Below are 55,604 nucleotides of genomic sequence, written 5' to 3' on the forward strand. Positions count from 1 at the left end.
CCCGCCGACCCGCCGACCCGCCGACCCGCCGACCCGCCGACCCGCCCTTACTGCCTACCATCCCTAACCCCCACCCTCCCGGGGAAAGGTAGCCGCAACCTTCCCGCGCGGGTGTGACAAGAACCGGGCCCGGCGGCGTCCATGTCACCCGAACGGGTGCGGCCGGGTCAGAACGGGTGTCCCCGCGCCAGAACGTGTAGCGGTCCACCCGCGTCAGAACGGGTAGCGGTCCAGGAGGCGGCGGGATTCGCGCAGCACCTGCTCCTGGGAGAGTTCGAGGAGGCCTTCCGCCGGCCGCTCGGCGTGCCGGTCGCCGCTGCGCCCGGCCCACAGGGCGCGGTGGCGCCGCCGCCACGGCGGCGGGCCCCACAGCGTGGGCGGCGTCGGCCCGAACAGGACCACCGACGGCGTCCCGAACGCGGTCGCCAGGTGCGCGACGCCGGTGTCCCCGCACAGCACCAGCCGCGCGGAGGCGACCACGGCCGCGAACTCCTCCAGTCCGGTGTGGCCCGCCAGGACCCGCCACGGCGCGATGCCGCCGGCGGCGGCCACCGAGCGGGACAACGCGAGGTCTTCGGGGCGTCCGGTGATGGCTATTTCGTGGCCGTCGTCCTGGAGTCGCCTTGCGACCCAGGCGAAGCGGTCGGCCGGCCAGCGCCGGGACGCGGACGCGGCGCCGGGGTGGACCACGACGGTGCCGACATGCGGCGTGGGCCGCGGCGACGGGGCGAGGAGCAGGTCGGTGGGGTCGGCGGCGATGCCGTGGTCGCCCAGGAGGCGGCACCAGCGGTCGACCTCGTGGAGCTCGGGCCGCCAGCGAGGTCCGCTGAGGGCGGGGAGGTCGGGGTGGCGGTGGGCGATGATCTCGCCGGGTCCGGTGCCGAGGAGGTCGCGGACGCTGTCGGGGCCGCGGCCGTGGAGGTTCACGGCGAGGTCGGGGGCGTCGTTGTGCCAGTGGAGGTCGCCGATGCCGCTGGTGGGCTGGAGCCGGTCGACGGCTTCGACGAGGTCGGCGAGGGCCCGCAGGTGCTCGGGCGCGGCGAGCACGATCCGCTTGTCGGGGAAGGCTTTTCGCAGGGCTCGGAGGGCGGGGACGGCGGTGAGGAGGTCGCCGGCGCCGCGGGCGCGCAGGACGAGGACGGTGCCTCCGGCGGTTTCGGGGTCGGCAGCGGGTTCGGCGTCGCGGTTTCCGATCCATGAGTTCACTGTGGCCTCCCGAGTCCGGCTGAATACTGGCGTTCGAAACCAGTACTTTTCGCCTACCCGTTAGCAACAGTGGCAAACCTCACGGCCGCAAGCCTTCTCGACGGTCGATCGTCGGGACCGGATCGTCGTACCCCGCGGGCATCATCGAGACCGGGGGCCCTTCCCGGCGGCTCTGCTGGAGTCGCCCCTGCGCGGCAGTCGGTCTCGGCCGTGTTCGCACCAGTGGGATCGGGCGTCGCACGAGCCCGGTCACACCAGCGCGTTCTCGCAGACCTTGATCGATGCGGCCGCAACGGCTTCCCACGAGTACTGTCCGCAGGCCCGCGCGCGGGCCGCGAGGCCGTCGCGTTCGGCCAGCGCCGGGTCGTCCAGGTACGGCCGCACCGCCTCCGCGACCGTGTCCGGGTACGCCTCGTCGAGGAGCCGCCCGGTCGCGCCGTCGACCACGAGGTCCTTCAGGCATCCGACCGCGGAGGCCACGACCGGCACGCCGCAGGCCATGCCCTCCAGCGGCGCCATCCCGAACGGCTCGAACCAGGGCGTGCACACGACCACGTCGGCGGCCCGGTACAGCGCGGGCATCGCGTCGTGTTCGACCCCGCCGAGCATGAGCACCCGCTCCGAGACGCCGGCCTCCTCGGCGACCCACCGCAGCCGCCGCGCCTCCGCGTCGTCGTCCGCCCGGCCCCGCTCGGGTCCTCCGGCGATGATCAGCTCCGTGGACGGCAGCCGCTGGAGCGCGACGATGGCGGTGTCGATCCCCTTGCGCCGCATCAGACTTCCGGCGCTGAGCATCCGGGTCCGCGCGTCCCTCCCGGCGGACGGGCCGACCGGGCAGAACAGGTTGAGATCGACTCCGCCGGGGACGACCGCGATCTTGTCGGCGGGGACGCCGATCTCGGCGAGGTCGGCCGCCTCCTCCTCGCAGGAGGCGATGATCCCGTTGCAGGTGTTGGCGATCTCCCGCTCGATGCCGACGCGCTCCCTGGGGTTCGGGTCGGCGGCGCCGAGGTGGCGGCGCTCGACGGCGCCGAGTCCGTGGAAGGACTGCACCACGGGCACTTCCAGCGGCAGCGCCGCCCTGAGCGCGGCCAGTCCGGAGAGCCAGAAGTGGGCGTGGACGACGTCGGGCCGCTCGATGCCCCACGACTCGCCGAGGCGCTCGCCGAAGCGCCCCATGTACGGCATGAGGGCGTCCCTGGGCAGCGGTTCGGCGGGGCCGGCGTCGATGTGGACGACCGCGTAGCCCTCGGGCGTGTCGATCGCGGCCTCGATGTCGGGCTGGTCGCGCCGGGTGTAGACCGTGACCTCGCAGCCCTGCCGCACCAGCGCCGCCGCCGATTGTGCGATGTGGATGTTCAAGCCGCCGCCGTCCCGCAGGGGGCTGGCGTGCACCGATACGATTGCGATCCTCATGCCCGGCTTGTACCCCGAACGGGTGGTCGTCAACCGCTCAGCGGACCCGCCGCCGGATCGGGCGGCGCGCGGCGCCCGGCGGTGGGAAGGCGGCGGACTCGCGTCCGCCGCCCCGATTCGTCTCGTCGCTATTCGAGGACGCGGGCGATGGAGATCCCGTCGTAGCCCTTCACGCCGACGGTCTGCATGACGGTGCCCTCCAGGCGCGGGTGGGCCGCCACCTGCTCGAGGTAGGAGCGCACGCCCTGCACGTTCGGGTCGCGGCTGAGCCCGTCGGCGACCGCGCCGCCGCGCACCACGTTGTCGGCCACGATCAGCGATCCGGGCCGGGTCAGCTTGAGCGACCAGTCGAGGTAGTTCGGGTAGCCGCCCTTGTCGGCGTCGATGAAGACCATGTCGAACGGCTCGGCGCCCTCGGCGGCGAGCTTGGGCAGCAGCTCCCCCGCGGCGCCGACGCGGATCTCCACGGTGCCCACGAGGCCGGCTCGTGCGATGTTGCCGCTGGCGACCTCGGCGTGCCGGGGGCTGTATTCGAGGCTGATGAGGTGGCCGTCGGCGGGCAGCGCCCGCGCCATCCAGATCGCGCTGTAACCGCCGAGCGTGCCGATCTCCAGGATGCGGCGGGCGCCGAGGGTCTTGGCGAGCAGGTAGAGGAGCTTGCCCTGCGCGGGCGAGATGGAGATCGGCGGCAGTCCGGCCCGCTGGGCCGCGGCGGTCGCCTCGGCGAGGACCTCGTCCTCGCCGACGAGCAGCGACCCGAGGAATCCGTCGACTTCGGTCCATTGCGCTTGGCCCATTGTTCGCTCCTTCCGGGGAGTCCGAGGACTTCGGATGAAACGCTATCACCGCGCGGGCGCCGGGCTCACTCCGATAATTGCGCTTGCGAGCGCGCCGACGGGATGCGCCCATTGCCTAGGGGCTCGAGCTGCGCGGGGAATAGTACCGCTAATGGGTGAAGGTTGTTGTTGTAATTACGACATTGACGGAGGATTAACCGTAGTCTTTTGTCTGAATTTGCCCCTGAATCAGCGGAACGCGCCGGGCTCGGTCTTGCCGATCGTCGTACGGTGCAACGGCTTGAATGATAGACCTGAATCACGACTTGTTCACCGCTGAGAATCCGGTCCTCCGGTGCGGCGGCGGACTGGGACGACGGCCGGCTTCGGGGGGAGCGGGCCGCACACTGGGGGGTATCGCTATGAGCATGGCACGATCGGCGACTGTCGATATCGGGACCACCATGCGGCTCGTCGCGCCCGACTTCGCGACGGTGAGCGTCCGGGCGAGCCTGCGCTACGACCCGGACGACCCGTACGCGGTCTGCGTGATGTTCCACCCCGACGGGTCGGACGCCGACCAGGTCGCCTGGTCCTTCTCCCGCGAACTGCTCGCGAAGGGGCTCGAGGAGCCCACCGGGATCGGGGACGTGCGGGTGTGGCCGTGGACCACGCCGCGCGGCGAGTCGGTGGCCCTGGCCCTGTCGTCGCCGGACGGGAACGCCCTCTTCGAGATCAACCGCGGCGTCGTGCAGCGCTTCCTCCGCCGGGCCTACAGCCTGGTGCCTCGCGGCCGCGAATCGGGCTATGTGGACATGGACACGACCCTCACCAAACTCCTGGCCGGGGGCGTGTAGCCGCCCGAACTGCCATACCAGCGAGCCGAAGGGCGGACCGGGAAACCGGTCCGCCCTTCGCGTGCCCGTCAGCTCTGGAGGAGGTTCGCGGTCTGGCGCGCGATCTCGCCTTCCTCGTTGGTCGGGACGACCATCACGGTGATCGGCGAGTCCGGGGTCGAGATGATCGGCCCTCCGGCGGCGTTCGCGGCCTCGTCGAGCTGCACGCCGAGGGCCACGAGCGAGCCGAGCGCGCCCGCGCGCACCTCCGCGGAGTTCTCGCCGATGCCGGCGGTGAACGCGATCGCGTCGGCGCCGCCGAGCGCGGCGATGTAGGAGCCGATGTACTTGCGGATGCGGTAGCAGTAGATCTCGAGGGCGACCTGCGCGGCCCGGTCGCCGCCCTCGGCGGCCCGCTCGACCGCGCGCATGTCGATCTCGCCGGTGAGGGCGAGCATCCCCGAGTCCTTGTTCAGCGCCGCGTCCAGGTCCTCGAACGAGGCGCCGGTCTGGCGGTGCATGTGGAAGACGATCGCCGGGTCGATGTCGCCCGACCGCGTCCCCATGACCAGGCCTTCGAGGGGCGTCAGGCCCATCGACGTGTCGATCGACCGGCCCCGCTCCACGGCGGTGACCGAGGCGCCGTTGCCGAGGTGCGCGACGATCACGTTGACCGCCTTGGGGCTCTTGCCGAGCAGCTCGGCGGCCTTGCGCGAGACGTAGGCGTGCGAGGTCCCGTGGAAGCCGTAGCGGCGCACCCCGTGCTCCTCGCGCCAGGCGGCGGGCACCGCGTACAGGTGGGCCCGCTCGGGCACCGTGGCGTGGAACGCGGTGTCGAACACGGCGACCTGCGGCAGGCGCGGGAAGAGCTTGCGCGCGACCCTGATGCCCTCCAGGTTCGCGGGGTTGTGCAGGGGCGCGAGGGCCGAGAGGCGCTCGACGGCCTGCTCCACCTCGTCGTCGATGACGACCGGCTGCACGAACCGCTCGCCGCCGTGGACGACGCGGTGCGCCACCGCGATGAGCCCCGAGCCCGCCAAGGGCGTCCCGTGCTCCTGGAAGGCCGCGACCATCGCCTCCAGTCCGGCGGCGTGGTCGGCGAAGCGCTCGCGCCGCTCGTGCTTCTCGCCCGCGTGCCGGTGGGTGAGGATCGACTCGGACTGTCCGATGCGCTCGATCACGCCCGAGGTCGAGGCCTCCAGGGTGTCGCCGTCGACCAGCTGGTACTTGATCGACGAGGACCCGGAGTTGATCACCAGGACCGGTGCGCTCATGGAACTTCCCCTCTAAGGCGCGGTGGCGTGCTCATGCGGTCTGGCTCGCCTGGATGGCGGTCAGCGCGACGGTGTTGACGATGTCGGGCACGGTGGCGCCGCGGGACAGGTCGTTCACGGGCTTGCGCAGGCCCTGCAGGACCGGTCCGACCGCGATCGCGCCGGCCGAGCGCTGCACGGCCTTGTACAGGTTGTTGCCGGTGTTGAGGTCGGGGACGATGAAGACGGTGGCCTTTCCCGCAACCTGCGACTGCGGCAGTTTCGTGCCCGCGACGCCGGCGTCGGCGGCGGCGTCGTACTGGATCGGTCCCTCCACCGGGAGGTCGGGCCGGCGGGACCTGACGATCTCGGTGGCCGCCCGGACCTTGTCGACGGCTTCGCCGCTGCCGGAGGTGCCGGTGGAGTAGGAGAGCATCGCCACGCGCGGTTCCACGCCGAACTCGGTGGCGGTGTCAGCAGAGGATAGCGCGATGTCGGCGAGCTGCTCGGCATCGGGGTTGGGGTTCACCGCGCAGTCGCCGTACACCAGGACGCGGTCTTCCAGACACATGAAGAACACCGAGGAGACCACGGCGACTTCGGGTTTGGTCTTGATGATCTCGAACGAGGGCCGGATGGTGTGGGCGGTGGTGTGCACCGCGCCGGAGACCATGCCGTCGGCCATGCCGGTGTGGACCATCATCGTGCCGAAGTAGGAGACGTCGGCGACGGTGTCGTAGGCGGCGTCGACGGTGACGCCCTTGTGGGCGCGCAGGTTCGCGTACTCCTTCGCGAAGCGCTCGCGGATCTCGTGGTCGCCGGGGTTGAGGATCGCGGCCCCGCCGATGTCGACGCCGAGCTGGGCCGCCTGGGCGCGCACCTCGGACTCCACGCCGAGGAGGGTCAGGCGGGCGACGTCGCGGCGGATGAGGATCTCGGCGGCCTTGAGGATGCGCGGTTCGGCGCCCTCGGGGAGGACGATGTGCTTGTCGAGGGCCTTGGCGCGTCCGATCATCGCGTGCTCGAACATGATCGGGGTGACCACGGTCGGCTTGGAGAGCGCGAGCCGGTCGAGCAGGTCCTCCCCGTCGACGCCCGCGGCGAAGTCCTCCAGGGCGCGGGTGATCTTGCGGGGCCCGCCCGCGGCGAGGGACCCGCCGACGTCGCCGACGAGGTTGGCCATGTCGAACGTGTCGTGCTGGACGAGCGCGATCGGCAGGCGCGAGTCCAGGCCCGCGACGATGTCGAGGATCTGCGGCTCGGGCCGCAGGCCCCCGGTGAGGAACACCGCCGAGAGGCTCGGCGTGCCCTCGGCGAGGTGGGCGGCGAGGAGTCCGAGGAGGACTTCGGAGCGGTCGCCGGGAAGGATCACGGCCTTGTCGTCGGCGAGGCGGGTGAGCAGGTTCGGGAGGGTCATGGCGGCGACGACCACGTCGCCGACGGTGCGGGTGAGGACGTCGGGGTCGCCGGAGATGAGGGTCGCGTCCGCGGCCGCGATGAGTTCGGCGACGGTGGGGGCCTCGATGACCGGGTCGTCGGCGATCACGCCGGTGCCCGGGTGGGCGGCCTTGACGAGGTCGGCGTCGGCGGGGTCGACGCGGTTGACGACCGTGCCCAGGACCGTCGCGTGGTCGGCTTCGGCCTGGGCGACGCCGAAGCGCAGCGCGGCGGCGATGTCGGCGGGGGTCTTGCGGTAGCCGGTGATGACCAGCAGCAGCGGCGCGGCGAGGTTGACCGCGACGCGCGTGTTGAAGGTGAACTCGACCGACGCGGCCACGTCGGAGTAGTCGGAGCCGACGACGAGGACGACCTCGTGCCGGTCGGCCAGCGCGTGGTAGCGCTCGACGATCTGGCTGAGGGCCGCGTCGGCGTCGTCGCGCACGTCGGAGTAGGTGACGCCGACGGAGGCCTCGTAGGGGGCGGGGAGCCGGTACTGGTCGCGAAGGAGGGTGATGACGGGGTCGCCGCCGGTCGTGTCCGCGTCGCGGACGATGGGGCGGAAGACGGCTACTGAGCCGGCGCGCCTGGTGAGGAGGTCCATGACGCCGACAGCGACGGTCGACTTGCCGCTGTTGGGGTCCAAGCTGGCGAGGTAGAGACTTTGAGCCACGGCTCCAACGCTATCCACCCCGTGCGCGCCGCGCAGCCGATCTGCGCGGCGGCTCACCTGTGAGCTTGGGCCCGCCGGGGCCCGATCCGGGTGTTTGCCCGCGGTGGGAAGAGGAACGGACCCGGCGGGGCCGACGAGCGCCCTGCGGCTTGCAAGGTTCCGCGGGCACGCTGAGCCTTGCGGGCCCGCAATAGATTCCTTACGCTGACCATCCCCTACCCGAGGATCTGCATGGCATCCATCGGTGACGTCGCGGCGGTCCTGCGCACGGCGATCACGACGGCGGAACAAGCCGCGGCCAATCTCCGAGCAGCCGACGACCGGCTCGAAAGCACGCTCACCCCTTTGCAAGCCGGTCTCGACGGCGCCTCCAACCCCGATGCCCTCGACGGTCTCGCATCGCTCGGCGCGGCCCGCGAGGGCCTCGCCGAAGCACTCGACGCGCTCGAGGCCGGCAACGACCGTCTGGGCGAATACATCGCCTCGATTGCGGGAAGCGGTGCCGAAAACACGAGATCGGGAACACGACCACCGGAACCGCCGAGTTTCGGTTCAAGCGGATACCCGGTCGGCCGACCGCACCGGATAGGTTGGTCGGATCTCCACCACGTGGTGAACGGGGATGATGACAACCCCGAGAAGGGCGGCCACGCCTTCGGCACGGGACGCCCGGGGAAGTCCGAATTCCCCGAAGGCTGGGACGATGAGGACATCAGTGAAGCGCTTGCAGCAGTGGCCGAGCGGCCGAGCAAGGTCAACCCGGATCTGACCGGGCGGAACTTCATCGCCGAGGGGATCCACCGTGGCGTCACGGTGCAGGCAGTCGTGCGCCCGGACGGGAGCATCGAGGCGGGATGGCCGGTCAAGGGGCCGGGCGTCAAGCGGAACCCGAGGAGACGATGAGCATGGATCAGGACGATTTCTACGACCTCACCGACGCGGTGATAGAGCGGCTTCTGCCGCGGATGCCGCAGCGTTTTCTCAACATCTATGAGGGGATGCAGGTTTCAGGGGAGTACTGGCGGCTGGTCGAGGGACTGGTGTGGGTCTTGGTCGACGACCAGATTCCAGTGAGTGCCCAGGAGCGCGAGCAGCTCTCGAAGATGGTCGACCACCTCAAGGACAACGAGGAGATGCGCGCGAAATTGAGCGGACTCACCCTCGAATCGGGAAACCGATAGACGCAACTACGCCGGTCCGCGCCGCCCGTGTCGCCCGAAGGGGTGAACGGCGGCGCGGGTCTCAGTCGGCGAAGCCGCCTTCGGGGACCGGTTGGGGCGGCGGGGCGCCGACGTAGCGGGCCCGGGGCCGGATGATCTTGGAGTCGCGGGCCTGCTCGAGGATGTTGGCGCTCCAGCCGACGACGCGGCTGGTGGTGAACGTGGGCGTGAACATGGGGCGGGGCACGCCGGCGAGCTCCATGACGACGCCCGCGTAGAACTCGACGTTCGTGTAGAGCTTGCGTCCGGGTTTGACCTCGGCGAGGATCTCGACGACGCGCCGTTCGACGGTCTTGGAGAAGTCCACGATGTCGCCGCCCATGCCGGTGGCGACGTGCTTCAGGTGGTTGGAGCGGGGGTCCTCGGTCTTGTAGACGTTGTGGCCGAAGCCCATGATGCGCCGTCCGGCCTCGAGTTCGCCGCGGATCCAGCCGTCGATGTTGTCGGGGCCGCCGATCGCGTCGAGCGCGTCGAGGGCCCGGGCGGGCGCGCCGCCGTGGAGCGGGCCGGAGAGGGCGCCGATGGCGCCGACGAGGGCCGCGCCGACGTCGGCGCCGGTGGAGGCGATGACGCGGGCGGTGAACGTGGAGGCGTTGAAGCCGTGGTCGACGGTGAGGATCAGGTAGTGCTCGATGGCGCTCGCGGCCTCGTCGGAGGGGACGGTGCCGGTCATCATGTACAGGTAGTTGGCGGCGTAGCCGAGGTCGTCGCGGGGGTCGAGGGGTTCGAGGCCCTGGCCGATGCGCCACAGCGCGGTGAGGATCGTCGGCGTCACGGCGCAGGCGAAGAGGGCGTCGTCGGCGCGGGCGGCCTCGTCGATGTCGAGGACCGGGCGCATGGGGCGGGCGGCGCACGCGGCGGACAGGGCGGTGCGCAGGCCGTCGAGCGGCGTGGCGCCCTTGAGGTGGGGCAGGAGTTCGCGCAGCAGCGGGGTGAGCGCGCGGTGGGGGGCGACCTGGGTCTTGAACCGCGCGAGCTGGTCGCGGGTGGGGAGCGCGGCGTGGGTCATGAGGTACCAGACCTGCTCGAACGAGCAGCGTTCGGCGAGGTCGACGGCGCTGTACTGGCGGTAGTGGTAGAAGCCCTCGTCGCCGCGGACGTCGCCGATCTCGGTGTCGGCGACGATGACGCGGTCCAGGCCCTTGGGGACTTCGATGAATTCGGTCATTGGTGCTCCTCCTCGGCGGGGCGGTCGGGCGGGTGGTCGGCGGGGCGGCGCGATCGCGCGTCACCGACTGGCAGGGCCTGTCAAGATCGCCGTTCCGGTTCGCCTGTCAGCCTACGGGATTTCGCGCGCCCAGGGCCCGAACGGCGACCCGCCAGCGCGCCCGGGGCGGTGGGAAGTCACACTGGTTTCGAACATCGCTCTAGAGCGCACCTCGGCTCCGCGCGAGGCCGCATTAGAGTGGACCCCTGCCCGACAGCAGCGTCTGCCCGCGAGCCGCCGGACCCCCCGTTCTGCCTGGCCCGCAGGTGATCCGATCCCCCGGCGCCGCATCACAACCTTGAACGAGGATCTCGCACGTGGACTCCGGAACCCTCATCGCCGGCCGCTACCGGCTCGAACGCGTCATCGCCTCAGGCGGCATGGGCTCGGTGTGGCGGGCCCAGGACGAGCGGCTGGAGCGCGAGGTGGCCGTCAAGGTGCTGCACGCGGGCCTGGACGGCTCGCAGCATCCGCGGGACCGGTTCGAGCGCGAGGCGAAGACCCTGGCGAGCCTCAAGGGGCCCGGCTGGGTCGAGGTCTACGACTTCGGCGAGGAGCCCGACGGCGACCGCGAGGTGCCGTATCTGGTGATGGAGCTGGTCGAGGGCGATTCGCTGGCCGAGCTGCTGCATCGCGAGGAGCGGCTGGACCCGGCGCGGACGATGCGGATCATCGCCGAGGCGGCCGAGACGCTGGCGACGGCGCACCGGCGCGGGATCGTCCACCGGGACGTCAAGCCCGGCAACATCCTCATCGACGCGGACGACCGCGTCCGGGTGGTGGACTTCGGGATCTCGCTGTTCGCGCACCGCTCGCGCCTGACGCCGACCGACGCGGTGCTGGGGACGGCGCCGTACGTGTCGCCGGAGCAGTTGCGGGACAAGGGCGTCACGGGTTCGTCCGACCTGTACTCGCTGGGCGCCGTGGCGTACGAGTGCCTGGCGGGGGCGCCGCCGTTCGATGCGGAGGACCCGGCGGCGATCATCCACGGCCACTTGTACTCCGAGCCGCCGGCGCTGCCCGGGAACGTGCCGCCCGCGATCGCCGGGGTGGTCGCGAGGACGCTCCAGAAGACCCCTGAGGAGCGGTGGCCCTCGGGCGAGGTCCTGGCCGCGGCCTGCCGGGCCGCGACGACCGGGGAGCACCCGGTGGCGGCCTCGTCCCCGGTGAGGGGCGAGGTGGGCGGCCTCTTCGTGACGGCGGGGGGAAGCGGGACGGGCGACGTCCCGGCCGCTCCAGTTCAGGCCGCACCGGTCCAGGCAGCGCCTGTCGAGTCCGGCGCGGAGGCCGCCACTGTAGAGCTCGGGCCGGAGGCGGGCGGGCGCCCGGCTTTCGTGCCGTTCACGCCTCCGGCCGAACCGCCGGTGACGCCGCCGGCGGTCGCTTCGGCGCCGCGCGAGGAGGACCGGCGCAAGCGTCGGCGGCTCGTGCTGGTGGGCGTCGCCGTCGCGGCCCTCGTGGCGGCGATCGGGATCGTGGTCTGGAGCCCGTGGAGCGGCGACTCGCCGCTGCAGGCGGGCGAGGGGGAGGCGACGACTTCGGGCGAGGCTTCGGACGACGCGTCCTCGGGCGAGCCGAGCGCATCGGGCAGTCCTTCCGCCGAGGCGACCTCGGAGGAGGCGTCGCCGCAGGGGGAGGCCACCACCGAGGAGGGCGGGGGCACCGATGAGGGCGGCGGCGAGACCGGCGGCGGGTCCGACGAGGACGATGAGACCGAGACCGCCCCGAAGGAGGGCAGCGGCGAGGTCCCCCCGGTCACGGGCATGACCACGTTCGAGGCCAGGGACTACCTGAGCGGGCAGGGCTTCACCGGTGCGGTCGCCGAACTGGGGTACTGGTTCATGACTCCGGAGCCGGCGCACTGCACGGTCATGCAGCAGTCGCCGCCCGCGGGCGAGACCGCGGACTACGACGCGACGATCTCGCTGTCGTACCACAGCCGCAACGCCGAGGGCACGACCTGCGAGTGGTGAACGGGTTCGCCCGTCCCGCTTGGTGTCCGGAATCGGCGGACGGGTTGACCGGCCGGGCCCCGGCCTGAATGATGGAGTCGGCGACCGGTAGAAAGATCGAGGCACGGTCGGCCTCTGACGGGATTGGGATCAAGTTGAACGAAGGCATCAACTCCGCGCCCGGCGTGGTGGTCGGGGTACTGCTCATCATCGCCGCGGTCATGTGGTTCTCCCCCGGCGCCCGCCACAAGTTCCGCAAGGCGACGCTGTGGCTGGTGATCGTCGCGGTCGCGATGATCATCATCTTCGGCTACCTGAACGCGGGCCAGCAGGCCTGAGCCCGGGTGCGCCGAGTCCGCGGCACCGGGCCCGAGCGCACCGAGACCGCGCCCAGCGGATTCGCCGGATCCGGCGCGGGTTCGCAGCGGGTCCGCGGCGTTCGTCGTACCCGCGCGGCATCGTTGATTCGGGGGCGCCTCCGGATGCCCGATTTGAAGGCTAGCGCCTGACTTATCCCCTGACTACGCCGCGGCCTTTCCGCGTTTCCGCAGCTCGATCGGCTAGGCGAAATTCCGGGAGGAAAACTCGGCCCTCATAGTGGAACGGATCGTTCCGGTCTGTTATAGTGGAATCAAGCGTTCCGTTCCACTGAACTCAGACCTTCCGGAGGCAGCTGTGACCTTCACAGTCGACACCCCGTCAACCGACACCGGTTCCGCCGAGACCGCGGCCCCGGCCGCGGCCACCCCGGCCGAAACCGCCCCGGCGCCCTTCCCCCGGCGCTGGCTCGGGCTCATCGCGATCCTCGCGGCCACCCTCCTCAACCTGCTCGACGCCTCGATCGTCAACGTCGCGGCCCCGGCCATCCGGACCGAACTCGGCGGCACCGCCGCCACCATCCAGTGGCTCGCGGCCGGCTACACCCTCGCCCTCGCGGTCGGCCTCCTCACCGGCGGACGACTCGGCGACATGTTCGGGCGCAAGCGCATCCTCGTGATCGGCCTCGTCGGCTTCCTCGCCGCCTCGCTCGCCTGCGGCGCCGCCGAATCGATCGAACTGCTCCTGGCGGCCCGCGTCGTCCAGGGCGCGTTCGCGGCCGTGATGATCCCGCAGTGCTTCGGGCTGATCCGCGACATGTTCGGCCGGGAGATGGGCAAGGCCTACGCCGTCTTCGGCCCGCTCATCGGCCTCGCCTCCATCGGCGGCCCGATCCTGGCCGGCGTGCTCGTGGAGGCCGACCTGTTCGGCACCGGCTGGCGCTCGATCTTCCTCATCAACCTCCCCCTCGGCATCGCCGCGCTCGCCCTCGGCGCCAAGATCCTGCCCGCCGGGGCCCCGATCGCCAAGGGCCTCAAGCTCGACCTCGGCGGCGCGCTCATCGCCGCCGCCGGCATGGGCCTGCTGCTCTACCCGCTGGTCGAAGGCCACGAGGCCGGCTGGCCGACCTGGTCGCTCGTCATGCTCGCCTCCTCGGCCCCGGTCCTGGCCCTCTTCGCGGTCACCCAGGTCAAGCGCGCCCGCTCCGGCAAGTCCGCGCTCATCGAGCTGAGCGTCTTCACCAAGCGCTCCTACGTCTCCGGCGTCGCCTTCTGCGTGGTCTTCTTCGGGGCCGTCACCGGCTTCTCCCTCGCGGTCGGCCTGTTCCTCCAGCTCGGCCTCGGCTTCAGCCCCCTGAAGGCCAGCCTGGCGATGGCCGCCTGGGCGGTCGGCGCGTTCATCGGCTCCGGTGCCAGCGCCGGCCTCGCCCCGAAGCTCGGACGCGCCGTCCTCCACCTCGGCCTCGGCACGATGGCGGCGGGCCTGACGGTCCTGTGGTTCCAGTTCGGCACCGCCGCCGCGCCCGGCACCTGGTCGATGGCGCCGGCCCTGCTGATCTTCGGCATCGGGATGGGCATGATCTTCGTGCCGCTGTTCGGGATCATCACCGGTGAGCTGGAGGACCACGAGGTCGGCTCGGCCTCGGGGCTCCTGGAGTCCTTCCAGCAGGGCGCGTGCGCGCTGGGCGTGGCCGGTCTCGGAACGGTCTTCTTCGGCCGGTTCGCGATCGGCGGCGGCGAGGCCGAGGCGATGAGCGCGGCCCAGCTGGTTACGGGACTGACCATCGCGCTGACGATCGTGGCCTTCCTGGTGGTCTTCGGCCTCCCGAAGCAGGCCAAGGCCGAGCACTGATCCCCTTCGGCGCTGCGACCGGTCGGGCCCTCGCGGGCCGGGCCGGTCGCGGTCGTCGTCGCCCAAACCACACCAGAAGGAACCGTTCTGTTCCGGTTAGGATGCCATCATGACCGACAAGCCGCTCAGCGGGCGCAAGGCGCAGGCCGCCCGCAACGACAAGCTGATCCTCGAAGCCGCCCACGAGGTGTTCGTGGCCGATCCCGAGGCGCCGATCGCCGAGGTCGCCAAGCGCGCCGGAGTCGGCATCAGCGCGCTGTACCGGCGCTACCCGAGCAAGGAGGACCTGCTGCGCAAGCTCTGCGCCGACGGCCTGGCGCGGTACCTGGAGCTGGTGAGCGAGGCGGTCGAGGCCGAGGGCGACCCGTGGGAGGCGTTCCGCGCCTTCATGCGAGGGGTCGTACTGGCGGACACGCCGTCGATCACCGTGCGGCTGGCCGGGACGTTCACGCCGAGCCCCGAGATGTTCAAGGCCGCCGTCGACGGCGACGCGGCGAACCGGGAGATGATGAAGCGCTTCAAGTCGGCGGGGATCCTGCGCGCGGATGTGGAGAACGGGGACCTCCAGATGGTCACCGAGTCGATCTGCTCGATCAACATCGGCGACGCCGAGCGGACGCGCGCGGTGCGGCTGCGGGCGCTCGAGCTGTACCTGGAGGCGCTGCGGGAGCCGGGCGCGGCGCCGCTGCCGGGGAGCCCGGTGTCCGACGAGGAGATGGGCGCCCGCTGGATACCGAGGAACATGAAGGAATGAGAAAGGGCCCGGCAGTGATGCCGGGCCCTTCGATCATGGAGCGGACGACCGGGATCGAAACGGCGACCTACACCTTGGCAAGGTGTCGCACCAGCGCGAAGCGCTGCAAACAGCACCGCCAACTGCGCTACGTCCGCCCCGAACCGACCCCGATACCCGGGCAAGCGAAAGGGCCCGGCATCACTGCCAGGCCCCTCGATCATGGAGCGGACGACCGGGATCGAACCGGCGACCTACACCTTGGCAAGGTGTCGCGCTACCAACTGCGCTACGTCCGCATTCACAGAGTCGCCCCCTGAACGAGCATTACTGTATCGCACCGTTCATCGCTCCTTCATGGGGCCTTGGGCCCGATTGGGGCGCGGCTCACGCCTGAACCGCGCCCCTCCCGGTCACTTCTCGGCGTCCCCGCCGAGGCCGAGCGCGGCCCGCACCTCGTCGTCGAGGCCCTCGATCGCGACCTCGTGCTCGCGGTTCGCCTCCCAGTCCTCGCGACTGAGCCGCCAGCGCCGGTCGACGCGCCGTTCGCCGTGCAGCACACGGTGATCGATGCCGTCCTCCCGATAGCCGAGCTTGCGCGAGACGCCCTGCGACGGGCCGTTGCCGTCGAAGGAGGCACTGAGGGCGTAGTCCGCGCCGAGCCCGGTGAAGAGGAAGTCGAGCACGGCGGCGCGCATCTCGGTGCCGAAGCCGTTGCCGTGGTGGACGAGCCCGAGCCACGAGCCGGTCGAGCCCTCGCGGGTGGCCCGGTACTCCTTGGCCGAGACCTCCTGGAGGCCGATGATCAGGCTGTCGTGGACGACGACGAACGGCAACGCCCAGGCCTCGGGGGTCGATGTCATGATCGCGCGCATCTGCCACTGGATGGTGGCGCGGCCCCGTTCGAGGGGTTCGGCCTCGGTCCAGGGCTGGACGAACGGCATGAAGGACGGGTCGTGGACGCCCGCGGCCGCCTGGTCGGCGAGCGCGACCAGGTCGTCGAGGTCGGGCAGGCGCAGCTCCAGGCGCTCGGTGCGCAGTCGGAGCCGGTAGACCGGCAGGTAGTCGGTGAGCATCATGACTCGCTTTCGTCGTCGCCGCGGAGGCCGAGCATGGCGAGCACCTCGCCGTCGAGTCCTTCGACGGCGACCTCGTGCTTGCGGTTCGCCTCCCAGTCCTCGCGACTGAGGCGCCAGCGTCGCAGGAGGCGGCGTTCGCCCCGCACCACGTGGACCTCTTCGCCGTCGGGGCGGTAGCCGAGGCGGCGCGAGACGCGCTCGGAGGCGTCGTTGCCGATGTAGGAGCCGCTCTTCGCGGTCTCGGCGCCGAGCCCGGCGAAGGCGAAGTGGAGTACGGCCGCGCGCATCTCGGTGCCGAAGCCGTTGCCCTGGTGGGCCATGCCGATCCACGAGCCCGAGTCGACCTCGCGGGCGAGGGCGAACTTCTTGCCGCCGGTCACCTGGACGCCGATCGGCTCGCCGTCGCGGAAGACGACGAAGGGGAAGCCCCAGTCGTTCTCGTCCCAGCGGCCGATGGCGCGGTGGTACCAGAGGGCGACGCTGCGGGCGGCCTCGGCGGGTCCGCCTTCGGTCCAGGGGATCGAGAAGGGCATGAAGGACGGGTCGTGGACGCCTGCCGCGGCGGCGTCGGCCAGCGCGCCGAGTTCTTCGAAGTCGGGCAGGCGCAGCTCCAGGCGCTCGGTGCGCAGTCGGAGGCGGTGGATCGGCAGGTGGTCGGCGAGCATGCCTCGATTCTGGCGGCGCGGCGTCGGGGCGGCAATCCGTTTTCCGCCGGAGTGGACAGACCTGGCTTTCATGTGTAAGGTTTTTCTGACATGAGATAAGGATGGTTGACATGCCGTCGGAGGACACCGCCGCCGGGGCGCTGACGGGCGAGGCGCTGCTCGCGGCCTGCTCGGCCCTGGCGAACCCGCACCGGCTGCGCATCCTCGGCGCCCTGGCGGACGGCAGGCAGTACGTGAGCCTGCTGGCCCGCCAGCTGGGGATGAGCCGGCCGCTGCTCCACATGCACCTGCAGAAGCTCCAGGCGGCTGGACTCGTGACCGGCGAGCTGGAGCTCTCGGAGGACGGCAAGGCCGTCAAGTACTTCGAGTCGGTCCCGTTCGCACTGGAGATCACGCCGCAGGTCGTCAAGGCGGCGCTGTCGACGCTGCCGGAGACGGCCGACCGCACCACCACCGAAACCGAGAAGGAAGCCAAGTAATGGACATGGGACAGGCCGGAATGCTGTTCGCATTCGGATTCCTCCTGCTGATCACCGCGATCATCATCGTCACGATCATCACCATCGCCTCCGCCGCGAAGGCGAAGGCGTCGGCGGCGCGGGAGGCGAACTACCGGGCGCTGGCCGAGAAGTCCAGCCTGGACGCGGCCGAGATCAAGGCGTCGCTCATCGAGGTCAAGGGCCGCCTGGCGTCGGTGGAGCGGATCCTCAGAGAGGTCGACTAGGGGCGGCGGGCGGGGCCCGATCGGGCGCGAGGAATTCTTCCGAATCACGGTTATCCCGCGCCTGATACGGCACTCTCTGACGCATGGACACGTCCCGAGAAGACTCCGCGCGGTCCGACCTGGCCGCCGCTCCGCTCGCCGACGACGAGCTCGCGCGCATCGACGCCTACTGGCGGGCCGCGAACTACCTCACGGTCGGCCAGATCTATCTGCTCGACAACCCGCTGCTGCGCGAGCCGCTGCGCCCCGAGCACGTCAAGCCGCGCCTGCTCGGCCACTGGGGCACGAGCCCGGGCCTGAGCCTGATCTACGCGCACCTCAACCGCTGCATCGCCGAGCGCGACCTCGACATGATCTACATCGCCGGGCCCGGCCACGGCGGTCCGGCGCTCGTGGCGAACACGTGGCTGGAGGGCACCTTCCCCGAGCTGCACCCGTCGGTGGACCACTCCGAGGAGGGGATGCGGCACCTGTTCCGCCAGTTCTCCTTCCCCGGCGGCATCCCCTCGCACGTGGCCGCGGACGTGCCCGGCTCGATCCACGAGGGCGGCGAGCTGGGCTACTCGCTCGCGCACGCCTACGGGGCCGCGTTCGACAACCCGGACCTGACCGTGGCGTGCGTGATCGGCGACGGCGAGGCCGAGACGGGTCCGCTCGCGGCCTCGTGGATGTCCAATGTGTTCCTCAATCCGGTCTCGGACGGCACGGTCCTGCCGATCCTGCACCTCAACGGCTACAAGATCGCGAATCCGACGGTCTTCGCGCGCATCTCGGACGAGGACCGCATGTCGTTCTTCCGGGGCGCGGGCTACGAGCCGTTCCTGGTGGAGGGGGACGACCCGGCCGCGGTGCACCAGCTGATGGCCGCGACTTTCGACGCGTGCTTCGACCGGATCGCCGAGATCCGCGCCGCGGCCAGGCGCAGCACTGGCAAATTTACAGCTCCGCAAGCGTTCGCCGAGAGCGGAGCCCCGGTGCGCCCGAGGTGGCCGATGGTGATCCTGCGGACCCCGAAGGGCTGGACCGGGCCCAGCGAGGTCGACGGCGTCCCGGTGGAAGGCACTTGGCGGGCGCACCAGGTGCCGCTCTCCAAAGTCAGGACCGATCCGGAACATCTGGCGATGCTGGAGGCGTGGATGCGGTCCTACCGGCCCGAGGAGCTGTTCGACGCCACCGGCAAGCCCGTCCCCGAACTCCTCGGGCTGCACCCGCGGGGCGCGGCGCGCATGAGCGCCAACCCGCACGCGAACGGCGGCCTGGTGCTGCGCGACCTCGTGCTCCCCGACTACCGCGAGTACGGCGTCGCGACCGAGGGCCACGGCCGCACGGTCGGCGAGGCGACCCGGACGCTCGGGACCTGGCTGCGGGACGTCATCGCGGCGAACCCGGACCGGTTCCGCCTCTTCGGCCCCGACGAGGTCGAGTCCAACCGGCTCGGCGCGGCCTTCGAGACCACCGACCGGCAGTGGGGGGCCGAGATCCTGCCCACCGACGAGCACCAGGCCCCGCAGGGCCGGGTCATGGAGGTCCTCTCGGAGCACCTGTGCGAGGGCTGGCTCGAGGGCTACCTGCTGACCGGGCGCCACGGCCTGTTCACCAGCTACGAGGCGTTCATCCACATCATCGACTCGATGTTCAACCAGCACGCCAAGTGGCTGGACGCCTCGGGCGACATCGAATGGCGCCGGCCGATCGCCTCGCTCAACTACCTCCTGTCGAGCCACGTGTGGCGCCAAGACCACAACGGCTTCTCGCACCAGGACCCGGGCTTCATCGACCACGTGATGAATAAGAAGGCCGACATCGTGCGGGTCTACCTGCCGCCGGACGCCAACACGCTCCTGTCCACGATGGACCACTGTCTGCGCTCGCGCCAGTACGTGAACGTGGTCGTCGCCGGGAAGCAGCCCGCGCTCCAGTACACGGGCATGGACGAGGCCGTGCGCCACTGCGAGCGGGGACTGGGCATCTGGGAGTGGGCCTCCAGCGACGACGGCGCCGAGCCCGACGTGGTGCTCGCGTGCGCCGGGGACGTGCCCACGCTGGAGGTCCTGGCCGCCGCCGACCTGCTGCGCCAGACCGTGCCCCGGCTGAAGGTGCGCGTGGTCAACGTCGTGGACCTCATGCGGCTCCAGCCCGAGTCCGAGCATCCGCACGGCCTGGGCGACCGGCAGTTCGACACGATCTTCACCGCCGACAAGCCGGTCGTGTTCGCCTTCCACGGCTACCCGACGCTCATCCACCGGCTGACGTACCGGCGCACCAACCACGACAACATCCACGTGCGCGGCTACAAGGAGGAGGGCACCACGACCACGCCCTTCGACATGGTCATGCTCAACGACCTCGACCGGTACCGGCTGGTCATGGACGTCATCGACCGGGTCCCGGGCCTGGGCGCGAACGCCGCGGGCCTGCGCCAGCGCATGGTCGACGCCCGCCACGCCGCCCGCGAGCACACCCGCACGTACGGCGAGGACCTGCCCGACGTCGCCGACTGGAGCTGGCCGGGCTAGTCCGGTTTCACAGGATCGGCTGCGGCGCAAGCGAAGGCGCCGCGGCCGGTTCCGATGACCGTCGTGATCCCACGCGAACACCCTTCGTTAACCTCTTAGGGGAGCCTTACTCGCAACCCCTTGGAGGTCCGCACGTGGCGAAGGTCAGACCCGGACGGGTAGTGGTCGATCACGACGAGGACCTCGTGGTCTTCACCGTGGGCATGCGCGTCAACAGGTTCTGGAAGTTCGGCAAGTGGGTGCCGGTCTTCCTCTCGATGCCGAAGATGCTGCGCGAGCTGGGGGCCGACCCCGAACTGGGCCTGCTGGACTCGCGGACCATGTTCAGCGGCAGGGTGATCATGGTCGTCCAGTACTGGCGCAGCGACGACCACCTCGAGAACTACGCCCACTCGCAGATCCACGCGCACCGCGGATTCTGGAAGTGGTTCAACCGCAACGTCAAGAGCAACGGCGACGTCGGCCTGTGGCACGAGCTGTACAAGGTCCGGGCCGGTGAGTACGACACGTCCTACATCAACATGCCGCCGTACGGACTCGCGCGCGCTACCAAGGAGAAGGACGCGAAGCGGACCGACCCCGACGACCACGACCACCACCACGAGCCCGCTTAGGACTCCAGCGCCTCCAGGTTGGCGACCAGCGCCTTGGTGGCCGATGTGATCTGATGCTCGGTCGTCTCGGCGTCGAAGCCGCGCACGTCGCACTCGGCGATGAGGATGAGCATCAGGTAGATCCGGTAGAGGGCGAGCCGGCGCTCCTCCCCCGCGGTCATCTCCCGGCCCAGGAAGCCCTCCACGACCGCCGCCCTCTCGTCCTCCGGGCCGAGGGCGAGCGAGACGAGTTCGGCGATCGGGTCGCCGTAGAAGGCCCGCTCGCCGTCGATGAACGCCTCGAGGCCCCAGCCGTTCTCGCCCTGCCGGACGAAGACGTTCCCGTCCCACAGGTCGAAGTGGACCAGCGCGGGCCGGGTCACCTCGTCGAGCAGGTCGCGTTCGGCGGCGACGAGCGCCCTGATCTCCTCGGCCGGGCGCGGCAGCGGCGAGCCGTGCTCCGCGATGTCGGCGAGGACGTCGTCGATCATCATCTGGAACGAGGCCGACCAGGTGTCGGCACCGGTGCGGCCGTCCTTGCGCGGGTAGCCGAAGCGCTCGCCGGTGACGGTGGCGTAGCGGGCCGCGGCGGCTCCGATCTCGCGGCGCAGGGCGAGGCGGTCGGCTTCGGGGATCCGCTCCTTGGCGTTGGGGAGCGAGACGCCGTCGAGGCGGTCGATGATCATGACGCCGCCTTCGGGGTCGGCGTGGTGCAGCTTCGGCATCGGCACGCCCGCGGCGAGGCCCCGCTCGAAGCACTCGATCTCGGTGGCCATGAGGTCGACCTCGTAGCGCAGGAGTTTGAGGTCCTTGTCGGGGGCGACCTTGACGACCACGTGCGGCCCGTCTGCGATCTGGAGCGCGTGGGCGGCGTTGAAGAACCCGTCGGTGAACTCCTCGTGGGCCGTGAACTCCAGGTCGGCGCCGAGCGCGCCGCGGACGACGGCCTCGACGTCGGCGCGGTCGAGGCGGGGGCGGATCGCGATCTCCATCGCGCCATTCTGGCCCTGCGGGGAGCGCTCTCGCAACGGGGTATCCCGTCATCCGCTCGACTCGTGCCGGGCCTAGCGTGGAGGCGACGAAGCGCGGAAACACAAGGGAGGCTTGGATGGGCGAACCGGAACTGCGCGGACTGCGCCCCGGCGACCTGGGCTGGATCGTCTACAGCCAGGGCAAGGGCTACTGGGAGCACTACGACTGGAACGGCGAGTACGAGGCGCTCATCGCGCGCATCTGCGCCGACTTCGCGGACGGGCACGACGCCGAGCGCGAGACGGGGTGGATCGCCGAGATCGACGGTGAGCCGGTCGGCTCGGTCCTCTGTGTGAGCGCCGGCGGGACCACCGCGAAGCTGCGGCTGCTGTGGGTCGAGCCCTCGGCCCGGGGCAAGGGCGTCGGCGGACTGCTGGTGCGCCGCTGCGTCGAGTTCGCCCGCTCGGCCGGGTACACCGACCTGACACTGTGGACGACGAGCATGCTCGAACCGGCCCGGCGGCTCTACCGCGACGCGGGCTTCACCCTCACGTCCGAGGAGCCGGCGCGGCTGTTCGGCCACGACCTGGTCACCGAGGTCTGGGACCTCGACCTGCGCGAGGGCTGAGACGCGGAAGGACCGCCGACGGCGTCGGCGGTCCGGTGGCGCCGGTGCGGGTCACTGCGCCTTGAGCGCGGCCATGCGGGCCTCGATCTCGGCGTCGTCCCCCAGGCTGTCGAGGTCCTCGAACTGCTGGTCCAGCGAGGACATCGCGAGTTCCTGCTGCCCGCGCACCTTCGCCTCCTCGCGGCGGACCTTCTCCTCGAAGCGGCTGACCTCGCTGAGCGGGTCCATGACGTCGACGGCGCCGAGCGCCTCGTTGACCTGCTTCTGGGCCTGCGCGGTCTTCTGGCGGGCGGCCAGGCTGCTCTTCTTCGCCTGGAGCTCGGAGAGCTTCGACTTCATCGCGGTGAGCGACTGCTTGAGCTTGTCGACGACCTCCTGCTGGCTCTTGATGACCGGCTCGTTCGCCTTGACTTCCTTCTCGGCCTCGATCTGCTTGCCGAGGGCGACCTTGGTGAGGTTGTCGAACTTGTCGGCCTCGGCTGCGGAGCCGCCCGCACGCAGCTCGTCGGCCTTCTTGCTCGCGTTGCGGGCCTTGACGCCCCACTCCTCGGCGGCCTGTTGGTCGGCGACGAGGTCGTCCTCCATCAGGCGCAGGTTCCCGATGGTCTCGGCGATGGAGTTCTCGGCGTCCACGATGCTGTTCTTGTAGTCGCGCTCCATCTGGGCGAGCATCTTCTCGGGATCTTCGGCGTTGTCGATGGCCTCGTTGATGTTGGCCTTGACGAGCTGGCTGATGCGCCCGAAGATCGACTGCTTCTTGGTCATTGGTCTCTCCTTAGGTTCGATGCGGTGACGGCGGTGACGCTCAGGTTCAGAATCGGCCTCCGCCCCCTCGCCGCCCGCGGGTCGCGCTGCCGCCGAAGGACCCCGGGCCCGCACTGCGCCGGCGGCCCCCGCCGGCGAAACCTCCGTGCGACGAGCGGTTCGACCCGCCGCCGCCGCCGAGCATCCCGCCGAGGAGGATGCCGCCGAGCATGGCGCCGGCGCTGCCGCCCATGGGCGAGGCGCCCTTGTTGGGGTTGCTGGGCGCCAGGTAGCCCTGCACGTCCTGCTGCGCGGCCGAGGCGGCGGCGTTCGCGAGCTGGTCGGCGCGCTGCGCCAGCGACAGGGCCTGGGCCGGGTCGGTGTCCTTGAGCGCTTCCGCCTGGCTCAGCTGGAGCTTGGCCTCGTTGAGGCGGGTGCGGGCCTCGGGCCCGACCGCGCCGCGGTTGGTGTTGACGTAGTCCTCGACGGCCGCGGTGGTGCTGCGGGCGCTCAGGAGCACCTGGTCGAGCTGCGCGCGGGCGCGCTGGGCGTTGGCGACCGCGCCTTGGAGGGCCTGGAGTTCGCGGTCGAGTTCGGCGGCGGCGCGCTCCACGTTCGCGGTGGCGTCGAGGGGGTCGACCGGGCCTTTCGCTTGGGCCGCACGGACCTCGGCGAGGACCGCATCGAGTCGCGCGGCCTTGTCGGCGGTGGCCCGGCCGTTCGGGGCGCCCGCGGCGACCTGCCGGGCCTCGGCGGCGTTCGCCGCTGCTTCATCGAGGACGGCGCCGAGCTGCGCGGCGGCGGCGTCGATCTCTTTCGACCGGCGCCCGACCGCGTCGACGGCCTGCTCGGCCTGCCCGGTGGCCTCCTCGGCGGCGCGCAGGAGCACGGCGGCCCGGCCCCGGTCGTCGGCCGTGACGGCCGCGTCGGCGCCGCTCAGGCTCGTCTGGGCGAAGCGCAGCCGGTCCTCGGCGGTGTCGGGGAAGTCCCGCACGGTCGCGGACGCCGAGGCCGGGTAGCGCTCCTGGAGGGACGCGAGCGCGGTGCGGGCCTCGGCGATCTTCGGCGGCAGCGCCTCCCCGCGCTCCTTGAGCGCCGCGATGGCCTCGGGGGCGCGCTGGCCGAGGTTGCGGAGCTTGTCGAAGTCCTCGGCCTTGGCGTCGAGTTCCTTGTCGGCCTTGACGAGCCGGTCGACGATCGCCGAGAGCATCTGGCGGCGCCGGGGTTCGGTCTCGGGCACGTCGTCGTCCAATTCCTGGCGGATCTTGAACGACTCGGAGAGCCCGGTCTTGGCGGCGGCGAGCGCGGCGGTGAAGGCCGCGGTGTGCTCGGCCCCGAACTCGGCCTCGGCGAACCCGAGCTCCTGCTCGCTGGTGCGGATGGCGTCGTCGGTCTCGACCAGGAGGCGGTTGGCCTCGGCGTTCAACTGCTCGGTGCTCATTTTCTGCTGCTTGGCCGCCGAGGGCGCGCCCGCTTCGGCGCCGCGGCGGCGCTTCTTGAACCAGAAGTACAGCCCGATCGCGGCGGCGGCCACAAGGAGCAGGATCAGGATCCACGCGAAGGACGAGCCGCCTCCTGAGGAGGACGAGGAGCCGGTGCCGTTGTAGGCGTCCCGGTAGCCCTCGGCGGCGCCGACGGCCGCGCCGGCCCAGTTCCCGTCGGCGAGTTCGGGGGCGATCCGGTCGGCGGCGACCTGGTTGAGCTGGCCGTCGCTGAGGGGGAAGCCGGAGGCGACCGACCAGGTGTACTGGCGCTCATCGGTCGCGACGGCGAGGAGGAGGTCGTCGGTGCCCAGCCCCGAGTCGACGGCGGTGGCGTCGGCCCAGGCCTGGGGGCTGGAGCCGCTGAAATCGTCGACATAGGCGACGTAGAGGCCGATCCCGGTGTCGTTCTCGAGGTCGTCGATCGCCTGGAGGATCGCGTCCTCGTCGCCGGAGACGGCGCCGACCTGGTCGGTGACCGGTCCGGACAGGAGGATCGGGGCGGCCGCGGAGGCGGCGCCGGGCGCCAGGACGAGGGCGAGCCCCGCCAGGGCCGCCAGTGAAGCCTGGACCGACCGCATCCGCGCACCCCCGTAGCTCGAAAACGGTGTCAGTCTAGGAGCGAGGCCCAGGTCGAAGGGCCCGTTCGGAGATTTGCTCACGCCGACCGCCGACGGTATGCGAGTGGCCTGTCTCACCGTTGAAATATTCGGGGGCGGCCGGGCGTCGTATAGGTCGTTAGCACTCAACACCCGAGAGTGCTAATCCTGAGGAAGGAGACAGCCACCATGATCGTTCGCTACCAGCACCCTTATGCGGCGTTCCGGCAGTTCGACCGCGAGTTCGAGCGCCTGGTCCGTCGTGGATTCGGCCGTACCGCGACCCAGCTGTCGCTTCGCGCCGACGTCTACACCGAAGGCCCCGACGCGGTGATCACCGCCGCCGTCCCCGGCATCTCCCCCGAGGACGTGACGGTGACCCTGGAGGGGCGCCGCCTCTCCATCACCGCCGAGCGCCGCGAGCGCGAGGCGGCCGAGGGCGACCGCTACCTGGTCCGCGGCCTCACGTCGGGCACGTTCCGACGCGAGTTCACCGTCCCGGAGGGCACCGACCCGGCGCAGGTGAGCGCCGCCGTCGCCGACGGGCTCCTGACCGTCCGCGTCGCGAACGCCGTCAAGCCCGCGCCGCAGGCGCAGGCGATCCCGGTCACGGGCGCGCAGCCCGCGATCGAGGTCGAGGCCGGCGTCGAGTCCGAGCAGGCCGAGACCGCGGGCGACGAGAGCAAGTAGACGATCGAACGGAGCCGGAGCGATCCGGCCCTCTATAAGTCAATGCGAAAGGCCCCGGAGTGATCCGGGGCCTTTCGCGAACGCTATTCGATTGAGGTGGGTACGGGAGTCGAACCCGTGTGGACGGCTTTGCAGGCCGCTGCCTAACCACTCGGCCAACCCACCATGATGTGAGAAAAGCCCAGGCCTTGTGAGCCTGGGCTCCCGCTCGGTGGACGATACTGGGATTGAACCAGTGACCCCTCCCGTGTCAGGGGAGTGCTCTCCCGCTGAGCTAATCGTCCGGGAAGGCGCTCTTTCGAGCTCCGAGCGGACGACCGGGATCGAACCGGCGACCTACACCTTGGCAAGGTGTCGCGCTACCAACTGCGCTACGTCCGCATGTCTTCCAGGGAATTTTCGTTCCCCGGCGACGGGATAGAACTTTACCCAATGCCGAACGAAGCGTCCACCGGGGGTGGCGCCTTCCGGCTTGGGGCCATGTTGTCGCAGCGCTCTGGCAGAATCCACCCGTGGCTCAAGCTATCGATCAACGCATCGCCGAAGAACTCTCGGTCGGCTCCCATCAAGTCCGCGCGGCCGTCGCGCTCCTGGACGACGGCTCCACCGTCCCCTTCATCTCCCGGTACCGCAAGGAGGCCACCGGGGGCCTCTCCGACGAGCAGCTGCGCGCCCTCGAGGAGCGCCTCGGGTACCTGCGCGAGCTGGAGGCCCGACGCAAGGCCGTGCTCGAATCGATCGGTGAGCAGGGCAAACTCACCGAGGCGCTCGCCGCGCAGATCGAGGCCGCCGACACCAAGGCCCGGCTCGAGGACCTCTACGCGCCGTTCAAGGTCAAGCGCCGCACCAAGGCCCAGATCGCCCGCGAGGCCGGCCTGGAACCGCTCGCGGACCTCCTTTTGAGTGATCCCTCACAGGACCCCGAGACCGCCGCCGCCGCGTTCCTCAACCCCGAGGCGGAGGTGAACGACGCGGCCGCCGCCCTGGCGGGGGCCCGCGCGATCCTCACCGAGCGCTTCGGCGAGGACCCCGACCTCATCGGCGACCTGCGCGAACGCATGTGGAAGCGGGGCCGCCTGGTCTCCACCGTGCGCGCGGGCGCCGAGGAGAAGGGCGCGAAGTTCTCCGACTACTTCGACTTCGCCGAGACGTTCACCACGCTCCCCTCGCACCGGGTGCTCGCGCTCATGCGCGGCGAGAAGGAGGAAGTGCTCTCGCTCGCACTCGAACCGGGCGAGTCCGAAGTGGACGGCGCGGACTGCGAGGCGATGATCGCCGCCAGGTTCGGGATCGCCGATGCCCGCCGTCCCGCCGACGCGTGGCTCCTCAAGACCGTCTCGTGGGCCTGGCGCACCCGCATCCTCGTCAAGCTCGGCGTGGACCTGCGGATGCGCCTGTGGCAGCTCGCCGAGGACGAGGCCGTCAGGGTCTTCGCCGCGAACCTCAAGGACCTCCTGCTCGCGGCCCCGGCCGGACAAAAGACCGTCATGGGCCTCGACCCGGGCTTCCGCACCGGCGTCAAGGTCGCCGTGGTCGACGCCACCGGGAAGGTCCTCGCCACCACCGCGATCTACCCGCACCAGCCGCAGAACCAGTGGGACGCTTCACTGGCGACCCTCGGCGCGCTCGTCGAGCAGCACGACGTGCAGCTCATCGCGATCGGCAACGGCACCGCCTCGCGCGAGACCGACCGGCTCGGGGCCGACCTCATCAAGGCGTTCGCGGGCGTCGCCGAACTGTCGAAGATCGTCGTCTCCGAGGCCGGGGCGTCGATCTACTCGGCGTCGGCCTACGCCACCAAGGAGCTTCCGGGCATGGACGTGTCCCTGCGCGGGGCCGTCTCCATCGCGCGCCGGCTCCAGGACCCGCTCGCCGAACTGGTCAAGATCGAGCCCAAGCACATCGGCGTCGGCCAGTACCAGCACGACCTGACCGAGGCGAAGCTCACCAGGTCCCTGGAGGCCGTGGTCGAGGACGCCGTGAACGCCGTCGGCGTCGACCTCAACACCGCTTCCGTGCCGCTGTTGTCCCAGGTCTCGGGGCTGTCCGAGAGCGTCGCGGCGAACATCGTGGCCTTCCGCGACGAGCACGGGCGCTTCCCCGACCGCAAGGCGCTCCTCGGCGTGCCCCGCTTGGGCCCCAAGGCGTTCGAACAGGCCGCCGGGTTCCTGAGGGTCCCGGGCGGCGCCAATCCGCTCGACGGCTCCTCGGTCCACCCCGAGGCCTACCCGGTCGTCGAGCGCATCCTCGCGGCCACCGGGGCGTCCGTGTCCGGGATCGTGGGCGACGCGAAGACCCTGCGCGGCCTCAAGCCCGCCGACTTCGCCGACGAGCGCTTCGGCGTGCCCACCGTCTCCGACATCCTCGCCGAACTGGAGAAGCCCGGGCGCGACCCGCGGCCGGAGTTCAAGGCCGCCACGTTCAAGGAGGGCGTCGAGAAGGTCGGCGACCTCAAGCCCGGGATGCTCCTGGAAGGGGCCGTGACGAACGTCGCGGCCTTCGGCGCGTTCGTCGACATCGGCGTCCACCAGGACGGCCTGGTGCACATCTCGGCGCTCGCGAACCGCTTCGTGGAGGACCCGCGCGAGATCGTCAAGCCCGGCGACGTCGTGAAGGTCAAGGTCGTGTCCGTCGACCTCCAGCGGCAGCGGATCTCGCTGACGATGCGCCTGGACGACCCCGAGCAGAAGCCCGAGGCCGGCGGGGACGCCGGGGGCCAGCGCCGCGGACAAGGCGGGGGCAAGGGCGGCAAGGGAGGCGGCGGGAAGCAGCAGCCGCGCCAGCGCGGGGGCCAGGCGGCCCCGCAGAGCGCGATGGCCGAGGCGCTGCGCCGCGCCGGCCTGACGAAGTAGCGGAGGGTCCCGGGTGCGCCCGGCCGCGGCCGGGCGCACCCGAACCGGGCACGGCCTAAGCTGAACGCGTGCTGGACCGCTTCTCCGATCGCGTCGGCGACCTCGTCGTCGGGCTCGTCAACGCCGTGATCGTGCTGACCTGGACGCTCACCGCCGCGGCGCTGCACGGGGGCGACACTCCGGGTCTCAACGAGGCGCTGGCCTGGGTGATGATGACGGTGACCGTGGTCGTGCTGTTCTGGCGCAGCTCGTACCCGCTCACCGTCGCGATCATCACGGTGGTCTGCACGATCGTCTACTACCCGTCGTCGTCGGTCGACGGGCCGATGCTCCTGGGGTTCGTCATCGCGCTGTACACGCTCGCGGCGCTCGGACGGGTCATCGCGGCGTCGGTGATCGCGGGGGCGACGTTGGTGGTCATCGTCGTCTCGGAGGTCCTCGCGGGCTTCGTGCACATGACCGCGAGCGAGACGTTCATGCTGAGCGGCTGGGTGATCGCGGTTCCGGCGATCGGCGCGGTCGTGGCGCACTACCGGCGCTACCGGGACGAGACGGCCGTGGTGCTCGCGGAGTCGCAGCGGCGCAGCGTGGCCGAGGAGCGGCTGCGGATCGCCCGGGAGCTGCACGACGCGGTGGGGCACCACCTGTCGCTGATCAACGTGCAGACGGCGGCGGCGCTGCGCAAGCTCAAGCGCGACCCCGCCTTCGAGACTCGGGAGACGCTGCAGGTCATCGCGGACACGAGCCAGTTGTCGCTGCGGGAGCTGCGGGCGATGGTCGGGGTGCTGCGCGAGCCGGGCGAGGACTCGCCGACCGGGCCGGGGCCGAGCCTGGAGCAGCTGTCGTCGCTGGTCGAGGCGGCGCGCGAGTCGGGCCTGGAGGTCGATCTGCGGGTGGACGGGAAGGCGGAGCTGCCGGTGACGGTGGACGCGGCCGCGTACCGGGTCGTGCAGGAGTCGCTGACGAACGTGCTGCGGCACGCGAGGGCGAAGCACGTGCAGGTCAAGGTGGTGACCGGGACGTCGACGCTGGCGGTCGCGGTGATCGACGACGGGCACGGGGATGCCAAGGGCGCCAAGGACCCCGGGAACGGGCTCGCGGGGATGCGCGAGCGGGCCGAAGGGCTCGGCGGTACCTTCAACGCGGGGCCGCTCGACGACGGGGGCTTCTCGGTCGAGGCCACGTGGCCGTTGGAGGTGGTCGAGTGATCCGCGTGATGCTGGTGGACGATCAGCGGCTGGTGCGCGCCGGGTTCGCCTCGATCCTCGGCGACGAGGAGGACATCGAGCTGGTGGCCGAGGCCGGCGACGGGCTGGAGGCGCTGGAGCTGGCGCGGCGGCACCGTCCCGACGTGGTGCTCATGGACATCCGGATGCCCAAGATGGACGGCCTGGAGGCGACTGAGCGGATCGGCGCGGACGCGAAGTTCGACGGCGTCAAGGTCGTGATCCTGACGACCTTCGACGAGGACGACTACGTGTACCGGGCGCTGCGGGCGGGCGCGAGCGGGTTCCTCCTCAAGGACACCGACCCCGACGAGCTGCTGCACGCGATCCGGGTGGTCGCCGAGGGCGACGCGCTCATCACCCCCAAGGTCACGCGCCGGCTCATCGGCGAGTTCGCCGGACGCATCGCCCGGCCCGAGCCGAGCTCGAAGCTCAACGCGCTCACCGAGCGCGAGACCGAGGTGCTGAAGCTCGTGGCCACGGGGATGAGCAACGACGAGATCGCCGGGGCGCTGTTCCTGGCGCCGGCGACCGCGAAGACGCACGTCAGCCGGATCATGTCGAAGCTGTCGGCGCGCGACCGCGCGCAGCTGGTGGTGACCGCGTACGAGGCGGGCCTGGTGCGCCCGACCTGGACCGACGGGGAATGACCGGGTGCTGATGCGACCGGGGATGTAGTCCCCGGAGCGGGCGTGATCCCTGGGGCGTACGCGGATTGCCCCTGCGCAGGCGATGCGCCGGGACCCTTGTTCCCGCGAGAGTGGGACGCATGGAACAACCACTCGCCCCGCGGCCCTCGCGGTCGCTCATGGCCCGCCTGTCCGACTGGACGCAGCGGCGTCCCCTGATCGCACTCCTCCTCTGGGTCCTGGTCCTCGGCGGGGCCGTCGGCGCCTCCAGCGCCGTCGGCTCGGCGTTCGAGGACGACAACTCGATGCCCGGGACCGAGTCCCAGGAGCTGTCCGACCTGCTCGACGAGCGCGCGCCCGAGGCGAACGAGACGACCGTGCAGGTCGTCTTCGCCGCCGACGACGTCGCGGCCGAGCAGGAGGACGTCGCGGCGTTCCTGGCCGAGGTGGCCGAGGCTCCCGGCGTCGCGAGCGTCAGCGACCCGTTCTCCGGGTACGGCGCGATCAGCGAGGACGGGACGGTCGGGTACGCCACCGCCGTGTTCGACGGCACGACCGCGGACGCGGCCGAGCTGGTGGCCCTTACCGAGGACGCGGACGCCGACGGCGTGGCGTTCGCGCTCGGCGGCGACCCGATCCGCGAGGCCTCCGAAGGCGGCGGCGGAGCGGCCGAGGGCGTGGGGATGCTCGCGGCCCTGGTGATCCTGGTGCTCATGTTCGGGTCGTTCCTGGCCGCGAGCCTGCCGCTCATCACCGCCGGGTTCGCCGTCGGCACCGCGTTCTGCCTGTCGATGCTGGTCTCGCAGGTGGTGACCCTGCCGACCTTCTTGACGCCCATCATGTTCCTCGTCGGCTTCGGCGTCGGCGTCGACTACGCCCTGCTGATCTTCGCCCGCTTCCGCGCCGAACTGACCGCCGGGGCGAGCCGCAAGGCCGCCGCCGCGACCGCGCTGGACACCGCCGGTCGCTCGGTCCTGTTCGCCGGGTCGGTGGTCATCGTGGCCCTGCTGGGCCTGTTCGCGCTCGGCCTGGGCTCGCTCCAGTCGGTGGCGATCGCGGTGGCGCTGACGGTGCTGGTGACGATGATCGCCTCCGTGACGCTCCTGCCGGCGCTGCTGGCCCTGTTCGGGAAGCGGATCGAGAAGTCGGTGCGCAAGCGGGCCGCCAAGGCCCGCCGCGCGCCCGGGTCCCGCTGGGCCGCATGGTCGAAGGCGGTCGAGCGGGGCGCGTGGGCCGCGATCGCGCTCGTCACCGCCGGACTGGTCGCACTGTCGACGCCGCTGCTGGACCTGCGGCTCGGCTTCGCCGACGCCGGGACCGACGCGGAGGGGACGACCACCCGCGAGGCGTACGACCTGCTCTCCGACGGCTTCGGCGAGGGCTTCAACGGCCCGCTCATGGTCGTCACCGACGGCAGCGAGGCCGAGGCTGAGGCCGCCTACGCGGCCATGTCCGAACTGGACAGCGTCGCGATGGCGTCCCCGCCGTTCGCGATCGGCGAGGACCTGTGGATGTCCACTGTCGCCGGGGACGGCGGCCCCGCCGACCAGGCCACCATCGACCTGGTCCACCAGCTGCGCGACGACGTGCTCGGCGACGTCGAGGGCGATCAGCTCGTCGGCGGCTCGACCGCCGCCGCGATCGACTTCAGCGAGATCATGACCGACAAGGCCCCGCTGTTCCTGCTGTTCGTGGTCGGCCTGTCGATGCTGCTGCTCATGGTCGTCTTCCGCTCGATCCTCATCCCGGTCAAGGCCGCGATCCTCAACCTGCTGACCATCGGCGCGAGCCTGGGGATCGTCGCCTGGATCTTCCAGGAGGGGGTGTTCGGGATCAGCCCCGGTCCGGTCGAGGCGTTCGTGCCGGTCATGAGCGCGGCGATCATCTTCGGGCTCTCGATGGACTACGAGGTGTTCCTGATGTCGCGGATGCGCGAGGAATGGGTGCGCACCGGCGACCCGCGCGAGGCGGTCCGCAGGGGCCTGGCCTCGACCGGCGGGGTGGTGACCGCCGCGGCGGCGATCATGATCGCGGTGTTCGGCGCGTTCGCCCTGAGCGAGTCGCGGATGCTCCAGCAGTTCGGCATCGGCATGGCCGCGGCGATCTTCATCGACGCCTTCGTGATCCGCTGCCTGCTGGTACCGGCGATCATGAAGGTGATGGGCAGGGCCGCCTGGTGGATGCCGGCATGGCTCGACCGGGTCCTGCCGCACGTGACCGTCGAACCCGAACCCGACCGGGCCCCGGCCGATCGCGAACCCGCAGCGGTCCGCTAGACGGAACAGGAAACCGCAGGGGTGGCCCGGCGCGCGATGCGCGCCGGGCCACCCCTGCGAGAGGTATCAGTTCGGAAGATTGTTCGCCGACGAGCGTGCCCTGCGAGGGCGCCTCCAGGTATCACCTGTAAAGGCGTTCCAGCCTAAGACGAGGAGGTCAATGAACATGACGAGCGGTCTATCGAAACCCTCGCCGGAGTCGGATCGTGCCGCCTGGGAATCGCAGGCGCGCGCCGACATGGAACGGCTCGGCGATGAGGACCTGACGCACGAACCCGATGCATGGACCTTCGACGAATCCGGAGACATCCGGGTCTGCGGCACCGACGTGGTAGTCCCCTCCCGGCTGAACCGCCAGGCGTGTACACCCGATGCCGAGCTCATGGGGTACCGCTCGCGTTCGTCCGAAAGCCACCCTTCCCGGTTCTGTGGGGGCTAGCCTCGAATTGAGTGTGTTATCGCAGGTGGAATGGGGTGGTCGCGATGCTCGAGTTGCTCGCGCGGAACTGGGCCTGGGTGCTCGTCCGCGGTATCTTCACCATCGTCTTCGGGGCCCTGGCGGTCTTCTGGCCCGAGATCACGCTGCTGGCCATGGTCATCCTGTTCGGCGCCTACGCCATCGTCGACGGCGTCACCGCGATCGCGATGGGCCTGCGGCGGTCCTCCGGGCGCGGCTTCCTGATCTTCATGGGCGCCCTCGGCGTCGTCGCCGGCCTCGTCGCGCTGTTCTGGCCCGGCATCACCGCGCTCGCGCTGCTGTACATCATCGCGTTCTGGGCCATCGTCATCGGCGTCGGCTCGATCGTCTCCGGCTTCGGCCTCTCCCGCGACGCGGGCGGGCGCTGGCTCTTCATCCTCTCCGGTCTGGCCGGGATCGTGCTGGGCGTCCTGCTGCTCGCCAAGCCCGGCGACGGCGCGGTCGCGCTCGTGGTCACCATCGGGTTCTTCGCGATCATCTGGGGCTTCATCACCGTCTTCACGAGTGTGCGACTTCGCAGGCTCGCCAAGGAGCTTGACGTCGGGTGAGCGGTACAGGATATTTATATTAGTAAATATCTGGCGACGGAGCGCGAGGTTGGCGCGGCTTCGCACACCCCTGATCGGAGCCCCATGAAACGACTTCCCGGCCCGCTGCGCGGCGCCCTGGCGCCCGCGGCGGCCGTCCTCTTCGTCCTCGCGGCCGCCGCACCCGCGGCCGCGGCGCCCGTCCCCTTCACCGTGGACGACCTCGGCGAGAACTACTGCACCTACTACGAGGCCACCGGCGCCGCCGAATGGGCCGACATCGTCATCCAGCCGACGGTCGCCATCGCGGGCAAGGCGTCGACCACGTTCATCGACGACAGGCCGTGCCTGGACGTCGAGCCGTTCCCGCGCCACGTCCAGTTCACCGCCTACTCGCAGGAGCGGCCCGTCGCCGAGCACCGCGAGGCGCTGTCGAACGCCGAGTCGGCCTTCGGCTTCGACTTCACCCTCAGCTCCGACGAGACCCAGGCGATCGAGTACGTCACCGTGGCGATCTGCCGGACCGAGAGCATCATCGGCCAGCCCGAGTTCGCGTGCACCGAACCGGTCGTGCTCAAGCCCTAGCGGACACGACGAAGCGGCCCGTGCGCTCGCACGGGCCGCCGTCGCTCGGCCTACTTCGGCGCGGCCCACTCGTTCCAGGACGCGACGTCCTCGCGGACCTGCGCGAGCTGGTCGGCCACCGCCTTCGGGCCCGTCGAGCCCGGCGTGGTCCTCCCCGCCAGCGCGCCGTCCACGTCGAGCACCGCCTTCACCGACGGGTCCAGGTCGGGCGAGATCGCCGCCAGGTCCTCGTCGGCGATCTCGTGCAGCTCGATGCCCTTCGACTCGCAGTGCGCGACGCACGCGCCCGCGACCTCGTGGGCGCTGCGGAACGGGATGCCCTTGCGCACCAGCCAGTCCGCGATCTCCGTGGCCAGGCTGAAGCCCTTCGGGGCGCTGGAGCGCGGGACCTCGGTGTTGAACCGCATCGTCGCGATCATGCCCGTGACGGCCGGCAGCAGGAGCGCCAGGTTGTCCAGGGAGTCGAAGACCGGCTCCTTGTCCTCCTGGAGGTCCTTGTTGTACGAGAACGGCAGGCCCTTGAGCGTCACCAGGAGGCTCGTCAGGTTGCCGACCAGCCGGCCCGACTTGCCGCGGGCCAGTTCGGCCACGTCCGGGTTCTTCTTCTGCGGCATGATCGACGAGCCCGTGGAGAACGCGTCGTCGAGCGCGACCCAGCCGAACTCCTGGCTCGACCAGAGGATGACCTCCTCCCCCAGGCGGGAGAGGTGGACGCCGATCATGGAGCAGACGAACAGCAGCTCGGCCGCGAAGTCGCGGTCGGCCACGGCGTCGAGCGAGTTCGGCGCGGTCCGCGCGAAGCCCAGCTCCTCGGCGACGGCGACCGGGTCGAGCGGCAGCGAGGAGCCCGAGAGGGCCCCCGCGCCGAGCGGCGAGACGGCCGCGCGCTCGTCCCAGTCGGAGAGTCGCGACAGGTCGCGCAGGAACCCCTGGGCGTGGGCCAGGAGCTGGTGGCCCAGGGTGATCGGCTGCGCGTGCTGGAGGTGGGTCATGCCCGGCGCGGGCGCGTCCACGACCTCGGCGGCCTGCTCGGCGAGGGCGCTCACCAGCGCGGTCACGTCGGCGGCCAGGCCCCGGGCGTGGTCGCGGCAGTACAGGCGCAGGTCGGTGGCGATCTGGTCGTTCCTGGAGCGGCCGGCGCGGAGCTTGCCGCCGAGGTCGCCGAGGCGTTCGACCAGGCCGCGCTCCAGCGCGGTGTGGACGTCCTCGTCCTCGATGGTGCCGGTGAAGGCGCCGGAGGCGACGTCCTCGCCGAGGCCGTCGAGCGCCTCGAGCATCTTCGCGAGTTCGTCGGCGCTCAGGAGGCCGGCGCGGTGCAGCACGCCCGCATGGGCTCTGGAGGCCTTGAGGTCGTACGGCGCCAGCCGCCAGTCGAAGCCGATCGAGGCGTTCAGGGCTTCGAGGGCGGCGGCGGGGCCGCCGGTGAAGCGGCCCCCCCACAGTTTCGCCATTACGCGGCCTCGGCCTTGATCCGCTCGTTCCGGGCGGCGGCGAGCTTCGCCGGGAGGCTCCACAGGTCGACGAAGCCGCGCGCCTTCGACTGGTCGAACGTGTCGCCCTCGTCGTAGGTCGCCAGGTCGAAGTCGTAGAGGCTGGCCTCGGAGCGCCGGCCGGTGACGGTGGCCCTGCCCGCGTGGAGCGAGAGCCGGATCTCGCCGGTGACGTGGGTCTGGACGTCGCCGATGAACGCCTCGAGGCTGTCCTTCAGCGGCGAGAACCACAGGCCGTCGTACACGAGCTCGCCCCACCGCTGGTCGACGGTCCGCTTGAACCGGGCCTGCTCCCGCTCGATGGTGACGTTCTCGAGCTCCATGTGGGCGGCGATCAGGGTGATGCCGGCCGGGGACTCGTAGACCTCGCGGGACTTGATGCCGACGAGCCGGTCCTCGACCATGTCGATCCGGCCGATGCCCTGGGCGCCGGCCCGGGTGTTGAGCTGCTGGATGAGCTCGAACGCGGAGAGCTTGACGCCGTCGAGCGCGACGGGCTTGCCGGCGACGAACGAGATGATGACCTCGTCGGCCTCGCGGGGCTCGGCCGGGCTCTGGGTGTAGTCGTAGATGTCCTCGATGGGACCGTTCCAGATGTCCTCCAGGAAGCCGGTCTCGACGGCCCGGCCCCACAGGTTCTGGTCGATCGAGTACGGGGACTTCTTGGTCACGTCGATCGGGAGGTTCTTCTCCTCGGCGAACGCGATGGCCTTGTCCCGGGTCCAGGCGAAGTCGCGGGCGGGAGCGACGACCTTGAGGTGCGGGGCGAGGGCGGCGAGGCCGGCCTCGAACCGGACCTGGTCGTTGCCCTTGCCGGTGCAGCCGTGGGAGACGATGGTCGCCCCGTGCTTCTCGGCGGCGGCCACGAGGTGCTTGACGATGAGCGGCCGGGAGAGGGCGGAGACCAGCGGGTAGCGGTCCATGTAGAGCGCGTTGGCGGCCACGGCCGGGAAGCAGTAGTCGGCGGCGAACTCCTCGCGCGCGTCCACGATCTCGGCGCTGACGGCGCCGCAGCCCAGGGCGCGCCGCTTGATGACGTCCATGTCCTCGCCGTCCTGGCCGACGTCGATCGCCACGGCGATCACCTCGGCGTCGAGCTGCTCGGCGAGGTACGGGATCGCCACGGACGTGTCGAGGCCGCCGGAGTAGGCGAGCACTACTTTCTCGGTCATTGCTGGTTCTCCTAGATTCCCTGGTTAGTGGTGGCGTTGTAGGGGTCTGGCGCTTTGCCGGCCCAATGAAGCATCTGTTCGGCTACCTGGCCGCCGGTGACGCCGTCGCGGGCGATCACGGCTATCGTGTCGTCCCCCGCGATGGTGCCGATGACGTCGGCCAGGCCCGATCGGTCGATCGCGCTGGCGAGGTACTGGGCCGCGCCGGGCGGGACGCGCAGGACGGCCATGTTCCCCGAGTGGTCGGCGCCGACGAGCAGTTCGCGAAGGAGCCGCTGGAGCCGGTCGGGGGCGGCCTCGGCGTCGCGCAGGGGCCGTTCGCCTTCGGCGAAGATCGAGTAGACGGCGGAGCCGCCGGTGCCGCGGACCTTGACCGCGCCGAGCTCTTCGAGGTCGCGCGAGAGCGTGGCCTGCGTGGCCTCGATGCCGTCGTCGGCGAGGAGCGCGGCCAGCTCGGTCTGGGAGCGGATCGCGCGCGTCGAGATCAGCTCGACGATGCGGGCCTGCCTGGCGGCCTTGGTGGTCGGTTGATTCACGACGACTCCTTGACGAGCCAGGCCAGGAGGGCCTTCTGCGCGTGGAGCCGGTTCTCGGCCTGGTCGAACACGCGCGAGTGCGGGCCGTCGATGACGTCGTCGGTGATCTCCTCGCCGCGGTGGGCCGGGAGGCAGTGCAGGACGATCGCGTCGTCGGCGGCGTGCGCGAGCAGGTCGGTGCCCAGCTGGTAGCGGGACAGGTCGCCGAAGCGCTGCGCGCTGTCGGCCATGCCCATCGAGACCCACGCGTCGGTGGAGACGACATGGGCGCCCGCGACCGCTTCGACCGGGTCGGCGGTGAGGGTGACCGAGCCGCCCGTGGCGGCGTTGATCTGCGCCGCGCGCTCCAGGACTTCGGCGGCGGGCTGGTAGGCCTCGGGGGCGCCGATGCGGACGTGCATCCCGGCGAGGGAGCAGGCGATGACCGTGGAGTTGCCCATGTTGAAGGCGGCGTCGCCGAGGTAGGCGACACTCGTGCCCTTGAGCGGCCGGTGCTCGGCGATGGTCTGGAGGTCGGCCAGGAGCTGGCAGGGGTGCCAGCCGTCGGTGAGCGCGTTGACGACCGGGACGGTGGCGTGCTCGGCGAGCTCGGCGATCCGGTCGTCGCCGAAGGTGCGGATCACGATGGCGCTGACGTACCGGGACAGGACCCGGGCGGTGTCGGCGACGGTCTCGCCGCGGCCGAGCTGGGTCGACTGGGCGTCGATGACCACGGAGTGGCCGCCGAGCTCGGCGATGCCGACGTCGAAGGACATCCGGGTCCGGGTGGAGGGCTTCTCGAAGACGACCGCGACGGACTTGGGGCCCGCGAGGGGGCGGTAGGCGTGGCGGTCGGCCTTCATCTTCGCGGCGAGGTCGAGGATCTCGGCCTGCTGCGCGGGGGTGATGTCGTCGTCTTTGAGGAAGTGCTTCTGGTTCGGCGGAGCCGAGTGATTGAGGGTCACGGTCGACCTCCAGGGCCATGAGGCTTGTGGGGCGAAGCCCCTCCAGTTTGGGGAGAGGCGTCGCGAAGCGGCGCCGGCGGGCGGGGCGACGGGTGCGGGACTGCGTCGAGGGAGGCGATGAGCTTGTCGCAGAACGCGTCGAGCTCGGGCCGGGTGATGGTCAGCGGCGGGGCGATCCGGACCGTGTCGGGCCGGGGCGCGTTCGCGAGCACGCCGAGCCCGATGAGGTGCTCGACGACGGCGCCCGCGACGGGCTCGGCGAGGTTGATGCCGCGCCACAGGGCCTGGCCGCGGACCTCGGTGACCCGCGGGTCGGCGAGAAGCCGGGCGTCGAGGTGCTCGCCGAGGGCGAGGACGTTCTCGAACAGGTGCTCCCGCTCGATCGTGTCGATCACGGCGAGGGACGCCGCGCACGCGATGGGGTTGCCGCCGAAGGTGGAGCCGTGCACGCCCTTGGTGAACAGCGCGGCGGCCTCCTCGGTGGCGAGGACCGCGCCGATCGGGACGCCGCCGCCGAGGCCCTTGGCGAGGGTCACGACGTCGGGGACGATGCCCTCGGCGTGGTGGGCGAACCAGGCGCCGGTGCGCCCGAAGCCGGACTGGATCTCGTCGAGGATCAGCAGGGTGCCGTTCTCGGCGGTGAGTTCCCTTGCGGCCTTGAGGTATCCGGCGGGCGCGGGGATGACGCCGGTCTCGCCCTGGGTCGGCTCGAAGAACACCGCGGCGACCGAGTCGTCCACGGCGGCCTTGAGGGCGTCGAGGTCGCCGTAGGGCACGAACACGACGTCGCGGCCCAGCGGCTCGAACGGCTCGCGGATCGCGGCCTTCCCGGTGATCGACAGGGCCCCGAGGGTCCGGCCGTGGAAGCCGTTCTCGGTGGCGACGATCCGGGTGCGGCCCTCGGCCTTGCCGTGGAGCAGCGCGATCTTCAGCGCGGCCTCGTTCGCCTCCGTACCCGAGTTGCACAGGAAGACCCGGCCGGGGTTGCCCCACAGGTCGAGGAGCTTCTCGGCGAGCTCGACCTCCTTCTCGTGCAGGAAGAGGTTCGAGGTGTGGGCGAGCCGCGCGGCCTGGACCGAGACGGCCTCGACCAGCGCGGGGTGGTTGTGCCCCAGGCTGGAGACGGCGATGCCGCCGATCATGTCGAGGTAGGCGTTGCCGTCCACGTCGGTGACGGTGCGGCCCTCGCCCTCGCGGATCGCTACGGGCGGGAGGCCGTAGTTGCCCATGAGCGCCTTGGCGTACCGGGCCTTGATCTCCTCGGAGTAGCTCATCTGTCCTCCATGACCATGGTGCCGACGCCGTCGGAGGTGAAGATCTCCAGCAGTGTCGAGTGGGGGACGCGGCCGTCGATGACGTGCGCGCGGGGGACGCCGCCCTTGACCGCCCGCAGGCACGCCTCCATCTTCGGGACCATGCCCGCCTGGAGGGTCGGCAGCATCTCGGCGAGGCGGTCGGTGGTGACCTGCCGCAGCAGCGAGTCCTTGTCGGGCCAGTCCTCGTACAGGCCCTCGACGTCGGTGAGGACGATGAGCTTCTGCGCGCCCAGGGCCTCGGCGAGCGCGGCGGCCGCGGTGTCGGCGTTGAGGTTGTAGAGGATGCCGTCGTGGTCGAGCGCGACCGTGGAGACCACGGGGATGCGGCCGGCGTCGATGAGGTCGTCGACCGCGGCGGTGTTGACCGACGCGACGTCGCCGACGCGGCCGACGTCGACCTGCTCGCCGTCCACATCGGCCCAGCGCCGCTTGGCGGTGAACAGCTGGGCGTCCTCGCCGGACATGCCGACCGCGAAGGGGCCGTGGTTGTTGATGAGGCCCACGAGCTGGCGGCCGACCTGGCCGACCAGGACCATCCGGACCACGTCGGCCGCTTCGGGAGTGGTGACCCGCAGGCCGCCCTTGAACTCCGAGGCGATGTTCAGTTTCGCGAGCATGGACGAGATCTGGGGGCCGCCGCCGTGCACGACGACCGGCTTGATGCCGACGTAGTGCAGGAACACCATGTCGGCGGCGAACGCGGCCTGGAGCTCGGGGTTGATCATGGCGTTGCCGCCGTACTTGACCACCACGATCGAGCCGGTGAACCGCTGGAGCCACGGGAGGGCTTCGATCAGCGTCTCGGCCTTGCCAAGGGCCGCTTGAAGATGCGGGGCCAGGTCTTCGAGACCTTCTTCTGCGAAACTCATGTCGAGTACGCCGAGTTCTCGTGGACGTAGTCGTGGGACAGGTCGTTGGTCCAGACCGTGGCCGCGGCGGCGCCGTTGTGGAGGTCGATGTCGATCGCGACGGCCCGGCCCTTGAGGTCCACGAGGTCGCGCGAGTCCCCGGCGGCGCCGGCCTTGCAGATCTGGACGCCGTTGACGGCGACGTCGACCTGGTCGGCGTCGAAGGGCGCCTTGGAGACGCCGACGGCGGCGAGGATGCGGCCCCAGTTCGGGTCGCAGCCGAACATGGCGGTCTTGACGAGGCTGTCGCGGGCGACGCAGCGCCCGACCTCGACCGCGTCGTCCTCGGTCGCCGCGCCCGAGACGGTGATCGCGATGTCCTTCGTGGAGCCCTCGGCGTCGCCCAGGAGCTGCTTGCCGAGGTCTTTGCACAGGTCGGTGAGCGCGGTGATGAACTCGTCCGCCGCGGCCTCGACGCCGGAGGCGCCCGAGGCGAGCAGGAGCACTGTGTCGTTGGTCGACATCGAGCCGTCGGAGTCGAGCCGGTCGAACGAGTACCGGCAGGCGGTGCCGATCGCGGCGTCGGCCAGCGGCTGGTCGATCACGGCGTCCGTGGTGAGCACGACGAGCATGGTCGCCAGGCCGGGGGCGAGCATGCCCGCGCCCTTGGCGATCCCGCCGATGGTCCAGCCGGCGGGGCTGGTCACGACCGCGTTCTTGGCGACGGAGTCGGTGGTCATGATCGCGGTCGCGGCGGCCTCGCCGCCGTCGGCGGACAGTGCGGCCGCGGCGGCTTCGACGCCCGGCAGGAGCTTGTCCATCGGGAGCTGCTCGCCGATGAGGCCGGTCGAGCAGACCGCGACTTCGACGGCGCCGCAGCCGAGGAGCTCGGCGGTCTTCTCGGCGGTGGCGTGCGTGTTCTGGAAGCCCTCGGCGCCGGTGCAGGCGTTCGCGCCGCCCGAGTTGAGGATGACGGCCTTCAGGGCGCCGGTCGTGAGGACCTGCTGGGACCACTTGACCGGGGCGGCCTTGACGCGGTTGCCGGTGAAGCGGCCCGCGGCGACCTGGAGCGGGCCGTCGTTGACGACCAGTGCCATGTCGGGATTGCCGGAGGCCTTGAGCCCGGCGGTGACACCGGAGGCCTTGAAGCCCTTGGGAGTCGTAATTGTCACGGCGCGATTCCGTTCACGGTGAGTCCGGCGGCCTCGGGGAGGCCGAGCATGAGGTTGGCGCACTGGACGACCTGCGCGGCCGCGCCCTTGCCGAGGTTGTCGATCGCGGTGGTGACGATGATCCGGCCCGAGTCGACGTCGACCGTGCCCTGGATCTGCGCGACGTTGGTGCCGAAGGTCGAGGCGGTCGCGGGCCACTGGCCCTCCCGCAGGAAGTGCACGAAGTGCTCGCCGTCGTAGGCCTTGGCGAGCGAGGCCCGCACGTCGGCGGCGGTGACGTCGCCTATGGCCTTGGCGGTCACCGTGGAGATGATGCCGCGCGGCATCGGGGCCAGCAGCGGGGTCAGCGAGAGCGAGGCGGCGCCGGTGGCCTGCTTGATCTCGGGGACGTGCTGGTGCGCGCCCACTTTGTACGGGCTGATCGAGCCCATGACCTCGCTGGCGAGCAGGTGCTTCTTGGGCGCGTTGCCGGCGCCGGTGGTGCCGGAGGCCGCGACGACCACGACGTCCTCGGCCGAGGCGATGCCCGAATCCAGGAGCGGCCGCAGGCCGAGGATGGTCGCGACGGCGTAGCAGCCGGTCGCGGCGACGCGGGTCGCGGCGGCGACGGCCTCGCGCTGGCCGGGCAGTTCGGGCAGGCCGTAGGTCCAGGTCCCGGCGTGGGGGCCGGGGTAGTAGGCCTCCCAGGCGGCGGCGTCTTCGAGCCGGTGGTCGGCGCCGAGGTCGACGATCTTCTGGTCGGCGGGGAGCTGCGCGGCGAGCGCGGCGGACTGGCCGTGCGGGAGGGTCATGATCACCAGGTCGGCCTCGGCGAAGGCCTCCGGGGTGGTCGGGGTGAATCGTCGTGAACCGTACGAGGTGAGGTGGGGGTGGACTGCGGTGATGAACTCACCGGCGTTGCTGTGCGCGCCCGCGGCGACGACGTCGAGTTGCGGGTGGTCGGCGAGCAGCCGCAGCACCTCGCCCCCCGCGTAGCCGCTGGCGCCCGCCACGGCGACCTGGTACGTCACTGGAAACCTCCGTCTTGAATGACTATGCAGAGAACTGTATCAGCATTCAATCGGAAGCCGGAAGCGATATTCCGCTGTGTGGGATGTGACTATCGCCCCTGTTCGCGGGCGACATTCGGCCGTGGACCGCCAAGGCCCCGCCCCGCCCTCAACGTGCCTGTTCGCGAGCAACATTCGGCCGCTGGCCGCCAAGGCCCCGCCCCGCTCTCAGCGTGCCTGCTCGCGAGCAAAGATGGCGGCTTGGACGCGGCTGGCGAGGCCGAGTTTGGCGAGCACGCGGGTGACGTGGGACTTCACCGTGGCCTCGGCCATGCCGAGGTCGGCGGCGATCTCGGCGTTCGACATGCCCTCGCCGATGAGGGACAGCACCTCGGTCTCGCGCGGGGTCAGGCTCGCGAACCCGGCGTTGTCGACGCTGATCGGAGCGTACGCCGGCCGCGAGCGCGCGAACTCGGCGATGAGCCCGCGCGTGACCGCCGGAGAGATGAGGCCGTCGCCGCGCGCGATCGTGCGCACCGCCTCGACCAGGGTCTCGGCGTCGGCGTCCTTGAGCAGGAACCCGCTGGCCCCGGCCCGCAGCGCGTCGAACACGAAGCCGTCCTCGCCGTAGCTGGTGAGGACCAGGACGTCGGCCGTGCCGCGCAGCTCGGCGGCCGCGGCGATGCCGTCCTTGCGGGGCATGCGCACGTCCATGACGACCACGTCCGGGGACAGTTCCCTCGCGAGGTCGACCGCCTCGACGCCGTCGGCGGCCTCCCCGACCACCTCGATGTCCTCGGCGCTGTCGAGCAGCATGCGCAGGCCGGCGCGAACGGCAGCGTGGTCATCGGCGAGGAGGACAGTGATCATCAGCGTTTACTCCGATTCGGGGGAGGCGAGCGCAGCGAGCCGGCGGGCGGGGAGACGGGTGTGGGCCATCAGTGTTCACTCCGATTCGGGGAAGGCGAGCGCGTAGCGCCCCCGTCGTCGGGCAGTGGTGGGCGACGGGTGAGCGTGTAAGCGTGTGGGGTCATGGTTGTCTGCTCCGGTTCAGGAAGTGGCGGACAGGCGATTCGGGCGCCGGCGGCGCGGGTTCGTCGTGGCCGCCGACGGGGATCTCGGCGCGGACGCGCCACCTGCGGCCCTCGGGCCCGGCCTGGAACCTGCCGCCGAGGAGCCGGACGCGCTCGGCCATCCCGATCAGCCCCGCTCCCCCGCCGGGCATGTGGTCCTCGCCCGGGCGCACGGCGTTCTCGACCTCGACGGCGATCTCCTCGTCCCCGTACCGGATCGCGACGGCGGCGTCCGAGCCGTATTTGAGGACGTTCGTCAGCGCCTCCTGCACCACCCGGTAGGCGGTCAGCTCGACCTCGCCCGGCAGCGCCCGCACCGTCCCCTCGGTCGAGGAGTCCACCTCGAGGCCGGCCTTGCGCATCCGCTCGACCAGCTCGGGTACCTGGTCGAGCCGGAAGGACGCCAGCTCCTCCCCCTCGTCGCCCGCGCGCAGGAGGCCGATGATGCGCCGCAGCTCGGCCAGGCCCTCGACGCTGGAGGAGCGGATCGCGGCGACGGAGGTCCGCATCGTCTCGGCGTCGAGATCCTTGCGGGCCTGGAGCGCCGTGGACTGCAAAGCGATCGCCGACAGGTAGTTGGCGACGGTGTCGTGCAGCTCGCGGGCCATGAGGGTGCGCTCGCGCAGGACCGCCTCGCGGCGGCGCACGTCCGCCAGCCGCACGGCCTGCTCGGCCCGTTCGGCTTCGAGCATCGCCCGCTCGTGGGCCTGGCGCACGATGACCGCGGTGAACACCGGGGAGGCGATGACCAGCGCGGCGATCGCCAGCGAGGAGATGACGGCCGCGAGCCTGCCGTCCGTCACGGCCACGAAGACCCCGGCGGCCAGGGCCACCGCCACCACCGTCGGCAGCATGATGTTGAGTCCGCGCCGGGACCCGTAGCGGGCGTAGGAGTAGAGATTGTCGGTGAAGACGAACACGACCGCCAGCGAGAACCCGATCACGCACTCGGCGCCGAAGCCGACGACGCCGAGCGCAAGCGTCACCCCCGGCAGTGCCCGCCGCAGGACCACGCCGGTGCAGACCAGGACCAGCGGCACGTACCGGACCGCGTCCGGGACCTCGATGCCGAACCGCTCGTAGCTGCCGAGCGCGAGCAGCGCCGCGCCCGCGGTGAACAGCAGGACGGCGGCGATCACGTCGGCGCGCTTGACGCCGGCCAGGCGGCGGGGCGGACTGGTCATGCCCCAATCCCATCATGTCCGGGCCCGCGCGGCCTCAGTCCTGATGCGGAAGGGGCCCTCCGACTTTCGTCGCACCCCGTTGCGGCCCTCGCAGCCGAGGGACGATCATGGTCGGGTGAACGAACCGAAGCAACCCTCGGCTGTGAGCCCCTCCCCCGACCGGCCGGAATGGGACCGGTACTCGGGAGTCCTGCGAATCTTCGTGATGTGCAACGCGCTGCTGGCGTTCGCACTCGAACTGGCCATGCTCGTCTTCGTCGCCTGGTGGGCCCTCGAGCTCGACCTCGAGGGCTGGTGGGCGCGCCTGCTCATCGCCTTGGTGGCGGTGGGCGCCCTGGTGGTCCTGTGGGGGGCGTTCGCGTCCCCGAAGGCGCGGCTGCCGCTGCCGGTCTGGGGGACCCTGGCGGTGAAGGCGGTCGCGTTCGGCGCCGGGACGCTGGCCCTGTGGGGCCTGGGCCTCCCGGCGGCGGCGATCGCGTTCGCGGTGGTCGCGATCGCGAACACCGCCGTGGCGACGTACGTCAGGCGGCCGCGCTAGGCGAGCAGCGCCCCGATGAGCTCGATCGCCCAGGTGGGGTCGTCGGTCGTGGGGAAGTCGGTGGGCCAGTCGTCGATCTCGTTGACGGCGGTGGTGAAGATCCCGATGATGAAGATGAAGTAGATCGCCCAGAACACGACCGACGCCACGCCGATCCAGCCGAGCACGATCCCGGCGGTCGCGAAGCCCTCGCCCTGCTCGCCGCGCTCGGCGATCTGCCGCTTGGAGACCATGCCGAAGATGAGGCCCAGGATCGAGATCGGGTTGCAGACGCCGACGATGCCCATGATCATCGCGGCGATCGCCAGGCCGTTCGTGGGCCGCGGCGGCGTGTACTGGTACCCGTAGGGCGGGTACACCCCGTACGGCGGCTGCGGGGGCGGCGGGTACTGCTGTTGCGGTTGCGGCTCTTGGTAGTTGGGGTCGGGCGTCGACATGGGGCACCTTTCGGACGGTCCGGGCCCCCTCAGCTTAGGCGTTCGGTGCCCGGCCCGCTGGTCTGACCGGCGGGTTCGGCCGCCGCTTCGCGCAGCGCGCGTTCGCGGTCGAGCAGCGGCGAGAGCGCCCACCACAGGAAGACCGCCACGGCCCAGCCCGTGGCGGCACCGGCGATCGTGTCGGACAGCCAGTGGGCGTGCTGCCAGGTCCGCGCCCACATCATCGCCAGGGTCAGCAGCGCGGCGAGGGGCCACCAGATCCGCAGGCGCCGGGCCGGGACCGCCACGACCGCGATGACGACCACGAACGCGGCCATGCGGGCGCTGTGTCCCGAAGGGAACGACCAGGACGCGGTGTGGACCATGATGTCGTCGGGGCGCGCGCGGTTGGGGACGGCCTTGAGCACGTCGATCACCAGCGAGGTGGCCGCGACCACCGCGCACGTGTAGACGGCCGACCGCCAGCGCCGCATGAGCAGCAGGACGACGACGCCGGCCGCGAGGACGACGAGGCCCGGTTCGGCGCCGAGCCGGTTGAGCAGCTCCGCGAGGTGCCACCACAGGTCGGAGTCGGATCCGCCGACGAGGTCGTTCCAGCCGTCGTCCATGCCCTGCCACGGCGGTCCGGCGGGTCCGGAGGCGCGGACCCAGAGGGCGTCCCCGAGCACGCCGAAGGGGAGCGCGATCGCCAGGACCAGAAGCCACCGCGGGGCCGGGAACCGGTTCGGAGTCATGGGCGGCATCCTACGATCGGGCGCGGGCCGGGTCGCGTCAGCACCAGACCCAGCCGCAGTCCTCGCTGGTGGTCTCCTCCTCGGAGGACGTGGTGGGCGGGTCCGGTTCCTCTTCGGAGGACGAGGTGGGCGGGTCGGGTTCGGGCTCCTCGGAGGTCTCCTCCGTCTCGGATTCGGACGCGGACTCGCTCGGGGACTCGGATGCGGTGCAGCCCTCGACTTCGGGGTTGGCCTGGCAGTACTCGCTGTCGGGGTCGATCTGGCCGTCGTCGTCGGCGATGCCGTCGGTCATGTCGGTGCCGGCGCCCGAGGCGCCCGGCAGCTCCTCGGCCTCGTAGCCGTTGACCTCGATGGCGGTGTCGATGACGTTGCGCCACAATGGCATGCCGCCGTCCTCGGCGGCCGAGCCGTTGGCCCAGGCGGCGACGCTCAGCTGCGGTATGGCGCCGACGAACCAGGACTGGGTGGTCTCGCCGTGGAAGTCGGCGGCGACGCCGAAGAAGTCGCGGTCCTCGATCGCCTGGCTCTCGCCGAGTCCGGTGAACTGGAGGTCCTGCGCGGTGGTGTCGGCGATGGCCTGGTTGGTGCGGATGCCCTGGTCGGGTTCGACGGCGCGGCCGTCGCCGTCGACGACCCGCTCGATGAAGTGGGTGTCGGCGTGGACGCCGTCGGCGGCGATGGTCGCGTAGACGCCGGCCATGTCGACCACGCTGACGGGGTAGCTGCCGAAGTCGGCGGCGTCGAGCCCGTCGAAGTCGCCCGAGGCGACGTCGCGCAGGACGCCTTCGTCGTCGGCGATCCCCTTGAGGCCCATGCTGCCCGCGGTCTTCAGGACGTCTTCGACGCCGTACTCCTCGGCGACGGCGTCCATGGCCGCGGTGCGGGACTCGCGGACCGCTTCGACGAGGGTCACGTCGGCGTCGTCGTCGGCCCACCAGGACTCGATGGAGGCGCCCGCTTCGAGGGCGGTCGCGGCGGTGATCATGTCGAACACCGAGGACGGCGGATGCGGGGCCTCGGATCCGAGCAGGTCGGTCCCGGCCTCGGCCTCGGCGCCGTAGTAGCAGCGGACGGCGCCGGTGCCGGGTTCGACGGCGACGACCCCGGCCTCGCCGGAGGTCTCCTCGGCGGCCTCTTGGAGGGCCTGGTCGAGGGTGAGCACGACGCGGAGGCCGTCGGGGCGGGCGGATTCGTCGTAGAGCCGGTCGGCGGTCAGGCCGTAGCGGGCCTCGAGTTCGGCGTGGATGTCGGCGACGAGCGCGGGGTGGGTGTCGGCGAAGTCGTCGGGGAGGGCCTGTCCGTCGGCGTACAGGAACGCGGCGTTCTCCTCGCCGCCGGAGCCGGAGGCCCCGTCGGGGAGGTTGCCCAGGACGATGGAGACGCCGATGGCGACCACGAGGGCGACCGCGCCGCCGACGGCGAGGTGCATCTTCGTGAACTGCATGTCGCGCAGCCGCCCAGGGAGCGTCATGGCCGCCCGGCGCGCGCCGCTGTACGCAAGGCCGGCCCGGTGACTTCCCGGTGGTCCGCCTTCCGAGCCGGTCCGCCTCAGCCGCCTGCCAATGCGAGAGGGGTTCCCGTTATTCACACCACGTACCTTAAAAGGCGCGGATCATGCGACAAGCCGCGGCTCCTGCCCTACCGCGTATCAGTGGGCGACACGGACAATGCGAAGAAGCGCAGCCGCACCGGAGTGCGGCTGCGCCCCAAGGGTTCTCGCAGTAATTCGGCCTGTCAGACGCGGATCGAGGCGCCGAAGCGCTCGGCCGCCACGGCGACGGCGGCGTCGCGCACGGCGACGCCCTCCTCGTTGGTGAGCGTCCGGTCGGCCGCGCGCAGCTCCAGCTTGAACGCGAGGGACTTCCGGTCCTCGCCGAGCTTCGCGTCGCGGTAGACGTCGAACAGCCGCAGGCCGTCGAGCAGCTCGCCCGCGCCCTCGCGCAGCGCGGACTCGACCTCGCCCGCCGGGACGGCCTCGGCCACCACGACCGCGACGTCGATCAGCGTGGCCGGGAAGTGCGAGATCACCGGCGCGGGGGCGAGGCCCGCCGCCGGCAGCGCCGACAGGTCCAGCTCCATCGCGACGGTCCGCTTCGGCAGGCCCAGGCGGTCGCAGACCTCCGGGTGCAGCTCGCCCGCGTGGCCGACCGGCAGGCCGTCCACGCGAAGCTCCGCGCACCGGCCCGGGTGCCACGGCGCGGCCTCGCCTTGGGCGACTTGGAGTTGCACTCCAGACGCCTCGGCGACGACCTCGGCGGCCTCGACCGCGTCGGTCCAGTCAACGGCCCGGCCGGGCACGCCGACGCCGACGGGCACGGCCTGTCCGCACAGGACGGCGGCGACGTGGCGCGGCTGCACCGGCAGGCGCCGGATCGCGGCCTCGATGGCCTCGTCCGCGGGCCGCTTGGAGACCGGGAGCGCCACCAGGTCCAGTTCGGTCCAGCCCTCGGCGGGCTGGAAGACCAGGCCCTCCTCGAACACCGCGAGGTCCCTGGCGCCGCGCGCCAGGTTGACCTTGACGGCGTTCACCAGGCTGGCGAGCACGGTGGTGCGCAGCAGCGGCGCGGCGTCGTCGAGCGGGTTGAGCACGGCGATCGCCTCGCGCTGCGGGTCCTTCTCGTCCAGGCCCAGCTCGTCCGCGCGCTCGCGGGAGACGAACGGGAACGTGTAGGTCTCCACGAACCCGTTGTCCGCCAAGGCGCGTGCGACGCGGCGGCGGCGCCGCTGCGACGAGGACAGCCCGGTCCCGGCGATCGCCCGCGGGATGCTGGAGGGGATGTGGCCGTAGCCGTGCAGGCGGGCCACCTCCTCGACCAGGTCGGCCGGGTCGGTCAGGTCGGGCCGCCAGGAGGCGGGCACCACGGTGAAGACGTCGCCGCCCTCCACAGTGCCCTCCTTGACCTTGCCGCCCACGACCTCGCAGCCGGCCGCTTCGAGCATCGCCACGATCAGCTCGCGGTCGTACTCGACGCCGATGGTCTTCGAGGGCAGGTCGACCGGCATCACGATCGGCGCGATCGGCTCGCGGCGGTCCACGTCGGCGACCTCGGCGACGAGCGTCCCGCCGCCGTACTCGACCAGGAGGTCGGCCGCGCGCTGGGCGGCCAGCATCGAGATCGCCGCGTCAGCCCCGCGCTCGTAGCGCTTGGAGGCCTCGGAGGTCAGCTTGTGCCGCCGCGAGGTGCGCGCGATCGACACCGGGTTCCAGTGCGCCGCTTCGATGAGCACGTTGGAGGTGGTCGGGCCGACCTCGGAGGTCTGGCCGCCCATGACCCCGGCCAGCGACAGCGGGCCGGTCGCGTCGCAGATGACCATGTCCTCGGGGTCGAGCACGCGCTCGACGTCGTCCAAGGTCGTCAGCGTCTCGCCCGGGTTCGCCCGGCGCACCGTGAGGCCGCCCTCGAGCGCGTCCAGGTCGAAGGCGTGCAGCGGATGGCCCAGTTCGAGCATCAGGTAGTTCGTGACGTCCACGGCCAGGCCCAGGGGGCGCATGCCGGCCTGGGTGAGGCGCTTGGCCATCCACTCGGGCGCTTCGGCGTTCGCGTCCACGTCCCGCACCGCGCGCAGCGTGAACCGCGTGCAGCCGTCGGTCTCCACCGACAGCGGGAACGGCTGCCCGGCGGTGGCCTTCGGCTCGGCGGCCTTCGCGACCGGGTCGGTGAAGGCCACGCCGAGGCGGTGGGCGACCTCGCGGGCGATGCCGCGCACCGAGAAGCAGTAGCCCATGTCCGGCGTGATCGCCAGCTCGAAGACGACCTCGTCGAGGCCGACGAGCGGGCGCGCGTCGGCGCCGACGTCGCCCTCGGGCAGCACGATGATGCCGTCGTGGTCGTCGGAGACGCCCAGTTCGCTGGCCGAGCAGATCATGCCGTCGGACAAGCGGCCGTAGGTCTTTCGCGAACCGATCTTGAAGCCGCCGGGCAGCTCGGCGCCCGGCAGCGCGACCACGACGAGGTCGCCCTCGGCGAAGTTCCGCGCGCCGCAGATGACCGAGCGCGGCTCGGCCTCGCCGACCTCCACCCAGCAGTGGCGGATCGGCTTCTTGAACTCGGTCAGCTCCTCGATGGAGGCGACCCGGCCGACCACGAGCGGGCCGGTCACGCGGCCGCGCAGGTCGTCGACCTCTTCGACCTCCAGGCCGGCCTCGACCAGCGCGGCGTCGAGCGCCTCGGTGGACAGGTCGGCGGGCAGGGCGGCGTACTCGGCGAGCCAGGAAACGGGAATCCTCATCGGTTACTCCTCCACTCGCAGGCCGGCCGGGAACCGGACGTCGCCGTCGATGATGTCGCGCAGGTCGGTGATGCCGTGGCGCAGCATGAGCGCGCGCTCGACGCCCATCCCGAACGCGAAGCCCGAGTAGACGTCGGGGTCGATCCCGCAGGCGCGCAGCACGCGCGGGTTGACCATGCCGCAGCCGCCCCACTCGATCCAGCGCGCGCCGTCCTTGTGCGCGGCGAACCAGACGTCCACCTCGGCGCTCGGCTCGGTGAACGGGAAGTACGAGGGGCGCAGGCGCGTGATCGCGTCCGGCCCGAAGACCGACTTCGCGAAGTGGTCCAGGGTCCCCTTGAGGTCGGCCATGGTGATGCCCTCGTCGACCACGAGGCCCTCGGTCTGGTGGAACACCGGCGCGTGCGTCGCGTCGACCTCGTCGGTGCGGTACACGCGGCCGGGCGCGACCTTGTAGATCGGCGGCTCCTGCGTGAGCATGGTGCGGATCTGCACGGTCGAGGTGTGAGTGCGCAGCACCATGTTCGAGCCGAACCCGCCCTCGCCGTCGGCGATGTGGAACGTGTCCATCATGGTCCGGGCAGGGTGGTCGGGGTGGATGTTGAGCGCGTCGAAGTTGAACCACTCCAGCTCGACCTCGGGGCCCTCCCCGATCTCGTAGCCCATCGCGACGAACAGGTCGGCGATGCGGTCCATCTGCACGTTGATCGGGTGGCGGGCGCCCTGGCGGCGCCGCGGCGTGCGGGCGGTGACGTCCAGGGTCTCCTCGCGCAGGACCCGGGCCGCCTCGGCGGCCCTCAGGATCTCCTCGCGGGCCTCGTACACGGCCGTGATCTCGGTGCGGGCGGCGTTCACGTTGCGCCCGGCCTCACCGCGCTCCTTGCCGGGGATCGAACCGATCGCCCTGCGGGCCAAGGAGACCGGCGACTTGTCGCCGAGCGTGGCGCTCTTGGCGGCGGCGAGTTCCCCGAGGTTCGCGGCGGACTCGATGGCCGCGGCGGCGTCTTTGACGGCCCTGGCGAGGGCCTCGGGCTGGAGCAGGCCAGCCTCGTTCTCTGTGCTCATAGCGTCTTTCTCCTGGCGGGACCAAAAGGAGTCTAAGGAAGGCACGCGGCGCGGCCGCAGCCCGCTAGGGAAGACGTGGTCGACTAACGCCACAGCCCGCACCCGGCGGGCTGGATAAATTCGCGTCGGCCGTAAGACATGCCGTCATTCTAACTTCCGCTCTTGGCGAAGCTTGCGAGCCATAAATGTGCACGGTGTTGGGCGGCGGCGCTTGCATACAGGCAGAGGCCCGCGGCGACCGCGAGGTTCAGGCTCTCGGCCTTTCCCCAGATCGGGACGCCGACCTTGCGGTGCGCGAGGGCGGCGGTGTCCTCGTCGAGGCCGTGGGCCTCCGAGCCCAGCAGCCACACCGTCGGCGCGGCCAGATCGCCGGCGCCGTCGAGCGCGTACAGATCCTCACCGCCGGCGGCCGCGGCCAGGACCTGCGCGTGCGGGAACACGCCGAGCACGTCGGCGGTGTCGGCCGCGCGGAGCACCGGCAGGTGGAACAGGCTCCCGGCCGAGGAGCGCACGCACTTGCCGTTGTACGGGTCGACCGAGTCGGTCCCGAAGACCACGCAGTCGGCCCCGGCCGCGTCGGCCGCGCGCAGCACGGTCCCGGCGTTGCCAGGGTCGGTGATGCCGTGCAGCACCGCGACCAGGTTCGCCTCCTCGGGGAGGCGCTGGTCCAAGAACCGGCAGACGGCGACGAGGCCCTGCGGGGTCACCGTCTCGGCGAGGGCCGCGAGGCCCTCGTCGGTGCAGGGGTGCACGTGGGCGCCCGCGGCGACGGCCGCGTCGATCAAATCGGAGTGGCGGGTGTCGGCGTCGAGGTCGTAGAACAGGTCCTCGACCGCGCCGGCCGCGATCGCCTCGCGGACGGCCTGGGGCCCTTCGGCGAGGAACCGCTCGGCCTTGTCGCGCCCGCGGCGGCGCTGGAGCTTCCTGGCGGCGACAACCCGGGACGATCGCGCCGTGAGCGCGTCCGTCCCGGGTACGTCGGCCGTCATCTACTGCTCGACCGGGGCGTTGACGTCCTCGGGGAGGGCCTGGCGGGCGACGGCGACCAGGGCGGTGAACGCCGCCGGGTCGGACACGGCCAGCTCGGCGAGGATCTTGCGGTCCACCTCGACCTCGGCCAGGGCCAGGCCCTGGATGAAGCGGTTGTAGGTGATGCCGTTCTGGCGGGCCGCGGCGTTGATGCGGGTGATCCAGAGCTTGCGGAACTCGCGCTTGCGGGCCTTGCGGTCGCGGTACGAGTAGGTGTACGAGTGGAGCAGCTGCTCCTTGGCCTTGCGGTACAGGCGCGAGCGCTGGCCGCGGTAGCCCTTGGCCTCCTCGAGTACGACGCGGCGCTTCTTCTTGGCGTTCATCGAACGCTTGACGCGTGCCACAGTTCAGTCTCCTTGCGATTAAAGCGGATGAAAGTCAGACGGGGGCGAAGCTAGCGGCCCAGCAGCTTGTTGACCTGCTTGGTGTCGGCCGGCGACACCTGAGTGCGGCCGTCCTTGCCGCGCTTGAGCTTGGAGCTCTTGTGCTCCAGCAGGTGGTTCTTGCCGGCCTTGCGGCGCATCAGCTTGCCCGAGCCGGTGACCTTGAATCGCTTCTTGGCACCGCTGTGGGTCTTCATCTTCGGCATCGTCTTCTCCTCATGTGTTCGATCCCGGCCGGGGCGGGCGCGCGGGCGCCCGCTCGGCCGGTCGGTGCTCGGTCTAGGACTCGGGCGTCTCGGCGGGCTTCTCGTCCGGCGTCGCGTCCGGAGTCTCGGCAGGGGCTTGCGCCGCCTCCGGGGCCTCTTCGGCCGTGACGTCGTCGGCCGGGGCATCGGCCGAGTCGGCCTCGCCGCGGTCGCGACCGGTCTTGCGCCCGCCGCCCTTGATCTCGCCCTTGGGGCGGATGGGGGCGACGACCATGATCATGTTGCGGCCGTCCTGCTTCGCGGCGGACTCGATGACCGCGAGGTCGGAGAGTTCCTCCGCGAGCTTGTCCAGCAGGCGACGGCCCAGTTCGGGGCGCGACTGCTCGCGACCGCGGAACATGATGGTGATCTTGACCTTGTCGCCGGCCGTGAGGAACCGCACGATGTGACCCTTTTTGGTCTCGTAGTCGTGCTTGTCGATCTTCGGCCGAAGCTTCATTTCCTTGATGACGGTCTGCTGCTGGTTGCGGCGCGAGGCACGGGCCTTCTGGGCGGACTCGTACTTGTACTTGCCGTAGTCCATGAGCTTGCAGACCGGCGGACGGGCGGTGGGTGCGACTTCGACCAGGTCCAGGTCGACGTCGGCGGCCAACTGCAGGGCTTTGTCGATCGACACGATGCCGACCTGCTCTCCCTGCGGGCCGACCAGGCGCACTTCCTTGGTCCGGATCTGGTCGTTCACGCGCAAATCGCTGATGGGGCCTCCTTGGTTCGCGATTCTCGCCGGTGCGATGCGCACCGGCGCCCCTGTGGCTGTTCAGGTCGCCGGAGCGGTGCCCCGGCGGCTTGTCGTCGCAAGCGTGACCCAGCAGGCCTCACAGGTAGAGGTCCCCAAAAGAAAAGACCCCAGCCTCGGCCAGGGTCCACTCCAAAGCACGGCGGAGTCATCCGCCGTGTGTTGACCCGTTCACCTGTCGGTCCCCTGAGGGGACCCGGCTGCGGGTGGGAGCTGGACTCCGCTTGCTGCACCGCGGGCCGCCACGATGGGCGGCGCGGTGCGATCGACACGCAATACTAGCACCTAGCTGCGGGACTGCTCCAAGAGCGCCCGCAGGTGTTTGATCGCCGCCACAGCCCGCTCCTTGTCGCTGACCTGGATCGCCATGATCGACATCTCGTCGTCGTCGGCGAGTTCCACGGTGGCCCAAGTCATCTTGTCGGTGAAGTTGATCGCGGTGACGACCTGCCAGGGGAAGAAGCGCTTCGCGGTGACGTTGACGACCTCGATGCCCTTGGCGTCGGCGCGCACCCGCAGGCGCAGGAAGCTCAGGGCGATCCCGGCGCCGATGGCGCCGAGGCCGATCATCCCGGCCTGGTCGGCCCACGTGACGGTGCCGCCCTCGGAGGTCTGGGCGCCGAGGGTGAAGGACAGGGCGGTGAAGCCGCCGAGGGCGACGACCGCGCCGATCCAGGCCCCGATGCGGGACTTGCGCGGGCGGTAGTCGAGCTGGCCGATCTCGGTCATGGTCTGCTCCTGCATGGCGGTGCGCTGCTCCCTGTTGTCGGTCGGCCGGTCGCTCACGGCAGCTGGTCGATCTCGAGACTCGAGTCGAATGCAAGCAGCGTCTTCGGCTCGCCGGTCACGATGGGCCAGCCGGGGCGGTTCAGGCCACACCAGGCGACGTGCCCGGCGGCGATGTTCCCGTGCTGGCGCGAGCGCGAGAGCATGAGCCCGACGTCGCGCGCGGACTTCTGGTCGAGGTCCATGATGACGGTCACCGGCAGGCCCAGCAGGACCAGGAGCGCGTCGCGGTCGCGGCGCCGGGCCTGGGACCAGGCCTCGGTGAGCGCGCCGGAGGGGATCGCGAGGACCACGTTCTGCTCGAGGGCGGTGAACACCACTGCCTGGGGATACGGCATTGAGGTGGCGAAACCGACGATGGCCGAGACGTCCAGGATGCGGCCTCCGATCACGCTTTGGCCTCTCCTTCAGGGTCGTCCACGCCGAGGACCTCGCGGGCCCAGGCCAGATGCTCGGCGCTGGGGGCGCTGCCCTTGCGCTCGAACAGGTCGTGGAGCTCGGTCAGCGAGCGGTCCCGTTCGAGGCGCTCGGCCA

Annotated in this window: 54 protein-coding genes and 5 tRNA genes (1 of these 59 running past the window's edge); 21 read left to right on the plus strand and 38 right to left on the minus strand. The window is 71.1% G+C overall.

Translation table 11 applies throughout. The features are described from left to right. Positions 1-213: 213 nt before the first annotated feature. The 3 genes from BLQ63_RS29545 to BLQ63_RS03680 all read right to left on the minus strand — a co-directional run bounded on the left by BLQ63_RS29545 (position 214) and on the right by BLQ63_RS03680 (position 3,419). Positions 214-1,206: a glycosyltransferase family 9 protein gene (locus BLQ63_RS29545; RefSeq protein WP_218125050.1), complete on the minus strand. Its 993-nt coding sequence runs from the start codon at positions 1,204-1,206 to the stop codon at positions 214-216. A gap of 249 nt (positions 1,207-1,455) precedes the next feature. Beyond that, positions 1,456-2,622 (minus strand): glycosyltransferase, encoded by a 1,167-nt coding sequence (locus BLQ63_RS03675; protein WP_091028710.1) that lies wholly within the window; start codon positions 2,620-2,622, stop codon positions 1,456-1,458. A gap of 128 nt (positions 2,623-2,750) precedes the next feature. Further along, positions 2,751-3,419: an O-methyltransferase gene (locus tag BLQ63_RS03680; RefSeq protein WP_091028714.1), complete on the minus strand. Its 669-nt coding sequence runs from the start codon at positions 3,417-3,419 to the stop codon at positions 2,751-2,753. Positions 3,420-3,820: 401 nt separating this feature from the next. On the opposite strand from BLQ63_RS03680, the gene BLQ63_RS03685 reads away from it, so the two are divergent. Further along, positions 3,821-4,255 carry an SsgA family sporulation/cell division regulator gene (locus tag BLQ63_RS03685; RefSeq protein ID WP_091028717.1) on the plus strand — a complete coding sequence of 145 codons (435 nt, stop codon included), beginning with the start codon at positions 3,821-3,823 and terminating at the stop codon, positions 4,253-4,255. Positions 4,256-4,323: 68 nt separating this feature from the next. Here the strand turns inward: BLQ63_RS03685 and BLQ63_RS03690 are convergent, their stop codons facing one another. Both BLQ63_RS03690 and pta read right to left on the minus strand, forming a co-directional pair. After that, positions 4,324-5,508 carry an acetate/propionate family kinase gene (locus BLQ63_RS03690; protein ID WP_091028720.1) on the minus strand — a complete coding sequence of 395 codons (1,185 nt, stop codon included), beginning with the start codon at positions 5,506-5,508 and terminating at the stop codon, positions 4,324-4,326. A gap of 31 nt (positions 5,509-5,539) precedes the next feature. Then, the gene (pta, locus tag BLQ63_RS03695; RefSeq protein WP_091028725.1) at positions 5,540-7,597 is read right to left on the minus strand and encodes a phosphate acetyltransferase; all 2,058 of its coding nucleotides are present in this window, start codon (positions 7,595-7,597) and stop codon (positions 5,540-5,542) included. A gap of 231 nt (positions 7,598-7,828) precedes the next feature. Here pta and BLQ63_RS03700 point away from each other — a divergent pair, with 231 nt between their 5' ends. Then, positions 7,829-8,500, plus strand: a complete 672-nt coding sequence (locus tag BLQ63_RS03700; RefSeq protein ID WP_091028728.1) for an EndoU domain-containing protein — start codon at positions 7,829-7,831, stop codon at positions 8,498-8,500. A gap of 2 nt (positions 8,501-8,502) precedes the next feature. Then, entirely contained in the window at positions 8,503-8,778 is a 276-nt protein-coding gene (locus tag BLQ63_RS03705) for a hypothetical protein (protein ID WP_091028732.1), read from the plus strand. Between the two features lie 61 nt (positions 8,779-8,839). On the opposite strand, the gene BLQ63_RS03710 is transcribed toward BLQ63_RS03705, so the two are convergent. Further along, a complete protein-coding gene (locus BLQ63_RS03710) occupies positions 8,840-9,985 on the minus strand; it encodes a citrate synthase/methylcitrate synthase (protein ID WP_091028737.1) in 1,146 nt (381 codons plus the stop codon). Between the two features lie 356 nt (positions 9,986-10,341). Between BLQ63_RS03710 and BLQ63_RS29550 the strand changes: the two genes are divergently transcribed. The 4 genes from BLQ63_RS29550 to BLQ63_RS03730 all read left to right on the plus strand — a co-directional run bounded on the left by BLQ63_RS29550 (position 10,342) and on the right by BLQ63_RS03730 (position 14,899). Next, positions 10,342-11,997: a serine/threonine-protein kinase gene (locus tag BLQ63_RS29550; protein WP_091028741.1), complete on the plus strand. Its 1,656-nt coding sequence runs from the start codon at positions 10,342-10,344 to the stop codon at positions 11,995-11,997. A gap of 134 nt (positions 11,998-12,131) precedes the next feature. After that, the gene (locus BLQ63_RS03720; RefSeq protein WP_091028745.1) at positions 12,132-12,314 is read left to right on the plus strand and encodes a hypothetical protein; all 183 of its coding nucleotides are present in this window, start codon (positions 12,132-12,134) and stop codon (positions 12,312-12,314) included. 337 nt (positions 12,315-12,651) lie between these two features. Then, a complete protein-coding gene (locus BLQ63_RS03725) occupies positions 12,652-14,145 on the plus strand; it encodes an MFS transporter (protein ID WP_091028749.1) in 1,494 nt (497 codons plus the stop codon). A gap of 109 nt (positions 14,146-14,254) precedes the next feature. Continuing rightward, complete coding sequence (locus BLQ63_RS03730) at positions 14,255-14,899, plus strand: TetR/AcrR family transcriptional regulator (RefSeq protein WP_091028753.1); 645 nt, start codon at positions 14,255-14,257, stop codon at positions 14,897-14,899. Between the two features lie 36 nt (positions 14,900-14,935). On the opposite strand, the gene BLQ63_RS03735 is transcribed toward BLQ63_RS03730, so the two are convergent. From BLQ63_RS03735 to BLQ63_RS03750, 4 genes are all read right to left on the minus strand, one after another. Beyond that, positions 14,936-15,036 (minus strand) — tRNA-Gly (locus BLQ63_RS03735). Positions 15,037-15,101: 65 nt separating this feature from the next. Continuing rightward, positions 15,102-15,177: transfer RNA gene (locus BLQ63_RS03740), tRNA-Gly, on the minus strand. 114 nt (positions 15,178-15,291) lie between these two features. Further along, on the minus strand, positions 15,292-15,957 hold the full coding sequence (locus BLQ63_RS03745; RefSeq protein ID WP_218125051.1) for a GNAT family N-acetyltransferase: 666 nt from the start codon (positions 15,955-15,957) through the stop codon (positions 15,292-15,294). Continuing rightward, positions 15,954-16,622, minus strand: coding sequence for a GNAT family N-acetyltransferase (locus BLQ63_RS03750; protein WP_091028756.1), 669 nt, complete (start codon positions 16,620-16,622; stop codon positions 15,954-15,956). The genes BLQ63_RS03745 and BLQ63_RS03750 overlap by 4 nt, the downstream gene beginning before the upstream one ends. 110 nt (positions 16,623-16,732) lie before the next feature. On the opposite strand from BLQ63_RS03750, the gene BLQ63_RS03755 reads away from it, so the two are divergent. The 4 genes from BLQ63_RS03755 (at position 16,733) to BLQ63_RS03770 (ending at position 20,476) form a co-directional block, all read left to right on the plus strand. Beyond that, entirely contained in the window at positions 16,733-17,101 is a 369-nt protein-coding gene (locus BLQ63_RS03755) for an ArsR/SmtB family transcription factor (protein WP_091028760.1), read from the plus strand. Continuing rightward, positions 17,101-17,346 (plus strand): hypothetical protein, encoded by a 246-nt coding sequence (locus BLQ63_RS03760; RefSeq protein WP_091028763.1) that lies wholly within the window; start codon positions 17,101-17,103, stop codon positions 17,344-17,346. The genes BLQ63_RS03755 and BLQ63_RS03760 overlap by 1 nt, the downstream gene beginning before the upstream one ends. An 83-nt stretch (positions 17,347-17,429) precedes the next feature. Next, positions 17,430-19,862: a phosphoketolase family protein gene (locus tag BLQ63_RS03765; RefSeq protein ID WP_091028767.1), complete on the plus strand. Its 2,433-nt coding sequence runs from the start codon at positions 17,430-17,432 to the stop codon at positions 19,860-19,862. A gap of 134 nt (positions 19,863-19,996) precedes the next feature. After that, positions 19,997-20,476: a DUF4188 domain-containing protein gene (locus tag BLQ63_RS03770; protein WP_218125052.1), complete on the plus strand. Its 480-nt coding sequence runs from the start codon at positions 19,997-19,999 to the stop codon at positions 20,474-20,476. Here BLQ63_RS03770 and BLQ63_RS03775 read toward each other — a convergent pair. Beyond that, a complete protein-coding gene (locus tag BLQ63_RS03775; RefSeq protein ID WP_091028771.1) occupies positions 20,473-21,447 on the minus strand; it encodes a phosphotransferase family protein in 975 nt (324 codons plus the stop codon). The two genes, BLQ63_RS03770 and BLQ63_RS03775, sit on opposite strands and share 4 nt — an antisense overlap. Positions 21,448-21,563: 116 nt before the next feature. Between BLQ63_RS03775 and BLQ63_RS03780 the strand changes: the two genes are divergently transcribed. Then, positions 21,564-22,055, plus strand: coding sequence for a GNAT family N-acetyltransferase (locus BLQ63_RS03780; RefSeq protein ID WP_091028775.1), 492 nt, complete (start codon positions 21,564-21,566; stop codon positions 22,053-22,055). A 51-nt stretch (positions 22,056-22,106) separates the two neighbouring features. Here the strand turns inward: BLQ63_RS03780 and BLQ63_RS03785 are convergent, their stop codons facing one another. Further along, on the minus strand, positions 22,107-22,820 hold the full coding sequence (locus BLQ63_RS03785; protein ID WP_091028778.1) for a PspA/IM30 family protein: 714 nt from the start codon (positions 22,818-22,820) through the stop codon (positions 22,107-22,109). Positions 22,821-22,866: 46 nt separating this feature from the next. Continuing rightward, positions 22,867-24,861 carry a TPM domain-containing protein gene (locus BLQ63_RS03790; protein ID WP_091028782.1) on the minus strand — a complete coding sequence of 665 codons (1,995 nt, stop codon included), beginning with the start codon at positions 24,859-24,861 and terminating at the stop codon, positions 22,867-22,869. Between the two features lie 207 nt (positions 24,862-25,068). Here BLQ63_RS03790 and BLQ63_RS03795 point away from each other — a divergent pair, with 207 nt between their 5' ends. Further along, positions 25,069-25,569 (plus strand): Hsp20/alpha crystallin family protein, encoded by a 501-nt coding sequence (locus BLQ63_RS03795; RefSeq protein WP_091028783.1) that lies wholly within the window; start codon positions 25,069-25,071, stop codon positions 25,567-25,569. A gap of 94 nt (positions 25,570-25,663) precedes the next feature. Here the strand turns inward: BLQ63_RS03795 and BLQ63_RS03800 are convergent. From BLQ63_RS03800 to BLQ63_RS03810, 3 genes are all read right to left on the minus strand, one after another. Beyond that, a tRNA-Cys gene (locus BLQ63_RS03800) sits at positions 25,664-25,734 on the minus strand. 47 nt (positions 25,735-25,781) lie between these two features. Further along, a tRNA-Val gene (locus BLQ63_RS03805) sits at positions 25,782-25,853 on the minus strand. Between the two features lie 24 nt (positions 25,854-25,877). Beyond that, a tRNA-Gly gene (locus tag BLQ63_RS03810) sits at positions 25,878-25,950 on the minus strand. A gap of 131 nt (positions 25,951-26,081) precedes the next feature. Here BLQ63_RS03810 and BLQ63_RS03815 point away from each other — a divergent pair. The 7 genes from BLQ63_RS03815 (at position 26,082) to BLQ63_RS03840 (ending at position 34,142) form a co-directional block, all read left to right on the plus strand. Continuing rightward, positions 26,082-28,421, plus strand: coding sequence for a Tex family protein (locus BLQ63_RS03815; RefSeq protein ID WP_091028787.1), 2,340 nt, complete (start codon positions 26,082-26,084; stop codon positions 28,419-28,421). A gap of 68 nt (positions 28,422-28,489) precedes the next feature. Next, positions 28,490-29,629, plus strand: coding sequence for a sensor histidine kinase (locus tag BLQ63_RS03820; RefSeq protein ID WP_091028790.1), 1,140 nt, complete (start codon positions 28,490-28,492; stop codon positions 29,627-29,629). Beyond that, positions 29,626-30,297, plus strand: a complete 672-nt coding sequence (locus BLQ63_RS03825) for a response regulator transcription factor (RefSeq protein WP_091028793.1) — start codon at positions 29,626-29,628, stop codon at positions 30,295-30,297. Before BLQ63_RS03820 ends, BLQ63_RS03825 begins: the two co-directional genes overlap by 4 nt. Before the next feature lie 119 nt (positions 30,298-30,416). Further along, positions 30,417-32,552, plus strand: coding sequence for an MMPL family transporter (locus BLQ63_RS03830; protein WP_091028796.1), 2,136 nt, complete (start codon positions 30,417-30,419; stop codon positions 32,550-32,552). A gap of 160 nt (positions 32,553-32,712) precedes the next feature. Further along, entirely contained in the window at positions 32,713-32,991 is a 279-nt protein-coding gene (locus BLQ63_RS27625) for a hypothetical protein (RefSeq protein WP_143014749.1), read from the plus strand. 44 nt (positions 32,992-33,035) lie between these two features. Beyond that, entirely contained in the window at positions 33,036-33,578 is a 543-nt protein-coding gene (locus BLQ63_RS03835) for an HdeD family acid-resistance protein (RefSeq protein WP_143014750.1), read from the plus strand. A gap of 84 nt (positions 33,579-33,662) precedes the next feature. Beyond that, positions 33,663-34,142: a hypothetical protein gene (locus tag BLQ63_RS03840; RefSeq protein ID WP_091028803.1), complete on the plus strand. Its 480-nt coding sequence runs from the start codon at positions 33,663-33,665 to the stop codon at positions 34,140-34,142. Between the two features lie 50 nt (positions 34,143-34,192). Here the strand turns inward: BLQ63_RS03840 and argH are convergent, their stop codons facing one another. The 10 genes from argH to BLQ63_RS03890 form a co-directional block, all read right to left on the minus strand. Continuing rightward, the gene (argH, locus tag BLQ63_RS03845) at positions 34,193-35,593 is read right to left on the minus strand and encodes an argininosuccinate lyase (RefSeq protein ID WP_091028806.1); all 1,401 of its coding nucleotides are present in this window, start codon (positions 35,591-35,593) and stop codon (positions 34,193-34,195) included. Next, the gene (locus tag BLQ63_RS03850) at positions 35,593-36,804 is read right to left on the minus strand and encodes an argininosuccinate synthase (RefSeq protein ID WP_091028808.1); all 1,212 of its coding nucleotides are present in this window, start codon (positions 36,802-36,804) and stop codon (positions 35,593-35,595) included. The genes argH and BLQ63_RS03850 overlap by 1 nt, the downstream gene beginning before the upstream one ends. Before the next feature lie 11 nt (positions 36,805-36,815). Beyond that, positions 36,816-37,340, minus strand: coding sequence for an arginine repressor (locus tag BLQ63_RS03855; RefSeq protein ID WP_091028811.1), 525 nt, complete (start codon positions 37,338-37,340; stop codon positions 36,816-36,818). Continuing rightward, on the minus strand, positions 37,337-38,284 hold the full coding sequence (argF, locus tag BLQ63_RS03860; protein ID WP_091028813.1) for an ornithine carbamoyltransferase: 948 nt from the start codon (positions 38,282-38,284) through the stop codon (positions 37,337-37,339). The genes BLQ63_RS03855 and argF overlap by 4 nt, the downstream gene beginning before the upstream one ends. After that, positions 38,281-39,558 carry an acetylornithine transaminase gene (locus BLQ63_RS03865; RefSeq protein WP_091028816.1) on the minus strand — a complete coding sequence of 426 codons (1,278 nt, stop codon included), beginning with the start codon at positions 39,556-39,558 and terminating at the stop codon, positions 38,281-38,283. Before BLQ63_RS03865 ends, argF begins: the two co-directional genes overlap by 4 nt. Continuing rightward, positions 39,555-40,469 carry an acetylglutamate kinase gene (gene argB, locus BLQ63_RS03870; protein WP_091028820.1) on the minus strand — a complete coding sequence of 305 codons (915 nt, stop codon included), beginning with the start codon at positions 40,467-40,469 and terminating at the stop codon, positions 39,555-39,557. Before argB ends, BLQ63_RS03865 begins: the two co-directional genes overlap by 4 nt. Further along, complete coding sequence (gene argJ, locus BLQ63_RS03875; protein WP_091028824.1) at positions 40,466-41,620, minus strand: bifunctional glutamate N-acetyltransferase/amino-acid acetyltransferase ArgJ; 1,155 nt, start codon at positions 41,618-41,620, stop codon at positions 40,466-40,468. The genes argB and argJ overlap by 4 nt, the downstream gene beginning before the upstream one ends. Continuing rightward, positions 41,617-42,630 carry an N-acetyl-gamma-glutamyl-phosphate reductase gene (gene argC, locus BLQ63_RS03880; protein ID WP_091028827.1) on the minus strand — a complete coding sequence of 338 codons (1,014 nt, stop codon included), beginning with the start codon at positions 42,628-42,630 and terminating at the stop codon, positions 41,617-41,619. The genes argJ and argC overlap by 4 nt, the downstream gene beginning before the upstream one ends. Before the next feature lie 207 nt (positions 42,631-42,837). Then, positions 42,838-43,479, minus strand: a complete 642-nt coding sequence (locus BLQ63_RS03885) for a response regulator (protein WP_091028831.1) — start codon at positions 43,477-43,479, stop codon at positions 42,838-42,840. Between the two features lie 160 nt (positions 43,480-43,639). Continuing rightward, positions 43,640-44,866 carry a sensor histidine kinase gene (locus tag BLQ63_RS03890; RefSeq protein ID WP_091028834.1) on the minus strand — a complete coding sequence of 409 codons (1,227 nt, stop codon included), beginning with the start codon at positions 44,864-44,866 and terminating at the stop codon, positions 43,640-43,642. Positions 44,867-44,981: 115 nt separating this feature from the next. Here BLQ63_RS03890 and BLQ63_RS03895 point away from each other — a divergent pair, with 115 nt between their 5' ends. After that, positions 44,982-45,404 carry a YrdB family protein gene (locus tag BLQ63_RS03895; protein WP_177154778.1) on the plus strand — a complete coding sequence of 141 codons (423 nt, stop codon included), beginning with the start codon at positions 44,982-44,984 and terminating at the stop codon, positions 45,402-45,404. Here the strand turns inward: BLQ63_RS03895 and BLQ63_RS03900 are convergent. From BLQ63_RS03900 to BLQ63_RS28235, 12 genes are all read right to left on the minus strand, one after another. Then, a complete protein-coding gene (locus BLQ63_RS03900) occupies positions 45,401-45,841 on the minus strand; it encodes a DUF4190 domain-containing protein (RefSeq protein WP_091028841.1) in 441 nt (146 codons plus the stop codon). The genes BLQ63_RS03895 and BLQ63_RS03900 overlap by 4 nt on opposite strands. Before the next feature lie 29 nt (positions 45,842-45,870). Then, positions 45,871-46,575, minus strand: a complete 705-nt coding sequence (locus BLQ63_RS03905) for a phosphatase PAP2 family protein (RefSeq protein WP_177154779.1) — start codon at positions 46,573-46,575, stop codon at positions 45,871-45,873. Positions 46,576-46,612: 37 nt separating this feature from the next. Further along, positions 46,613-48,019 carry a penicillin-binding transpeptidase domain-containing protein gene (locus BLQ63_RS03910; protein ID WP_177154780.1) on the minus strand — a complete coding sequence of 469 codons (1,407 nt, stop codon included), beginning with the start codon at positions 48,017-48,019 and terminating at the stop codon, positions 46,613-46,615. Between the two features lie 290 nt (positions 48,020-48,309). Further along, complete coding sequence (gene pheT / locus BLQ63_RS03915; RefSeq protein WP_091028850.1) at positions 48,310-50,805, minus strand: phenylalanine--tRNA ligase subunit beta; 2,496 nt, start codon at positions 50,803-50,805, stop codon at positions 48,310-48,312. 3 nt (positions 50,806-50,808) lie between these two features. After that, positions 50,809-51,870: a phenylalanine--tRNA ligase subunit alpha gene (pheS, locus tag BLQ63_RS03920; protein WP_091028854.1), complete on the minus strand. Its 1,062-nt coding sequence runs from the start codon at positions 51,868-51,870 to the stop codon at positions 50,809-50,811. A 149-nt stretch (positions 51,871-52,019) separates the two neighbouring features. Continuing rightward, positions 52,020-52,859 carry a TrmH family RNA methyltransferase gene (locus BLQ63_RS03925; protein WP_091028857.1) on the minus strand — a complete coding sequence of 280 codons (840 nt, stop codon included), beginning with the start codon at positions 52,857-52,859 and terminating at the stop codon, positions 52,020-52,022. After that, positions 52,860-53,243 carry a 50S ribosomal protein L20 gene (rplT, locus tag BLQ63_RS03930; RefSeq protein WP_091028860.1) on the minus strand — a complete coding sequence of 128 codons (384 nt, stop codon included), beginning with the start codon at positions 53,241-53,243 and terminating at the stop codon, positions 52,860-52,862. A 50-nt stretch (positions 53,244-53,293) separates the two neighbouring features. Beyond that, positions 53,294-53,488: a 50S ribosomal protein L35 gene (gene rpmI, locus BLQ63_RS03935; protein ID WP_091028863.1), complete on the minus strand. Its 195-nt coding sequence runs from the start codon at positions 53,486-53,488 to the stop codon at positions 53,294-53,296. A gap of 73 nt (positions 53,489-53,561) precedes the next feature. Beyond that, complete coding sequence (gene infC, locus BLQ63_RS03940) at positions 53,562-54,230, minus strand: translation initiation factor IF-3 (RefSeq protein ID WP_091028866.1); 669 nt, start codon at positions 54,228-54,230, stop codon at positions 53,562-53,564. A 339-nt stretch (positions 54,231-54,569) separates the two neighbouring features. After that, entirely contained in the window at positions 54,570-55,070 is a 501-nt protein-coding gene (locus tag BLQ63_RS03945; RefSeq protein ID WP_091028869.1) for a PH domain-containing protein, read from the minus strand. Then, positions 55,067-55,462, minus strand: a complete 396-nt coding sequence (locus BLQ63_RS03950) for a hypothetical protein (protein WP_091028872.1) — start codon at positions 55,460-55,462, stop codon at positions 55,067-55,069. The genes BLQ63_RS03945 and BLQ63_RS03950 overlap by 4 nt, the downstream gene beginning before the upstream one ends. Beyond that, positions 55,459-55,604 carry the 3' end of a ribbon-helix-helix protein, CopG family gene (locus BLQ63_RS28235; protein WP_091028876.1) on the minus strand. It continues 157 nt past the right edge of the window, so 146 of the gene's 303 nt are visible here — the last part of the coding sequence; its start codon lies off the right edge, out of view; the stop codon is at positions 55,459-55,461. Before BLQ63_RS28235 ends, BLQ63_RS03950 begins: the two co-directional genes overlap by 4 nt.

Source organism: Glycomyces harbinensis, assembly GCF_900101745.1.
Taxonomy (GTDB): domain Bacteria; phylum Actinomycetota; class Actinomycetes; order Mycobacteriales; family Micromonosporaceae; genus Glycomyces; species Glycomyces harbinensis.

Coding starts and splice junctions, on each gene's coding strand:
- BLQ63_RS03865 (WP_091028816.1), bottom strand. CDS start 39,558: ATGAGCTACTCCGAGGAGATCAAGGCCCGGTACGCCAAGGCGCTCATG.
- BLQ63_RS03705 (WP_091028732.1), top strand. CDS start 8,503: ATGGATCAGGACGATTTCTACGACCTCACCGACGCGGTGATAGAGCGG.
- BLQ63_RS03685 (WP_091028717.1), top strand. CDS start 3,821: ATGAGCATGGCACGATCGGCGACTGTCGATATCGGGACCACCATGCGG.
- BLQ63_RS03745 (WP_218125051.1), bottom strand. CDS start 15,957: ATGATGCTCACCGACTACCTGCCGGTCTACCGGCTCCGACTGCGCACC.
- BLQ63_RS03775 (WP_091028771.1), bottom strand. CDS start 21,447: ATGGAGATCGCGATCCGCCCCCGCCTCGACCGCGCCGACGTCGAGGCC.
- BLQ63_RS03755 (WP_091028760.1), top strand. CDS start 16,733: ATGCCGTCGGAGGACACCGCCGCCGGGGCGCTGACGGGCGAGGCGCTG.
- argB (WP_091028820.1), bottom strand. CDS start 40,469: ATGAGTTTCGCAGAAGAAGGTCTCGAAGACCTGGCCCCGCATCTTCAA.
- BLQ63_RS03750 (WP_091028756.1), bottom strand. CDS start 16,622: ATGCTCGCCGACCACCTGCCGATCCACCGCCTCCGACTGCGCACCGAG.
- BLQ63_RS03780 (WP_091028775.1), top strand. CDS start 21,564: ATGGGCGAACCGGAACTGCGCGGACTGCGCCCCGGCGACCTGGGCTGG.
- BLQ63_RS27625 (WP_143014749.1), top strand. CDS start 32,713: ATGAACATGACGAGCGGTCTATCGAAACCCTCGCCGGAGTCGGATCGT.
- BLQ63_RS03905 (WP_177154779.1), bottom strand. CDS start 46,575: ATGACTCCGAACCGGTTCCCGGCCCCGCGGTGGCTTCTGGTCCTGGCG.
- BLQ63_RS03925 (WP_091028857.1), bottom strand. CDS start 52,859: ATGACGGCCGACGTACCCGGGACGGACGCGCTCACGGCGCGATCGTCC.
- BLQ63_RS03765 (WP_091028767.1), top strand. CDS start 17,430: ATGGACACGTCCCGAGAAGACTCCGCGCGGTCCGACCTGGCCGCCGCT.
- BLQ63_RS03730 (WP_091028753.1), top strand. CDS start 14,255: ATGACCGACAAGCCGCTCAGCGGGCGCAAGGCGCAGGCCGCCCGCAAC.
- BLQ63_RS03680 (WP_091028714.1), bottom strand. CDS start 3,419: ATGGGCCAAGCGCAATGGACCGAAGTCGACGGATTCCTCGGGTCGCTG.
- pheS (WP_091028854.1), bottom strand. CDS start 51,870: ATGAGCACAGAGAACGAGGCTGGCCTGCTCCAGCCCGAGGCCCTCGCC.
- BLQ63_RS03795 (WP_091028783.1), top strand. CDS start 25,069: ATGATCGTTCGCTACCAGCACCCTTATGCGGCGTTCCGGCAGTTCGAC.
- pheT (WP_091028850.1), bottom strand. CDS start 50,805: ATGAGGATTCCCGTTTCCTGGCTCGCCGAGTACGCCGCCCTGCCCGCC.
- BLQ63_RS03790 (WP_091028782.1), bottom strand. CDS start 24,861: ATGCGGTCGGTCCAGGCTTCACTGGCGGCCCTGGCGGGGCTCGCCCTC.
- BLQ63_RS03785 (WP_091028778.1), bottom strand. CDS start 22,820: ATGACCAAGAAGCAGTCGATCTTCGGGCGCATCAGCCAGCTCGTCAAG.
- BLQ63_RS03700 (WP_091028728.1), top strand. CDS start 7,829: ATGGCATCCATCGGTGACGTCGCGGCGGTCCTGCGCACGGCGATCACG.
- BLQ63_RS03675 (WP_091028710.1), bottom strand. CDS start 2,622: ATGAGGATCGCAATCGTATCGGTGCACGCCAGCCCCCTGCGGGACGGC.
- BLQ63_RS03835 (WP_143014750.1), top strand. CDS start 33,036: ATGCTCGAGTTGCTCGCGCGGAACTGGGCCTGGGTGCTCGTCCGCGGT.
- BLQ63_RS03890 (WP_091028834.1), bottom strand. CDS start 44,866: ATGACCAGTCCGCCCCGCCGCCTGGCCGGCGTCAAGCGCGCCGACGTG.
- BLQ63_RS03830 (WP_091028796.1), top strand. CDS start 30,417: ATGGAACAACCACTCGCCCCGCGGCCCTCGCGGTCGCTCATGGCCCGC.
- BLQ63_RS03885 (WP_091028831.1), bottom strand. CDS start 43,479: ATGATCACTGTCCTCCTCGCCGATGACCACGCTGCCGTTCGCGCCGGC.
- BLQ63_RS03760 (WP_091028763.1), top strand. CDS start 17,101: ATGGACATGGGACAGGCCGGAATGCTGTTCGCATTCGGATTCCTCCTG.
- BLQ63_RS03900 (WP_091028841.1), bottom strand. CDS start 45,841: ATGTCGACGCCCGACCCCAACTACCAAGAGCCGCAACCGCAACAGCAG.
- BLQ63_RS03840 (WP_091028803.1), top strand. CDS start 33,663: ATGAAACGACTTCCCGGCCCGCTGCGCGGCGCCCTGGCGCCCGCGGCG.
- argH (WP_091028806.1), bottom strand. CDS start 35,593: ATGGCGAAACTGTGGGGGGGCCGCTTCACCGGCGGCCCCGCCGCCGCC.
- BLQ63_RS03850 (WP_091028808.1), bottom strand. CDS start 36,804: ATGACCGAGAAAGTAGTGCTCGCCTACTCCGGCGGCCTCGACACGTCC.
- BLQ63_RS03910 (WP_177154780.1), bottom strand. CDS start 48,019: ATGCAGTTCACGAAGATGCACCTCGCCGTCGGCGGCGCGGTCGCCCTC.
- BLQ63_RS03710 (WP_091028737.1), bottom strand. CDS start 9,985: ATGACCGAATTCATCGAAGTCCCCAAGGGCCTGGACCGCGTCATCGTC.
- BLQ63_RS03690 (WP_091028720.1), bottom strand. CDS start 5,508: ATGAGCGCACCGGTCCTGGTGATCAACTCCGGGTCCTCGTCGATCAAG.
- rpmI (WP_091028863.1), bottom strand. CDS start 53,488: ATGCCGAAGATGAAGACCCACAGCGGTGCCAAGAAGCGATTCAAGGTC.